The 57,671-nt window shown below is 50.1% G+C and carries 53 protein-coding genes and 1 riboswitch (2 of these 54 running past the window's edge); of the genes, 29 read left to right on the top strand and 24 right to left on the bottom strand.

The features are described 5' to 3' along the window. The 5 genes from ACFO4L_RS13715 to ACFO4L_RS13695 form a co-directional block, all read left to right on the top strand. On the top strand, window positions 1-335 hold the end of the coding sequence (locus tag ACFO4L_RS13715; protein WP_377910244.1) for an MOSC domain-containing protein. 376 nt of this gene lie to the left of the window's left edge; only the last 335 of its 711 coding nucleotides appear in the window; its start codon lies beyond the left edge, outside the window; its stop codon occupies window positions 333-335. A 162-nt stretch (window positions 336-497) separates the two neighbouring features. After that, entirely contained in the window at window positions 498-2,231 is a 1,734-nt protein-coding gene (locus tag ACFO4L_RS13710; protein ID WP_377910243.1) for a carbon starvation CstA family protein, read from the top strand. A gap of 180 nt (window positions 2,232-2,411) precedes the next feature. Then, a complete protein-coding gene (locus ACFO4L_RS13705; protein ID WP_168005192.1) occupies window positions 2,412-2,669 on the top strand; it encodes a cory-CC-star protein in 258 nt (85 codons plus the stop codon). Between the two features lie 11 nt (window positions 2,670-2,680). Beyond that, complete coding sequence (locus tag ACFO4L_RS13700; RefSeq protein WP_377910242.1) at window positions 2,681-3,616, top strand: ArsA family ATPase; 936 nt, start codon at window positions 2,681-2,683, stop codon at window positions 3,614-3,616. Window positions 3,617-3,635: 19 nt separating this feature from the next. Continuing rightward, on the top strand, window positions 3,636-3,836 hold the full coding sequence (locus ACFO4L_RS13695) for a hypothetical protein (protein WP_377910241.1): 201 nt from the start codon (window positions 3,636-3,638) through the stop codon (window positions 3,834-3,836). A 76-nt stretch (window positions 3,837-3,912) separates the two neighbouring features. Here the strand turns inward: ACFO4L_RS13695 and ACFO4L_RS13690 are convergent, their stop codons facing one another. The 8 genes from ACFO4L_RS13690 to ACFO4L_RS13655 all read right to left on the bottom strand — a co-directional run bounded on the left by ACFO4L_RS13690 (window position 3,913) and on the right by ACFO4L_RS13655 (window position 14,259). Further along, window positions 3,913-5,505, bottom strand: coding sequence for a long-chain-fatty-acid--CoA ligase (locus ACFO4L_RS13690; protein ID WP_377910240.1), 1,593 nt, complete (start codon window positions 5,503-5,505; stop codon window positions 3,913-3,915). A 121-nt stretch (window positions 5,506-5,626) separates the two neighbouring features. Then, window positions 5,627-7,105 carry a BCCT family transporter gene (locus tag ACFO4L_RS13685; RefSeq protein ID WP_377910239.1) on the bottom strand — a complete coding sequence of 493 codons (1,479 nt, stop codon included), beginning with the start codon at window positions 7,103-7,105 and terminating at the stop codon, window positions 5,627-5,629. A 69-nt stretch (window positions 7,106-7,174) separates the two neighbouring features. Further along, the gene (locus ACFO4L_RS13680; protein WP_377910238.1) at window positions 7,175-7,717 is read right to left on the bottom strand and encodes a phosphatase PAP2 family protein; all 543 of its coding nucleotides are present in this window, start codon (window positions 7,715-7,717) and stop codon (window positions 7,175-7,177) included. Window positions 7,718-7,787: 70 nt separating this feature from the next. After that, the gene (locus ACFO4L_RS13675; RefSeq protein ID WP_377910237.1) at window positions 7,788-8,612 is read right to left on the bottom strand and encodes a carbohydrate ABC transporter permease; all 825 of its coding nucleotides are present in this window, start codon (window positions 8,610-8,612) and stop codon (window positions 7,788-7,790) included. Beyond that, window positions 8,613-9,536, bottom strand: coding sequence for a carbohydrate ABC transporter permease (locus ACFO4L_RS13670; protein ID WP_377910236.1), 924 nt, complete (start codon window positions 9,534-9,536; stop codon window positions 8,613-8,615). It lies immediately after the preceding gene. Between the two features lie 92 nt (window positions 9,537-9,628). Continuing rightward, a complete protein-coding gene (locus ACFO4L_RS13665) occupies window positions 9,629-10,984 on the bottom strand; it encodes an ABC transporter substrate-binding protein (RefSeq protein ID WP_377910235.1) in 1,356 nt (451 codons plus the stop codon). Window positions 10,985-11,261: 277 nt separating this feature from the next. Then, window positions 11,262-12,788, bottom strand: coding sequence for a response regulator transcription factor (locus ACFO4L_RS13660; protein ID WP_377910234.1), 1,527 nt, complete (start codon window positions 12,786-12,788; stop codon window positions 11,262-11,264). Then, a complete protein-coding gene (locus tag ACFO4L_RS13655; RefSeq protein ID WP_377910233.1) occupies window positions 12,757-14,259 on the bottom strand; it encodes a sensor histidine kinase in 1,503 nt (500 codons plus the stop codon). Before ACFO4L_RS13655 ends, ACFO4L_RS13660 begins: the two co-directional genes overlap by 32 nt. Window positions 14,260-14,432: 173 nt before the next feature. Here ACFO4L_RS13655 and ACFO4L_RS13650 point away from each other — a divergent pair, with 173 nt between their 5' ends. Then, complete coding sequence (locus ACFO4L_RS13650) at window positions 14,433-16,685, top strand: glycoside hydrolase family 65 protein (RefSeq protein WP_377910232.1); 2,253 nt, start codon at window positions 14,433-14,435, stop codon at window positions 16,683-16,685. 697 nt (window positions 16,686-17,382) lie between these two features. Here ACFO4L_RS13650 and ACFO4L_RS13645 read toward each other — a convergent pair. After that, window positions 17,383-18,171, bottom strand: coding sequence for an HAD family hydrolase (locus tag ACFO4L_RS13645; RefSeq protein WP_377910230.1), 789 nt, complete (start codon window positions 18,169-18,171; stop codon window positions 17,383-17,385). 167 nt (window positions 18,172-18,338) lie between these two features. On the opposite strand from ACFO4L_RS13645, the gene ACFO4L_RS13640 reads away from it, so the two are divergent. Both ACFO4L_RS13640 and ACFO4L_RS13635 read left to right on the top strand, forming a co-directional pair. After that, complete coding sequence (locus ACFO4L_RS13640) at window positions 18,339-19,976, top strand: O-acetylhomoserine aminocarboxypropyltransferase/cysteine synthase family protein (RefSeq protein WP_377910229.1); 1,638 nt, start codon at window positions 18,339-18,341, stop codon at window positions 19,974-19,976. A 49-nt stretch (window positions 19,977-20,025) separates the two neighbouring features. Beyond that, the gene (locus tag ACFO4L_RS13635) at window positions 20,026-20,556 is read left to right on the top strand and encodes a hypothetical protein (protein ID WP_377910228.1); all 531 of its coding nucleotides are present in this window, start codon (window positions 20,026-20,028) and stop codon (window positions 20,554-20,556) included. 3 nt (window positions 20,557-20,559) lie between these two features. Here ACFO4L_RS13635 and ACFO4L_RS13630 read toward each other — a convergent pair whose 3' ends face one another. Continuing rightward, complete coding sequence (locus tag ACFO4L_RS13630; RefSeq protein ID WP_377910227.1) at window positions 20,560-21,348, bottom strand: hypothetical protein; 789 nt, start codon at window positions 21,346-21,348, stop codon at window positions 20,560-20,562. Between the two features lie 283 nt (window positions 21,349-21,631). On the opposite strand from ACFO4L_RS13630, the gene ACFO4L_RS13625 reads away from it, so the two are divergent. The 4 genes from ACFO4L_RS13625 to ytkD all read left to right on the top strand — a co-directional run bounded on the left by ACFO4L_RS13625 (window position 21,632) and on the right by ytkD (window position 26,275). After that, window positions 21,632-23,302 carry an SLC13 family permease gene (locus ACFO4L_RS13625; protein WP_377910225.1) on the top strand — a complete coding sequence of 557 codons (1,671 nt, stop codon included), beginning with the start codon at window positions 21,632-21,634 and terminating at the stop codon, window positions 23,300-23,302. A 377-nt stretch (window positions 23,303-23,679) separates the two neighbouring features. Further along, the gene (cls, locus tag ACFO4L_RS13620) at window positions 23,680-25,140 is read left to right on the top strand and encodes a cardiolipin synthase (RefSeq protein WP_377910224.1); all 1,461 of its coding nucleotides are present in this window, start codon (window positions 23,680-23,682) and stop codon (window positions 25,138-25,140) included. 21 nt (window positions 25,141-25,161) lie between these two features. Then, window positions 25,162-25,791, top strand: a complete 630-nt coding sequence (locus ACFO4L_RS13615) for a molybdenum cofactor guanylyltransferase (protein WP_377910223.1) — start codon at window positions 25,162-25,164, stop codon at window positions 25,789-25,791. Then, window positions 25,784-26,275 (top strand): RNA deprotection pyrophosphohydrolase, encoded by a 492-nt coding sequence (gene ytkD / locus ACFO4L_RS13610; RefSeq protein ID WP_377910222.1) that lies wholly within the window; start codon window positions 25,784-25,786, stop codon window positions 26,273-26,275. Before ACFO4L_RS13615 ends, ytkD begins: the two co-directional genes overlap by 8 nt. A 58-nt stretch (window positions 26,276-26,333) precedes the next feature. On the opposite strand, the gene pckA is transcribed toward ytkD, so the two are convergent. After that, window positions 26,334-27,911 carry a phosphoenolpyruvate carboxykinase (ATP) gene (pckA, locus tag ACFO4L_RS13605; RefSeq protein ID WP_377910220.1) on the bottom strand — a complete coding sequence of 526 codons (1,578 nt, stop codon included), beginning with the start codon at window positions 27,909-27,911 and terminating at the stop codon, window positions 26,334-26,336. A 221-nt stretch (window positions 27,912-28,132) separates the two neighbouring features. Next, window positions 28,133-28,251: riboswitch (SAM riboswitch) on the top strand. Between the two features lie 131 nt (window positions 28,252-28,382). On the opposite strand from pckA, the gene metK reads away from it, so the two are divergent. Next, a complete protein-coding gene (gene metK / locus ACFO4L_RS13600; RefSeq protein WP_377910218.1) occupies window positions 28,383-29,594 on the top strand; it encodes a methionine adenosyltransferase in 1,212 nt (403 codons plus the stop codon). Between the two features lie 260 nt (window positions 29,595-29,854). Next, on the top strand, window positions 29,855-30,172 hold the full coding sequence (locus tag ACFO4L_RS13595; protein ID WP_377910217.1) for a CC/Se motif family (seleno)protein: 318 nt from the start codon (window positions 29,855-29,857) through the stop codon (window positions 30,170-30,172). 88 nt (window positions 30,173-30,260) lie between these two features. Here the strand turns inward: ACFO4L_RS13595 and ACFO4L_RS13590 are convergent, their stop codons facing one another. Beyond that, window positions 30,261-30,470 (bottom strand): tautomerase family protein, encoded by a 210-nt coding sequence (locus tag ACFO4L_RS13590; protein WP_168005214.1) that lies wholly within the window; start codon window positions 30,468-30,470, stop codon window positions 30,261-30,263. A 3-nt stretch (window positions 30,471-30,473) separates the two neighbouring features. After that, complete coding sequence (locus ACFO4L_RS13585; protein ID WP_377910216.1) at window positions 30,474-31,031, bottom strand: gamma carbonic anhydrase; 558 nt, start codon at window positions 31,029-31,031, stop codon at window positions 30,474-30,476. A 146-nt stretch (window positions 31,032-31,177) separates the two neighbouring features. Between ACFO4L_RS13585 and ACFO4L_RS13580 the strand changes: the two genes are divergently transcribed. Continuing rightward, on the top strand, window positions 31,178-31,996 hold the full coding sequence (locus ACFO4L_RS13580) for an alpha/beta hydrolase (RefSeq protein WP_377910215.1): 819 nt from the start codon (window positions 31,178-31,180) through the stop codon (window positions 31,994-31,996). Here the strand turns inward: ACFO4L_RS13580 and mnmM are convergent. From mnmM to ACFO4L_RS13565, 3 genes are read right to left on the bottom strand one after another with little or no spacing between them, the layout of a single operon-like run. Next, entirely contained in the window at window positions 31,956-32,519 is a 564-nt protein-coding gene (gene mnmM, locus ACFO4L_RS13575) for a tRNA 5-(aminomethyl)-2-thiouridylate-methyltransferase MnmM (protein ID WP_377910214.1), read from the bottom strand. The two genes, ACFO4L_RS13580 and mnmM, sit on opposite strands and share 41 nt — an antisense overlap. A gap of 3 nt (window positions 32,520-32,522) precedes the next feature. Then, window positions 32,523-33,506, bottom strand: coding sequence for a tRNA modification radical SAM protein MnmL/YtqA (gene mnmL / locus ACFO4L_RS13570; protein ID WP_377910213.1), 984 nt, complete (start codon window positions 33,504-33,506; stop codon window positions 32,523-32,525). Then, window positions 33,479-34,501 carry a threonine aldolase family protein gene (locus ACFO4L_RS13565; protein ID WP_377910212.1) on the bottom strand — a complete coding sequence of 341 codons (1,023 nt, stop codon included), beginning with the start codon at window positions 34,499-34,501 and terminating at the stop codon, window positions 33,479-33,481. Before ACFO4L_RS13565 ends, mnmL begins: the two co-directional genes overlap by 28 nt. Window positions 34,502-34,642: 141 nt before the next feature. On the opposite strand from ACFO4L_RS13565, the gene ACFO4L_RS13560 reads away from it, so the two are divergent. The 3 genes from ACFO4L_RS13560 (at window position 34,643) to ACFO4L_RS13550 (ending at window position 38,916) form a co-directional block, all read left to right on the top strand. Beyond that, window positions 34,643-35,836, top strand: coding sequence for an MDR family MFS transporter (locus ACFO4L_RS13560; protein ID WP_377910211.1), 1,194 nt, complete (start codon window positions 34,643-34,645; stop codon window positions 35,834-35,836). Window positions 35,837-36,065: 229 nt separating this feature from the next. Next, window positions 36,066-38,480 carry a leucine--tRNA ligase gene (gene leuS / locus ACFO4L_RS13555; RefSeq protein ID WP_377910210.1) on the top strand — a complete coding sequence of 805 codons (2,415 nt, stop codon included), beginning with the start codon at window positions 36,066-36,068 and terminating at the stop codon, window positions 38,478-38,480. Between the two features lie 160 nt (window positions 38,481-38,640). Further along, entirely contained in the window at window positions 38,641-38,916 is a 276-nt protein-coding gene (locus ACFO4L_RS13550) for a hypothetical protein (protein WP_377910208.1), read from the top strand. Between the two features lie 267 nt (window positions 38,917-39,183). Here ACFO4L_RS13550 and ACFO4L_RS13545 read toward each other — a convergent pair whose 3' ends face one another. Further along, a complete protein-coding gene (locus ACFO4L_RS13545) occupies window positions 39,184-40,455 on the bottom strand; it encodes a BaiN/RdsA family NAD(P)/FAD-dependent oxidoreductase (RefSeq protein ID WP_377910207.1) in 1,272 nt (423 codons plus the stop codon). A 338-nt stretch (window positions 40,456-40,793) separates the two neighbouring features. Here ACFO4L_RS13545 and ACFO4L_RS13540 point away from each other — a divergent pair, with 338 nt between their 5' ends. The 4 genes from ACFO4L_RS13540 to ACFO4L_RS13525 all read left to right on the top strand — a co-directional run bounded on the left by ACFO4L_RS13540 (window position 40,794) and on the right by ACFO4L_RS13525 (window position 44,523). Beyond that, a complete protein-coding gene (locus ACFO4L_RS13540; RefSeq protein WP_377910206.1) occupies window positions 40,794-41,486 on the top strand; it encodes a hypothetical protein in 693 nt (230 codons plus the stop codon). A 197-nt stretch (window positions 41,487-41,683) separates the two neighbouring features. Then, a complete protein-coding gene (gene proC, locus ACFO4L_RS13535; protein WP_377910205.1) occupies window positions 41,684-42,484 on the top strand; it encodes a pyrroline-5-carboxylate reductase in 801 nt (266 codons plus the stop codon). Between the two features lies 1 nt (window position 42,485). Further along, window positions 42,486-42,887: a secondary thiamine-phosphate synthase enzyme YjbQ gene (locus ACFO4L_RS13530; RefSeq protein ID WP_377910204.1), complete on the top strand. Its 402-nt coding sequence runs from the start codon at window positions 42,486-42,488 to the stop codon at window positions 42,885-42,887. 25 nt (window positions 42,888-42,912) lie between these two features. Then, on the top strand, window positions 42,913-44,523 hold the full coding sequence (locus ACFO4L_RS13525) for a putative polysaccharide biosynthesis protein (RefSeq protein ID WP_377910203.1): 1,611 nt from the start codon (window positions 42,913-42,915) through the stop codon (window positions 44,521-44,523). Window positions 44,524-44,627: 104 nt separating this feature from the next. On the opposite strand, the gene ACFO4L_RS13520 is transcribed toward ACFO4L_RS13525, so the two are convergent. Next, a complete protein-coding gene (locus ACFO4L_RS13520; protein ID WP_377910202.1) occupies window positions 44,628-44,969 on the bottom strand; it encodes a winged helix-turn-helix transcriptional regulator in 342 nt (113 codons plus the stop codon). Between the two features lie 314 nt (window positions 44,970-45,283). On the opposite strand from ACFO4L_RS13520, the gene ftsW reads away from it, so the two are divergent. From ftsW to ACFO4L_RS13505, 3 genes are all read left to right on the top strand, one after another. Continuing rightward, the gene (ftsW, locus tag ACFO4L_RS13515; RefSeq protein ID WP_377910201.1) at window positions 45,284-46,513 is read left to right on the top strand and encodes a putative lipid II flippase FtsW; all 1,230 of its coding nucleotides are present in this window, start codon (window positions 45,284-45,286) and stop codon (window positions 46,511-46,513) included. 12 nt (window positions 46,514-46,525) lie between these two features. Beyond that, window positions 46,526-47,701: a rod shape-determining protein RodA gene (gene rodA, locus ACFO4L_RS13510; protein WP_377910200.1), complete on the top strand. Its 1,176-nt coding sequence runs from the start codon at window positions 46,526-46,528 to the stop codon at window positions 47,699-47,701. A 71-nt stretch (window positions 47,702-47,772) separates the two neighbouring features. Further along, complete coding sequence (locus ACFO4L_RS13505; RefSeq protein ID WP_377910199.1) at window positions 47,773-48,480, top strand: pseudouridine synthase; 708 nt, start codon at window positions 47,773-47,775, stop codon at window positions 48,478-48,480. A gap of 49 nt (window positions 48,481-48,529) precedes the next feature. On the opposite strand, the gene ACFO4L_RS13500 is transcribed toward ACFO4L_RS13505, so the two are convergent. Both ACFO4L_RS13500 and ACFO4L_RS13495 read right to left on the bottom strand, forming a co-directional pair. Next, entirely contained in the window at window positions 48,530-48,748 is a 219-nt protein-coding gene (locus ACFO4L_RS13500) for a DeoR family transcriptional regulator (protein WP_168005232.1), read from the bottom strand. A gap of 75 nt (window positions 48,749-48,823) precedes the next feature. Continuing rightward, window positions 48,824-49,009, bottom strand: coding sequence for a putative motility protein (locus ACFO4L_RS13495; protein WP_377910198.1), 186 nt, complete (start codon window positions 49,007-49,009; stop codon window positions 48,824-48,826). Between the two features lie 188 nt (window positions 49,010-49,197). On the opposite strand from ACFO4L_RS13495, the gene ACFO4L_RS13490 reads away from it, so the two are divergent. Further along, window positions 49,198-50,367: an MFS transporter gene (locus ACFO4L_RS13490; protein WP_377910197.1), complete on the top strand. Its 1,170-nt coding sequence runs from the start codon at window positions 49,198-49,200 to the stop codon at window positions 50,365-50,367. 65 nt (window positions 50,368-50,432) lie between these two features. Here the strand turns inward: ACFO4L_RS13490 and cysK are convergent, their stop codons facing one another. Then, window positions 50,433-51,347 (bottom strand): cysteine synthase A, encoded by a 915-nt coding sequence (cysK, locus tag ACFO4L_RS13485; RefSeq protein WP_377910327.1) that lies wholly within the window; start codon window positions 51,345-51,347, stop codon window positions 50,433-50,435. Window positions 51,348-51,528: 181 nt separating this feature from the next. On the opposite strand from cysK, the gene thpR reads away from it, so the two are divergent. The 3 genes from thpR to ACFO4L_RS13470 are packed head-to-tail and all read left to right on the top strand — an operon-like array spanning window position 51,529 to window position 53,277. Beyond that, complete coding sequence (gene thpR / locus ACFO4L_RS13480) at window positions 51,529-52,074, top strand: RNA 2',3'-cyclic phosphodiesterase (RefSeq protein ID WP_377910196.1); 546 nt, start codon at window positions 51,529-51,531, stop codon at window positions 52,072-52,074. Window positions 52,075-52,078: 4 nt separating this feature from the next. Then, entirely contained in the window at window positions 52,079-53,002 is a 924-nt protein-coding gene (locus ACFO4L_RS13475) for a hypothetical protein (RefSeq protein ID WP_377910195.1), read from the top strand. Between the two features lie 44 nt (window positions 53,003-53,046). After that, on the top strand, window positions 53,047-53,277 hold the full coding sequence (locus ACFO4L_RS13470; protein WP_377910194.1) for a hypothetical protein: 231 nt from the start codon (window positions 53,047-53,049) through the stop codon (window positions 53,275-53,277). Between the two features lie 55 nt (window positions 53,278-53,332). Here the strand turns inward: ACFO4L_RS13470 and ACFO4L_RS13465 are convergent, their stop codons facing one another. The 3 genes from ACFO4L_RS13465 to glgD all read right to left on the bottom strand — a co-directional run. After that, entirely contained in the window at window positions 53,333-55,774 is a 2,442-nt protein-coding gene (locus tag ACFO4L_RS13465) for a glycogen/starch/alpha-glucan phosphorylase (protein WP_377910326.1), read from the bottom strand. A 139-nt stretch (window positions 55,775-55,913) separates the two neighbouring features. Continuing rightward, entirely contained in the window at window positions 55,914-57,323 is a 1,410-nt protein-coding gene (gene glgA / locus ACFO4L_RS13460; protein WP_377910193.1) for a glycogen synthase GlgA, read from the bottom strand. 141 nt (window positions 57,324-57,464) lie between these two features. After that, on the bottom strand, window positions 57,465-57,671 hold the end of the coding sequence (gene glgD / locus ACFO4L_RS13455) for a glucose-1-phosphate adenylyltransferase subunit GlgD (RefSeq protein ID WP_377910192.1). Its footprint extends 900 nt past the window's final position; only the last 207 of its 1,107 coding nucleotides appear in the window; the start codon falls outside the window, past its right edge; it ends in the stop codon at window positions 57,465-57,467.

Raw genomic sequence — 57,671 nt, 5'->3', positions numbered from 1 at the left:
ACAGTTCGCTTTCCGAGCTGGAAAAACGAATTGGAAAGCCGGCTGTATCAGGACGTTTCCGGCCTAATATCATTCTGGAAGCAGGCCTGCCTCCTTTCTCCGAATCCGATCTGATTGGAATGCGCCTTCAGACAGCTGATGGTGCTGTACTGGAAGGAGTGCGTATGTGTCCTCGATGCTCGATCATAAACGTCGATCCAGAATCAGGTGAATCCGACAGCGACTACCTCAGAGCCACGGCCAGGGAACTGAAAAATGAATTCGGACTGTATTTACGTGTGATCCGACCTGGAAAAATTCATAGAAATGAACGGCTGCAACTTGTATCCAGCTGATCAAAGCCTTCTCAGAAAGTATCTGAGAAGGCTTTTTTGCTACGGATTTCTCCTGCTAAAGAAGTAGTGTTCTTTCAAAATAAATAATATTTACAAAATTTCGATTTCTGATAAAATGAGAGGTGCGCATTAAGTGAAGCGCTTACAAAAAGGAGGGGTTCTATGTCTGCGATTCTGGTTGCGGTATCAGGGCTGATCGTCTTTGCGCTCGGTTATCGCTTCTATTCAAAGTTTATTGCAGAACGTATTTACCGGCTCGATCCTGACTATGTGACACCAGCACATAAATACAAGGATGGAGTCGATTTTGTTCCGACCAACAAATACGTTCTCTGGGGGCACCACTTTACATCGGTCGCCGGTGCTGCACCTATTTTAGGACCGGCAATCGCCGTTTACTGGGGCTGGCTCCCGGCGGTCCTTTGGGTCGTATTAGGTACCGTGTTTGCAGCCGGTGTCCACGACTTTGGTACACTTGTCCTCTCTGTTCGAAATAAAGGACAGTCGATCGGAACACTGGCAAATAAGCTGATCGGCCAGCGGGGAAAAATTCTGTTTTTATTTATCATTCTTATTCTCGTTCTTATGGTCAACGCCGTATTTGCATGGGTCATAGCCAATCTGTTTATTACATACCCGGCAAGTGTTATACCGGTCTTTATTCAGATTCCGCTTGCTATCTGGATCGGCTATGCTGTATACAAGCGCAATGTTAAAATGCTCGTCCCGTCGCTGGTAGCGCTTGCGGTGATGTATGCTACTGCGATTGTAGCGAGCGGAACAGAGTTTCTGCAAATTGACCTCGTCCGTTATATGGGCGGCGAGGAAGCGGCAGGTCTGTTTGGTCTAGGGGCGGTATCAACTGCTTTCTTTATCTGGATTTTGATTTTACTTGCGTACGTCTATGTTGCGTCAACGCTGCCGGTGTGGAAGCTCCTGCAGCCGCGGGATTTTATCAACTCTCACCAGCTTGTAGTCGGTCTGGCCATTCTTTATCTTGGCCTGTTCCTGACGAATCCGGAGATTACTGCGCCGGCGACTAATCCGGGTGCAGACACATCCTGGATGCCGCTTCTCTTTATCACGATTGCCTGCGGGGCGATTTCAGGTTTCCACGGACTCGTTTCGTCGGGAACGTCCTCCAAGCAGCTGAACAAAGAAACCGACGCGCGTTTTGTCGGCTACTTTGGTGCAGTAGGAGAAGGGATTCTTGCTCTCGTTTCCATCATGGCCGTCGTCACGCTGTTTGCAAATGCTGATGAGTTCCTTGGAGCTTATGACAGCTTTGAAAGTGCTGGAGCTATCGGGCTTGGAAACTTCGTTGAAGGGGCCGGAAATTTGGCGCAGGGGCTGATGATTCCTCAGGCAGTGGCCACCACGATCGTGTCCATCATTGTCGTCAGTTTTGCTGCCACAACGCTTGATACGTCCGTCCGTCTTATGCGCTACATTATTTCAGAGCTCGGTACGGAATATAAGGTGCCGGCACTTACGAAGACGCACGTGGCCACTACGATTGCAGTTGGTTCTACTGCAGCGCTTGTGCTTATTCCGGAAGGTCCTCAGGGCTTCGGTTCCGGCGGGTATCTTCTCTGGCCGCTGTTTGGAACAAGTAATCAGCTGCTGGCTGGAATCAGTCTGCTGCTAATCTCTCTTTGGCTGAAACGGTTGGGCAGAAATTACATCTACACGCTCATTCCAATGGTTTTCCTGCTATTTATGACGATGTATGCATTGTTCCAGCAGGTCGTATTCCAATGGGCCTGGTGGGCAGACGGTTCGAACACGCTTCTGTTTGTCTTCGGTGCGATTAACTTCGTCTTCGCTCTTTGGATTGCGCTCACGGCTTTCTCTGTGATGGCGAAAACTGGAAATGATCCGATTGACAACGATTAATTTTGCCCGGGCTGTCTCGTTTAGAGGCGGCCTTTGTGCTTTTTCAAAGATTGAGTGCGTATGTGAAGCGTCTCTGGTCCAGATGCTTAAAATCCGGCGTAAGACGCATTCTGGTATTTCCTCCGGGACGGAAAAGTATGCGATAATAAAGGTATACGTTCATAAAAGGAGGCGGAGCCTGTGCTGGACAGTGTGAAAAAGCTCATCCGCTACTACGAAGAAGTGATCAGCCTGAACCACCGCCAGGAAATTGCCAGGGAGCTGCGGGATGAAGACGATCTGTTTATGCTGATGCTGTACTCGGAAATGATCGGCATCCCAAATCCGGTCTATTATTACACGCTGGAGCTGTATCCGCATATGCTGGAGGAATTTCACGAATGGCACCTGCGGATGGGGATGGACAAATCACCGCTTAACGGAATTCGCTGCTGCTGAGGAGGCCGAGGATGAGTCTGACGGAAAAAGAGATAGTGTTCGTAGGCGGAAAAGGAGGGGTCGGAAAATCGACAACAGCTTCTGCTCTGGCGCTGCTTTCAGCGGCTGAGGGCAGGAAGACACTGCTCGTTTCTACCGATCCTGCGCACAATACAGGAGATATTTTTAATAAACATATAGGCGGTGCCCCGGTCAACGTGTCGGAAAATCTGGACGCCCTTGAAATTGATCCGGAAACAGAGACGGAGCGCTACATTGATTCTGTTCGATCAAACATTCGTCATACGGTGCACAGCGGGATGATGGAGGAAGTAAACAGGCAGCTTGATACGGCTAAAGCATCGCCCGGGGCAGACGAGGCAGCTATGTTTGATAAGCTGATTTCACTCATACTGGAGGAGCGTCAATCGTACGACCGGCTAGTGATCGATACGGCACCGACCGGCCACACGATCCGCCTGCTGTCGCTGCCTGAGCTGATGGGTGTGTGGATAGAAGGACTGTTAAAAAAGCGGAAGAAAACAAATGAAAATTACAGCCGGCTGCTGCACGACGGAGAACCGATTGAGGATCCGATTTATGAGGTCCTCCTTGAAAGGCAGGAACGGTTTAAGAAAGCCAGGGACATTTTGCTGAATCCGGAGATCACCGGGTTCGTGTTCGTCTTAAATCCGGAGCGGTTGCCGGTGCTGGAGACAAAAAAGGCACTGACACTTTTAAACCAATATGATCTGCATGTGGAAACACTCGTCGTCAACAAGGTACTTCCGGACGATGCGGACGGTTCCTTTTTAGCAGAACGGAGAAAGCATGAGCATACGTATTTGGATTTGATCGAGGAGACATTTCCGCATCAGAAACGGATTATCATCCCGCTTCAGCCTCACGATATAAGCGATTTAGAAAAACTGAAGCTGTTCAGCCGGAGTTTAAAAGAAGAAAGCTGAACAGAGAAAGGAGCAGCCGATGGGTGGACTTGCAGCAGTACTCGGGCTGATTGCTATTGTTGCCGGGGGCATTCTTCTGGACCAGCGAAAACAGAGAAAACAGTACACGTCGTATGACGGAAGAACGGAAGAACAAAAGGAGTTCGAACGCAAGCGTGCCGAAATGATCGAAAAAAACCGGGACAACCGGCCGCCTGGAAGCGGCGGAGTGCCTCACTGAGAAAGGCTTCAGGACGATGTGACGTCCTGAAGCCTTTTACGGGTACGAGCAGAATCCGAAAATGAAGAGCGTTTGATTAATTAATGAAGCGGTCCTTTCCTTCCCAGAACGGTTTGCGAATCTGGACTTTTTGAATTTTACCGGAAGCCGTTTTCGGAAGTGCATGGGTAAACGTAATCCCTTTTGGAGCTTTGAAATGAGCAAGTTTTTCTCTGGCAAACGCAATCAGCGTTTCTTCATCAGCCGAAGCACCTTCGCGCAGCACTACTACTGCATGGGGCACTTCCCCCCACTTTTCATGAGGGACGGAGATCACGGCAGCCTCCAGGACATCCGGATGATCATATAGGCATCCTTCCACTTCAATAGAAGAGATATTTTCGCCGCCGCTGATGATCACGTCCTTTTTGCGATCGACGATCTCGATAAAGCCATCTTCATCGACGTTCGCCATATCACCTGTATGCAAATAGCCATCGCGGATCGTATCAGCCGTTGCCTGCGGATTCTGCCAGTATCCCTCCATGACATTATTAGAGCGAACGACAATTTCCCCGGCAGTTTGACCATCATGTGGGACTTCTTCACCGTCTTCAGTTACGACACGCACATCGGATCCGATCAGCGGCACGCCCTGCTTCGCTTTCATGCGATGAAGCTGTTCCGGCTTCAGATTATCATGATAGCGGAGCGGCTGCGAAGTCGTTACGAGCGGCGCAATTTCCGTCATTCCGTACACTTGTATGAATTCCCATTTTAAATCCTCTTCCACCCGTGTAACGAAGGCAGGCGGAGGAGCGGATCCGGCGATCACAACCCGAACGCTGTGCTCATTGGAATATGAATCGCGCCGTTCCGTATAGGCTTCGATCAGCATATTCAGCACAGTCGGAGCCATATGGCAGACGGTCACGCGGTGCTGCTGGATAGTATCAAGGATGCTGTCAGCATCGATGTTGCGCTGCATCACCTGGCAGGCTCCATTTGCCGTATAGTAAAACGGCGACCCCCAGCCGTTTACGTGAAACATAGGCAGGACGTGGAGCAGCGTATCATTATCGGTGACACGCAGATGATGCATCGTTGTTAACGCATGGAGGTAATTACTGCGATGGCTCAGCATAACACCTTTTGGATTGCCGGTTGTACCGCTCGTATAGAGAAGGCTCGCGGTATCCGTTTCTTCCAGCTCGGCACGATCAAACGGCTCAGCTGGATAACGATTCAGCCAAGCTTCATAAGCAACGTCTTCATCTGCTGTTTCCTCCGCTCCATGTACGATGACCGTGTGCACTGTCTCCAGTTCGGAGCGGATCTTTTTAACGGTGTCATACAGCGTGTAATCAACGAACAGAATTTTCGATTCGCTATGATTCAAGATAAAAATATAGTCTTCAGGCTTGAGCCTCGTATTAAGGGGGGTCATAACGGCACCTGTTTGAAACACACCGTAAAATCCCTCAAACATTTCATGTGAATTTGGCGCCAGATAGGCTGCCCGGTCCCCTTTTTGAATGCCGAGATCATGCAGACCACGGGAAAGCTGCTGTACACGATGAAAAACGTCATTGTATGTCAATATGACATCTCCATCAATAACGGCGGTTTCGCGTCCGTAAATACGAACAGCCCGATCAAGAAAGTCTGTTAGTAACATAGGAACATGCATAAACGTGCCTCCTCCAAAATATGTATACTAAAATCGTAACCGCTTTCATAAAGAAGGTCAAGAATATTCAGATATCAAGCAGGCAGACCGAAGCCTCCAAATAAGGAAGCTTCGGTCTGGTTTATGCCCGTTTTTCTTCGTTCAATATTTTCATAATGCCGACGCACATAAAAATCATAATGATGGACAACGGAAGTGCCAGTACAACAATTGCGGTCTGAAAGGCATCTAATCCGCCTACGAGGAGCAGAATGGAGGTGATACTGACGAAAAGAACGCCCCACATCACTTTGATGGACGGCGGCGGATTCAGCCGTCCGCCCGTAGACTGCATGCCGAGTACAAACGTTGCAGAGTCGGCAGTGGTGACAAAAAAGATAATCACGATCGCCATGGCTGCAACAGATACAAATGTCGTAAGCGGGAGCTCCTGAAGCGCGGCGAATAAAGCTGTCTCCAGCGATTCATCTGAAATTGGAATGGATTCATACAGCTCCAGGTAAATACCGGTGCCGCCAAGCATCGCAAACCAGAAGAAGGTCACGAGACTCGGTGCAAGGATCACTCCAAAAATAAATTCCCGGATCGTTCTTCCTCTGGAAACCCGCGCGATAAACATGCCGACAAACGGTGTCCAGGAAATCCACCAGGCCCAGTAAAAGACCGTCCATGCCTGTGTCCAATCTGCTTCCTGAGCATCAACCGGGCTCATCCGCATTCCCATAGGTATAAAGGTAGCGGCATAATGGGCGAGACTCGACGCAAACATGTTTAATAAAAACAAGGTCGGTCCTGCTATCACGATGAACAGCAGAAACAGGCCGGATAAGGAAATATTAATGGTGCTTAAATACTTGATCCCTTTGTGAATTCCCGTCATTGCCGATGTTACGAAAATAATGGTAATGATCATCATGATCAGCAGCTGAACAGCAAAGTTGTAAGGAACACCAAACACATACTCCAGCCCGGCGTTAATTTGCTGCGCACCAAGTCCAAGAGAGGCAGCCACGCCGAAAATGGTGGCAAATACGGCGATGATATCTACCATATGGCCGAGCGGTCCCTTCATTTTAGCGCCGAATACAGGTGACAGCGTTGTGCTCATCAGACCGGGAGCCTTATAGCGGAACTGCTGCAACGCCAGCGCCAACGCAACCAGAGCGTAAATCGCCCATGCATGCAGCCCCCAGTGAAGCCAAGTGTAAGTAACTCCTCCAACAGCGTCGGCTTCAGTGCCTCCTTCACCAACAGGCGGCGCAGAGAAATGATCAATCGGCTCTGCAATTCCAAAGAAGAAGAGGCCAATCCCAATGCCAGCAGAGAACAGCATGGAAAACCAGACAGGTCTGCTGAACTCAGGTTTTTCATCCGGGGAACCCAGGCGGACCCCACCGTGACGACTTAAGCCCAGGTAGATAGCAAAAATAAAGAACAGCGTAGTCAGAATCTGAAAATACCACCCAAATGTCGTAAACATAAAGGCTTGAATTTCGGCAAACGCATTTCCCATCGTTTCTGGAATAAAAATACCGACAGCAACAAATACAGCTGCGAGAAAAATGGAAACCTTTAAGACAATCGTAAATCTTTCTTTCATACACATCCATCCCTTCTATTCAGTTGTCTCCTCACCAGTTTATCACACCGGTACTTGCCGTTTTTTACCTTAAGAGCGTCGGCTGTTTAGCAGCTGGACAGCTTTAGCAGCAAGAATGCCGATTCCTGCACCGGCTGCAAGACCTGCTAACGTATCACTTGGGTAATGAACCCCTGCATACAACCTTGTATAGGCAAAAAGCAAGGCGAATGGCACGGCAAGCCAAGCGGCTCTCGGATAAAAGAAAACGAGCGCGGTGCAAGCAGCTGCAGAGGTGGCTGCGTGAGCTGAGGGAAAAGAGCTTGAGGCTGGCGTCTCTACGAGGAAGCGGATGCCTTCTTCAACGAGTGGAGGACGGGGGCGGGGGAGAATAAGGTTTACCAGCGCCTGAAATAAAAAAGCGGCGCCGTTGGCAATGATCATTGCCGCGCCTGCCAGTCGCGCACGGCTGCAGCGAACCGCAAGCATCAGAAGTACGGCTGCAGCATACCAGATTAAGCCGATATCGCTTGCGATTGTTGCGGTGCGCATAAACGGGTCCATGGCTGGAGATGTCCACTGCTGATTAAACAGCTCCAGTAATTGTCGATCCATTGCAAACAGCTGTTTCATGAGTATCCTCCAACGAAGCGTAGTAGCTTTTGTAGAAGAATTCCCTGAAACAGCTGCTCATAAACAGGATTCAGCCTTTGACAGAGCCGGCTAAAAGCCCTCTGACAAAGTATTTTCCAACGAAGATATACACGAGCAGGGTAGGCAGTGCGGCAAGAAGGGCACCAGCCATTTGTACGTTCCACTGCACGATCTGACTCCCCGACAGGTTCTGCAGTGCGACCATAATCGGCTGAGATCCGGTACTCGTAATACTGACAGCGAACAAAAATTCGTTCCAAATGTTTGTAAACTGCCAGATGCAGACGACCACGAAGCCTGAAATCGAAAGAGGAAAAATGATCTTTCCGTAGATACTCAGAAATCCTGCTCCGTCGATTCGTGCGGCTTCGATTAGATCACCGGGGATCGAAGCATAAAAGTTGCGGAAAATCAGCGTCGTGATCGGAATACCGTACACGACGTGAACGAGAATCAGTCCCGGAATCGTATTGTACAGGCCGACACCCTGCAGAAATTGAATCAGCGGAATCAGAATGCTCTGGTATGGAATAAACATGCCGAACAGGATAGCAGTAAAAATCCAGTCTGATCCTTTAAACTTCCATTTCGACAGCACATAGCCGTTTAATGAGCCGAGCATCGCCGATAGAATAGTGGCAGGTACGACGAGATAGATCGTATTCATAAAGTTTGGTGCGAGCCGTTCGAACGCAAAGCCGTATGCCTCAAAGGAAATCGAAGAGGGGAGTGCCCACATCTGCGTCAGAGACACTTCGTCGAGCGGCTTTAAGCTCGTAATGACCATGACGTAAATCGGCATCAGAAAGAAGAGGGACATGATGATTAAAAGCGTATAGACGAGAAATTTACTGACAGGACTTTTCAAAACCATTTACGATTCCCCCTTTCTCGCCGAGATGAGGTACGGCACCATAATAACAGCTACCAGTGCAAGCATGATCATCGCGATCGCAGCGCCGTTTGCAAAGAAGTTCGCACGGAACGTTGTTTCGAACATATACACACCAGGTACATCGGTGACAAAGTTAGCCCCGGAACCGGTCATCGCATAAATTAAATCAAAAATCTTAAGCGACATGTGCCCCATAATAATCACGATACTGACGGTGATCGGCAGCAGCATCGGAAAGATAACTTTCCGGTAAATCTGAAATTCGGTTGCGCCGTCCATGCGGGCTGCTTCCTTTATTTCATCAGGAATGGCGCGCAGCCCGGCAAGGTACATCGCAAGAGAGAAGCCGGTCATCTGCCAGACGGCAGCAATCACGACGGAAAGCATCGCCACCGGCAGACCAAATTCTATGGAACCGAGCGGAAACCCAAATGCGATCGTCGTACTCGTATACCAGGCTGGTACTGAATCAAAGCCAAGCATGGCAAACAGAATATTGACGCCTGTACTCGGATTCAGGAGCCACTGCCAGACGACCCCCGTAACGACGAAGGAGAGAGCCATCGGGAACAGGAAGACGTTCCGAAAAAACCACTCCTGTTTTATATTCGAATCGATAAAAGTGGCGAGCATAAAGCCCATAAACAGCACGCCGAAAATAAAAAAGATCGTAAAGAACAGCGTATTTCTCATCCCGGACTGAAAGCGGTAGTCCTGGAGCAGAAACGCGTAATTTTGCAAACCGGCAAATGAAAAGTCCGGAGTGAGCGTGTTCCAGTTGGAGAAAGACACGTAGCCGGTCCAGCTGATGAAGCCGTATACAAAAATCGCGATTGCAATAATGGAAGGGAGGATAAACAGAATGGACATCCATCTGTCTGAACCGGCCCGATTGGTATTCATTGTGTGATCACACTCCTTCAGCAGGCGTTTTCCTGAAAAACGGGAGCGTCTTTCCAACATGGAAAGCTGCTCCCGCTTTATGTCCCCAGCGGCTACTCGATGTTATCGTCCTGAGCCTGCTGCAGCGCTTGAATGACTTGCTCTTTATCCCGGGAGGAAACGAAGACGTTGACAGCCTGATCCGCTTGCGAAACGAAGCCGGCAGGAGCAGCAGAGTTATGAGCCAGACTCGGCGTCAATACGGCATCCTGGAAGTCTTCAATCGTAGACTGTCCGTACTCGTTATACTCTTCCGGATCAGCATCGACGCGTGCAGGAATCGATCCTTTCAGCGGGTTAAACGTGTCCTGTGCTTCTACTGAACCAAGGAAACGCAGGAAGTCTTTCACCGTTTCCGGATTCTCGACACCGGACGGAAGTCCAAAGTTGTCTGTTACGACCATGAACATACCCTCTGTATCCGGCGTTGCCGCCCATCCGAAGTCCTCATTCGGCTCCAGCCCGAGATCTGTTGCAAAGTAACCGGCTGCCCAGTCGCCCATAATGTTCATGGCGGCGTCGCCTTCAGCTACCATTTGCGCAGCATCCTGCCAGTTTCGGGCTGCGTGATCGTCGTTAATATAATCGAGCATTCGATCAAATTCATCGATGACTTCCTCAAACTCCGGTGAATCAAATGCGAGATCCCCTGTCCAGAGATCGTTATAGCCCTCCGGTCCGAGCACGCCCAGCATCACCGTTTCCAGGAGGTGCAGCGATGTCCAGCTCTCCCGGTCGCCAAGTGCAAGCGGTGTTACTCCTGCTTCCTCAAGCTCATCTGCTACTTCATAAAACTCATCAAACGTCGTTGGCGCTTCCAGACCGTGCTCTTCAAAAATACCGGCATTGTAAAATACCACGTTGCTTCGATGAATGTTTACCGGTACAGAATAAATGTCATCGTCGGTAGTCACCATGTCGATTAAATCTTCCGGGAATTTGTCCATCCATTCTTCTTCTTCATAAATATCTGTAATAGGTTCCATTCTGCCTGCTTCAACCCAGCCGGTGTTAAGAGCAGCGCCGCCGTGAATCTGAAAGGTGCCCGGAGGATCATTTCCCTGCATACGGCTTGCAAGAACGGCCTGGGCGTTTGTACCGGCCCCGCCGGCGACAGCAGCATTTACGACTTCAACATCCGGGTTTTGTTCTTCAAACAGATCAATAATTGCGAGAAGTCCAGCTTCTTCACCTGCACCTGTCCACCAGCTGAAGATTTCAAGCTCCTCACCGTCTCCGGACGCTTCGTTGTTGGTAGCTTCATCTCCGTCATTTGCTTCGTTTGTTTCCTCTTCTGCATCAGCCGGATCTTCTGCATCCGGATCGATAGAGTTCATTTCCTCTCCGCCACAAGCTGCTGTAACCAAAAGCGAACCGAAAATAACGCTGAGCCATAGTGATTTTTTCACTGCTTCTTACCCCCTTAAAATAGTGCTGAATCGTGTATCCATATTCAGTTAATCATAGTTTTATCATTTGCAGGCTCAAAAAATTCTGACTATTTAAGCGAAAGACAGGTGATTATTTTACATGGTTGTAAGCGTTTACAAAAAAAGCGGGCTCAACTAGCATTATTTTGTTGGAAGAAGGGATTATTTTATCGGAGAGGTCTGCTGAAGCCATTTTTTGATCTCAAACAAACCGGACGCCATATTTCAGCGTCCGGTTGCTGCCGCGATTAGGCCCTTAGTCTGGATCCGTTTCAGTCACGAGCTGCTCCAGCTTTTTTTCCTGCCGGTATTCTCTTGGAGAGCTGCCGGTCTGCCGGCGGAATACTTTACTAAAGTAATTCGGATCGTGGTACCCGACTGCAAAGCAGATTTCCTTAAGCGGCATTGCAGATACAGCCAGCAGTTCTTTTGCTTTCTCAATGCGAATGGCAGACAGGTGTTCAATAAACGTGGAGCCGGTCACCTCCTTAAAGCGTCTGCTTACATAGGCAGGGGAGAGGTGGACATAGCTGGATACCGACTCCAGCGTCACCTCTTCCATGTAATGGCGCTGCAGGTATTCGATTAAAACTGGAACAGTCTCGGACTCAAGCTCCTGCAGCTGCAGCGCACGCTCCCGAACCCAGCTCATCAGCACACGTTCCAAATAGTCAGCTGCTTCTTCAGGCTCCTCCGGCACAGGTCTACGGTCCCATGCGAATACAGGATCACCGCTTCGAGAGCAGACAACGAGCATTTCTTCCATCAGGTGCGGCGTTGGAGCAGAAGCCGCCATCCGCAGCTCATTTGTAAAGTCGGTAATGAGTGTCTCTGCTTCTTTCAATTTACCGAGTTTGAACAAGTCGAAGAGCTTCGTTTCCGGAAGCAGGGCAGGTCGGTCCTGAACAGCTGGTATGGATGTAGTCAGAGCGTATTCCCGCTTTCCGGAAGACGCTTTCCGGCGAGCTTCCTTGATTAACGACGGAGCAGAATCCAAGTCTGTCTGCACGCTGCTCATGCCGGCGCGGACCGTCAGCTCAGCGGTTTCACATCGCCTGGAGATGCGGTCCCACAGCTCGCGGGCCGTACGCCGCGGATCGGTTCCGTCTTCTGTCGAATAGATTAAAATCGTCAGGAAAGGTGGTGACATGGGTCCATTCAGGGTCCGGGGGGTCGCAAACACCTCCTGCTGGACAAGCCCGTATACGCTGCGAATCGAGTCAGAGCGTATAACGAGGGAACAGACGGATGCTGCCCGTTCTCCAGTTACATCGTAGAGAGCTTCCTCAAAAGGCTTTTCCAGCCGGTCTTCTGCTGCAGAAGCTGTGAATTCAGTGGCAGCAAGCCGTTGCACCTGCTCCTGACGATCCCGGAGCTCCAGGTGATCCATGCGTCTTTTCCAGTCCTTCTCTCGTAAAGCAGTAACTTCAAGCAGCGTTTCATAAAGCTCGGACTCGTCGTACGGCTTCAGCAAATACTGGTGGACGCCGAGGGAGATTGCTTTTTTCGCGTACGAAAACGTATCAAAGGCAGACATAATAATGAAGCTGATATGAGGCTGCGTCTGACGAATCGCCTCAATGGTCTGCAGACCGTCCATGCCGGGCAGCCGGATATCCATTGAGACAATATCCGGATGAAGCTCTTCAGCCAGCTGCAGGGCCTGGCGTCCGGAAGAGGCTTCGCCGGCAATTTCAATGTGTGGAAACTGCTTTTCGATCATCTGTCGAAGCGCCTGGCGCTCCAGCAGCTCATCTTCCACCAGCAGCATGCGGTGCTTCATCGGTGATCACTCCTTTCGTCTCCAGAGGAAGGTGAAGCGTTATCGCTGTCCCTTTTCCTTCTTCAGATTGAATGACTACTAGATCAGGTTCATCAAACAAAAGCTGAAGGCGCTTCTGCACATTGACAAGACCAATTCCAGTTAAATGTCCATTCGGCGCGGTGCTGCCGCTGCCGGAATAAACGACGCGCTCTAACGCTTCCGCACTCATGCCGACTCCGGTATCCCGGACCGTGACAGCAGCCCCGCGCACGGTATCTTCTGCTGTAATATAAATGCTGCCGCCTTCCTCCAGCGGATCGAGTCCGTGAATAAAAGCATTTTCAATAAGCGGCTGCAGCGTCAGCACCGGCAGACGCAGATCAAGGTGGCTGGTACGAATATCGACCTCCACGGAGACACGCTCTCCAAACCGGGCCCGCTGGATATCTGCGTATTTCTGAATATGGTTTAGCTCCTCAGCAAGGGTGACCTTGGACTCGATCGGCTTTAAGTTGTAACGCAGCAGCTTTGAGATCGCAACAATCAGCCGGCTTGTCGCGCCAGCCCCCTCGACATATGCCATTTTAGCTGTCGTATTAAGCGTATTAAACAGAAAATGAGGGTTCATCTGATTTTGCAGAGATTTCAGCTCCATTTCTTTCAAAAGCCGCAGCGTCTGCGCCTGTTCAATTTCATTATCCTTTACGACCCGCTCCAGCCGCGCTCGTTCTCTCATTTCCCCAATCAGCTGCTGAAGATTATGCTTCATTTGATTGAATGTAGCGCTAAGGACACCAACTTCATCATTTGTGACGGGCACATCCTCCACCGTAAAATTGCCGGCTGAAATTTCGCTGGACTGATGAATGAGCTTTCGAACAGGTCGTAAAATCCGCTTAGACATGATGTACGTAAAAATAATACTCGTAAGGAACAACAGCCCAGCTCCGTTTAGTGCCAGTGTCAGCTGGGATTCCCGCGCTTCAAGAGCTGCTGCGTGCATGTCGTGATAATCGCGCAGCTCGGCATTGATGAGCTGAAGCGTTGTATCATTCAGCCAGGAGGCTACCTTTTCTGCCTCATCCCGGTGAATCAGGTGCATGCCTGTTTCCTGGCTGCGCTGCGTAATAACCGCTGCGTTCATTTCATGATTAAAATAAGCCAGCATGTGATAGTAGTTTTTATATAACGAAGCATCATGTTCTGCAGGCATAATTTCGGTGAACAGCGTCCGGGACTGTTCCAGTGCTTCCTGACTTTCACGAAGGGCATCAAGCTGCGGTTCTGACTGGAGCAGCAAATACTGCTCAAAGTGCCTGGCTGCCTCTGATGTATGCTGAGAGATTTCATTTAACACGAGAAAACGGTCCAATATGTCATCGTACTGCTCTGATGTCGTTTTCCCGCTCGAATACAAATACCACGAGATCGCGCCCATCGCACATAAAATCACCACGAAAAACACCATGAATTTCTGATGAATCCGCATGCTGTTCATCCCCTTCCCGAGCATATCGGAAGCGTTTTCAATCAGTATAGCCGATAAAAGATCGAATGCCCAGCTCCTTTGAAAAAACAACTTCCCGTCGAGACGGGAGTCTGATAAAATGCCTATATGAAAACCTTTTCATGACCACATACAAATGACAGGAGGATGGTGCTATGAGCTGGCAGCTGGTAAACAATGACCGCAATGAAGAGCAGCTTCTTGTGAATGAAAGTCTCTTCGCTCTCGGCAACGGATTTCTCGGAGTCCGGGGAAACTTCGAAGAAGGATATTCCGACGAAAAAAAGTCTGTCAGAGGTACGTATATAAATGCCTTTCATGATAGTACAGAGATTACGTACGGGGAGAAGCTGCACGCTTTTCCTGAGACCCAGCAGAAACTGCTGAATGTGATCGACAGTCAAACGATCCTGATGACGATCAATGGCAGACAGGTGCAAGCCGGAGAAGCTGTTACGATGGAGCGTACGCTTGATATGGAGCGCGGTTTATCCATCCGTGTTTTAAGCTGGCATGATGAAGAAGCGGGGAAAACGACCGTAACCTTCAAACGGCTCGTATCGTTTACGGTGAAGGAGCTGTTTGTTCAGCAGGTGGAAATTGAAACAGAACGGGAAGCTTCCGTTCACATTAGTATGGCCGTCAATGGAGACGTATCGAATTTTTCCGACCCGGACGACCCGCGTGTTGCGAGCGGGCACGCCAAACGGTTGACGATCGAACAGGTGGACGCAGGGGATATCCTGTCTGTAACGTGCCGCACGTATGAGAGCGCTCTTTCGGTTCACTGCTCATCGAAGTCAGCCATCAGCGTTCCAGCTGAAAGAACCGTTTCCAGCGGAGAGGGACGGGCGGAAGAAGCGTATTCGTATACGTCCTCGGGAAAAGCTGTCTTGACGAGATGGAGTATGTATACAGATACGTACCGTCACGGCGATCAGCTTGAACAAACAGCAGCCAGGCTTTTAAGTGAGTGCGGATCGTTTACCGAAGCAGAAGAGGCACAGCATGAATATTTGAAGGCGTTTTGGAAGGATACGCTGCTGGAGATTGAGGGGGATCCGGAGCTGCAGCAGGGCATCCGCTTTAATTTGTTTCATCTGCTTCAGTCGGCAGGACGGGACGCCGTCAGTAATATTCCTGCAAAAGGTCTGTCCGGAGAAGGATATGAAGGACATTATTTCTGGGATACCGAAATTTACATGTTCCCTTTCTTCTTAATGACACGGCCGGATACCGCGCGCCAGCTGTTAAAGTATCGATTTTCGCTTCTGAACGCAGCGAAGAAAAGAGCCAGGGAAGTCGGTCATACTAAGGGAGCTCTCTTTCCATGGCGGACGATCTCCGGAGGCGAGTGCTCGGCCTTTTTCCCGGCTGGTACGGCCCAGTATCATATTAGTGCCGACATTGCGTACAGCTTTATTCAGTACTACCTCGTTACCGGCGAAAAAGCATTTTTGAGAGAGTACTTGACCGAGCTGCTGACGGAGACAGCGAGACTGTGGATGGATACCGGTCATATGAAGGACGGCGTCTTTCGTATCGACGACGTGACGGGTCCGGACGAATATACGTGTATCGTGAACAACAACTTTTATACAAACGCGATGGCGCAGTATAACCTGAAATGGGCAGCTGCGTGCTGGGAGCTGCTTGAGGCGAAGGACGCTCAAGCCCTGAACCAAAAGCTGGAGCTGGAGGAGGGGGAGATTGCTGCATGGAAAGAAGCCGCAGAGCGGATGTATCTTCCTTATGACGAGAAGCTCGGGATCCATGCGCAGGACGATACGTTTTTACAGAAAAAAGTGTGGGATCTAGCGGCAACTCCGAAAGAAAAGTTCCCGCTGCTGCTTCACTACCACCCTCTGACGCTTTACCGTTATCAAGTCTGTAAACAGGCAGACACGGTCCTCGCCCATTTTCTGCTGGAGGATACAGCAGACGAAGCGACGATGAAGCATTCGTATGAATACTACGAGAAGGTAACGACGCATGATTCCTCCCTTTCCTATTGTGTGTTCAGCATGATGGCGGCGCGGCACGGAGACGTGGAAAAAGCGTACCGGTACTTTATCGAAACGGCCCGTCTCGATATCGATAACACGCATCAGAACACGAAGGATGGACTGCATCTCGCCAATATGGGGGGGACATGGCTTGCGCTCGTTTATGGTTTTGCCGGAATGCGTGTGAAAGAAAGCGGCCTTCTGTTCCGACCGGTCCTGCCAAAAGCATGGAAGTCGATGTCGTTTCGGATCCGCTGGAGAGAAGCGCTGCTCGAAGTCCAACTGGAAAAAGAACTGGTCCGCTATGAAGCGCTTGAAGGAAGTCTGACGTTTAAGCATCATGATGAGACGATCAGCCTGAAACTGGGAGATACAGAAGAGATACCGCTTCGCCTCAGCTAATCTGAACGATAAAAAGATCCGGCAGATGCCGGCTCTTTACAGAGTGTGGATAAAGTCATTTTAAGTGAATAACGTTGCACCTGCCTGCATCTGCGGACACTCGCTTTCCGGAGGGAACGGCCTCAGCTAACCGCTTCTTCCTTTCGTCCGCCGGATCTTCGCCTCGTTCTGATCCTCCCGGAGTCGAGTTTCCTCCGATTTAGCAGCTGGCTGTCGGTTGAAACCCTAGTGATGATTCACACGAGCTTGTTCCATCTAGAGGGAACCTTTCGTTAGGCAGCGCTTCGATGTCGAATCGGGATGAACGTCAACGTACCCACCAAAAAAAGCCGCAGCGTCTAGCGATTGGAACGTTTTTCTCCATCAAACAAATCCATTTCCCCTTTGTGTCCGGCGTGCCCGTGGAATTAGCGCAGCCTGAAGATCCCGTGCCGTTCAGATCTGCGAACGGCATCCACGCACGAGCGGAGCCGGACTGGGTCTTGAAGGCTTCTTGTAAGAAGCCTGTGTCCGAGTGAAGCCGTGCCTTTCTTCCCTTCATACTGGGTCATCCTGAGAAATAGCTGAAGGCAAGCCCACGGCAGGCTCGGTAAACAGAGGGGAAAGTCAATCAATCGAATAAACATGTAAACAAATTGACTTTATCAACAGCCTGAAAAGAGCCGGCAGATGCCGGCTCTTTAATCGTTTCTATCGTTTAGCGCTTGAGCGGAAGCAGGTCAAGCAGCTCGGGCAGCGATGTAATTTCATAGTCGGTTTCAATACCCTCCGGAAGCTGGTCATTGTCGCGATTCAGCCAGACGGACTTGATTCCGGCACGGTTGGCGCCCAGGATGTCAGTTTTCGGATTATCGCCGACCATCCACGTCTGCTCCGGCGAGGTGCCGGCTTTCTCAAGGGCATACTCGAACAGTGTCACGTCAGGCTTTCCTTTTCCAAAGTCGCCTGAAATAATAATGTGATCAAACAGCGGAGCGATTTCCGGTGTAATTTCGAGCTTCGTCTGCTGCAGCTGAGGCGACCCGTTAGTCAGGAGAACGAGAACAACTTGCTCCTGGAGCTGCTTGACGACATCAATCGCATCATCAAAGAGAACCGGTGAGCGTCGCCGTGCTGCAATGAAAGCATCGGCCAGCACCTCTGATGCATCCAGCTCATGGATGTTTTGAGCAGCCAGTGCTTCTTTCCATACGCCGAGCTGGTAATCCCGGATAATCGCGGCCATTTTGTTGAAATTGGTCCCCTCATCTTCAAATTTTCCCCAAAGTCCTTCGAACGGGTTGATTCCAATCATTTGCGTAAACTCGTATGTATCATAGCTGGCATACAGCGATCTTGCTGCTTGTCGGGCGTCTGCCTCCAGCTGGGCAGCATCTGCCTGAAAGAGCTCCTGCGCTTTGCGGCATGTCTCATCAAACGCAAGCTGAATGCTTTTTTTGTCCCATAAGATTGTATCATCCAAATCAAAGAAAACGGCTTTTTTCATCATCAGATCTCCTTCTTGTTATGGTTTTACGGATGTACCTAGTTTAGCGGAGGAACGCTTTTCTGTAAAATTAGAATTTATAAACTATTTAATCGGTCAGAGCAGGAGACCGCGAGTACAAAATCGAAATAGTGACAGTCATTCTATAACAGGAGGCTCGATAACTGATGGGAAAACGAATCGATGAGCAAGGATTGTTTACACAGCTGCTTCATGCAGGGCAGGTGCCAGATCCGGCTACGGGGTCGCGAGCCGTGCCGATTTATCAGACGACATCCTATTTATTTGAGGATTCGGAGCATGCGGAGCGGTTGTTTTCTCTGGCGGAGCCGGGTAATATTTACAGCCGGATTATGAACCCGACCGTGGATGCGTTTGAGAAGCGTATGGCCATCTTGGAAGACGGGGTAGGTGCGCTCGGTCTGTCCTCGGGCATGGCGGCAATTACGATGACGATTATGAACATCGCACACAGCGGCGACCACATTGTAGCGGCTTCTCACCTTTATGGAGGTACGTATAATTTATTTTCGATGACACTGCCGAAGTACGGCATTGATGTCACGTTTGTCGATATCACGAATCCGGATGAAGTAGCAGGAGCTATCCAGGAAAATACAAAAGCTGTTTTTGGTGAAACGATTGGAAATCCGGGACTGCACGTGCTTGATTTTCATACGATTTCTGATGTCGCACATGAACATGGCATTCCGCTTATCGTAGACAGCACGTTTGCGTCACCGGCAGTGTGCAGACCGCTTCAGCACGGGGCGGACATTGTGATTCATTCGGCTACAAAGTGGATAGGAGGTCACGGCACAACTATTGGCGGCGTAGTCGTCGACGGCGGCCGTTTTGAATGGAACAAAGATAAATTCCCTCACTTCCATGAACCCGATCCAAGCTACAATGGCCTTGTTTTCTCTGACCTTGGAGATATGGCGTTTATTTTGAAGCTTCGCGTTCAACTGCTTCGGGACATCGGCGCTTCGCTGAGTCCGCAGAATGCATTTTTGCTTCTGCAGGGGCTGGAGACACTTTCCTTGCGTATGCAGCGTCATCAGGCGAACGCCCTTGCTGTTGCAAAAAGACTGGAGTCACATCCGGCAGTTAACTGGGTGAAGTATCCTGGTTTGGAGGGACATCCGGCACACGACTTAGCTGAAACATATTTAGACGGCGGCTATGGAGGTATTGTGAACTTCGGCATAGACGGCGGCGTGGAAGCCGGAAGGGAGCTTATTCGGCACGTGTCGCTGTGGTCGCATGTAGCCAACGTTGGGGATGCAAAGAGTCTGATTATTCATCCCGCCTCGACTACGCATTTGCAGCTGAGTGAAGCGGACCAGCAGCGGTCCGGCGTCACACCTGACATGGTCAGGCTTTCGGTCGGTCTCGAGAATGTTGAAGATTTGTTTGCTGACCTTGATTATGCACTTGCGCAGGCTACAGGGCAGGAAGGACCGGAGATCGAAGAAGATCTTTATGGTGAAGCCGTGCGGGCTGCGGTCGCGTATACCGCAGAAGGACCGCGCCGTAAACATCTAGTCAGCCTTTCATCTGCTGTACAGTCTACGAAAAAATGGGAGCGGATCGGCTACCGGGTGAGCCGCGCAGTGGATGAAGCATCCTTGAAAGAGCTTGAAGGGCAGGAAATCGATTATGTGCATGCTCCTGAAAACAGTCAGGAGCTGCTGGAAAAAGCAGTCCGCTTCGTGAAGCCTAAAGGAGTTATCCACGAAGGACAGTCTACGCTGAACACGCAGCTGCCGCCGGAAATGCTTTCCTTTCTCGACAGGAAATAGCAGAACCCCCCTCTCTCCTGTATAATCGGGCGGGAGGGGGTCTTTTATGTTGAAATGGATCACTTTTAGTGTCGCCTTATGCGGAGCAGCGGCTGCCGTCATGCTTATTGCAGCAGCTGAGAGGGAGGAAGCGGACGAACAACCTGTCCCGGAGGAGCTGCAGCTTGCTGCGGAAGAAGGAGCAAGCGGACTGGGTCACGAGGAAGCGGTGATGCTGGAAGCGACAGAATCCACCCTGCCGGATCATATTCCGTCTTTTACATACATCGAAACGCCTGTTTTACGGGCATCACTCAGTGGAATGCGGGAGCATGACCAGTTTCCGTATGAGGAGCAGTATAGTGAGGAAACCGCCGTTATCATCCGCTTTCCTGATAATGAAGCGTTCATTTATGACGTTTATTTAGACCGTGGAGAGGGGGAGGAAGCGTTGGAGGCTGAAAGCAGTTCGGGCGGCGCTGTCATGCGAGTGGTTCTTCCGGACGGAATTCCGGAAGGGGCTGTGCTGATCGTTCGCGATCCTCTCGACAGAGAAAACCCTCCGCAGGCTGTGTTTCATCTTCCCGCGGAGGATGGATAATAGCTATTCCGGTTCCCCCTCCATAAAAGAGGGATTCGACTCGGCGATGCGTTCAAAAACGCGCTGTTCAATTTCGAAATAGAGCTGATTCCATTCTGATGTCTCTTCCGGAGTTACGCCGGCATCATCAGCTGCCTCATCCTGGATTTGTGACCATATGTAAGGCCGTGCATACTGAAATTCAAGCTGCTGGGAAGCGGCGGTGCTGCTGACTGCTTCAAGCTCTTCTACAAGGATGCGGACATCTGCTTCTTCGACGGGCGAGGATTCCTGTTCGCCCTCTACGTAGTCAAGAAAATCCTGTTCATTAAACGTGAATCCGTATTCTTCGGCTGCATAGTCGTGCCAGCCTTCCAGCTCGAGTGCCAGAAGTTCGGAATTGGACTGAATAGCATCCTGCTCAATGACGCTGTCTTCTGCCTGCTGCTGATAAATCGTATACAAATAGGCGTGGCTTTCAAACGCATCGTAGCTGAATGATTCATAGTCGGACGGGGTATACTCATCGAGCGCGTCCTCTGCTCTGGAGCGGTATTCTTCTTCCTCTTCTTCATCAAGTGATGCAGTACCGTTTTCTTCGGTGCTTTCCACGCTGATGGAGCCGCCTTCCGTTCCTGCTCCCTCGTCGGGACTGCTGTTTTCCTCCTGCACGGCCGTTTCAGAACCGGCACCGTTGGACACTTGATCGGACTGAATCACCTGCTGATCGCTGTCCATCATAAATAAAACAGTCGAGAGAACGAGGAGAATCACCGCTCCCGCACCTAATATAAATAATTTTTGTTTTTGCATGTACTCACCTCATCAGGGAAACTAAAAACCTTTACCAGTATACCATGTCCGTCGATTAAAGGGAGTGACTGACATAAAGTTGTCATGAGAACAGCTTCGATTCCAGTAAGTGAAACGATGGATCATGCTGTCATTGAAGGGGATATCTGACTGGATATCAGGACCATCTTTACCTTCTATACCCGTACAGTCGTCTGAAAAAAGCATAAATTCCATATAATGCGCTTTCAATATTCGCAAAATTCGGTATGATAGATAGTGTTCTAAAGTGACAGTAAAGGAGATGACGCGTTTGACACAAGTAAAACAGCTATGGGAAAAAGCATGGTACAGCCATGACCGCATCAAAGAACTGCTTTTGTTCCAAGCCCGTATAGGTGGGGACGGACCGAAAAGTGATGAACCAGGCCGAATGGCCAAGGCATCAGGAAAAATGACAGGAACGTACCGCGAACCTTCTCCGGACGGCCGGGATTTCACACCGAAACAAAAGGTCGGACTGATATTGGGACCGCTTCTTTTTTTCATTATTTATTTTCTGTTCCAGCCGGAGGGACTTGCGCCTGAAGCGCGGGGGGTCCTCGCAGCAACGGTCTGGATTGCCACCTGGTGGATCACCGAAGCGATTCCAATCCCGGTTACATCCCTGCTGCCGATCATTTTGTTTCCGCTTGTAACGGATATCGGCGTCGGTGATGTGACACCGAACTACGGGGACGATATCGTCTTTCTCTTCCTTGGCGGGTTCATCATCGCCCTCGCTCTGGAACGCTGGAACCTGCATAAACGAATTGCGCTCGGCATCATTTACGGTGTCGGTACGAGTACGAGCCGGATTTTGTTAGGCTTTATGGCTGCCACAGGCTTTCTGTCCATGTGGATATCGAATACGGCTACGGCTATGATGATGGTGCCGATTGGAACCGCCATTATTTATCAGCTTTCCTCGCTGGTGGATGATGATACAGTTAAAAATGCGGAACAGCAGCGTGATAAATTTGCCAAGAGCCTGATGATCGCAATCGCCTTTTCTGCTTCCATAGGCGGACTCGGTACAATTATCGGAACTCCGCCAAACACGATTCTGGCTGGACAGCTGAGAGAGATATTTGATTTTGATCTTTCCTTCGCGCTTTGGATGATGTTCGGTGTCCCGCTTGCGGTTGTCCTGATTATCATCGCCTGGGTTTACTTAATTAAATTTGCCTTCCCGATGGAAATGAAGCAGATTCCGGGCGGGCGTGAAGTTATTCAAAAAGAACGTCAGGCACTCGGGCCTATGAGCGGAGATGAAAAGCTTGTCGCCCTCGTGTTCTCACTGACAGCACTTGCCTGGATTCTGCGGGTTTACGTACTTCAGGAATATGTCAGTGAAAGCATTAACGATACGATGATTGCGATCACTGGTGCAGCGGTTCTCTTCCTGATTCCTTCAGTACGCTATCAGGGAGCCAAGCTGATGAACTGGGAAACAGCTAAAAATGTGCCATGGGGCATTTTGATTCTCTTCGGGGGCGGTCTCGCTATCGCCGGAGCGTTTGGAGACAGCGGACTGGATGTCTGGATTGGTGAGCAGCTCTCTGTTCTCGTCGGCGTTCAATTCTTTATTATCATTCTGAGTGTCACGCTGCTCGTGACGTTCCTTACAGAGATCACGTCCAACACAGCATCCGCGACGATGCTCATGCCGATCATGGCTTCGCTCGCTTATGCCATTGACGTGCATCCGCTTGCGATGATGGTTCCTGCAGCCGTCGCTGCCTCCTGTGCCTTTATGCTGCCGGTAGCGACTCCGCCGAACGCGGTCGTCTTTGGATCGGGTTATCTGAAAATGATCGACATGATCAAAGCCGGATTCTGGATGAACCTCATCTCTGTGCTTATGATTACGTTGTTTATTGTTCTGCTGCTTCCAATCGTATTTGGTATCGACTTAACCTCATTTCCACAGTAGCTTATCAAAGGCGTGCTTCTGAATTGTACGACAAATGATCACAACAATGGACGGCACGTCACTGAAAGACCGGCAGGGATGATTCCTGCCGGTCTTTCTGTTTGCCCGCAATGGTTGTTCTGGTTAAGGAGACTTCTGCTGCTGCGGCTTTTAAAGAAGCGCACAGCTGGATGGGTATACAGACTGCCCCAGTGGAGGCTGCAAATCCTCCGGCCGTCTGCTCGTTTATATTCGGATAATATTGTGTACAGCCGGCTTATGAAAAAGCCCTTCCGGGAATAGGAGCGTATGCAGGAGGCCCGACGCAGCAGTTGGTTGCGCCAGTTTCCAATATGTGTGATAGTGAAAAGCAGATAGAACGAAAGGGGAGGAACGGGATGGATGGTACTGTAGTGCTGGCGTGGACATTGAACACGGTTATCTTAATGAACATTCTGCTTGCCTGCTTTGTCATCTTCGTGGAGCGCCGTGATGCGGGATCAACGTGGGCCTGGGTGCTTGTCCTGTTCTTTCTGCCTATTCTTGGGTTTATCATTTACCTGTTTCTTGGCCGGCAGCTGAAAAGTGATAATTTTTACAACCTCAGTGTCGACGAGCAGACCTATTATGCTCATCATATTCAGGGCCAGCTGGAACGGCTTGAGAAGGACGAAATGGAAATGCCGCCAGCCGTTCGAGATAAATACCGTCAGCTGATGGAAATGAATCTGCGAGCGCCTAAATCGCTGATCGGGCTGACGAACAGCTTAATGATTCTTCATGACGGCCATCAAAAATTTGACCAGCTGATCGCAGATATCGAGCATGCGCAGTCTGAAATTAATATACAATACTACATTATTCAGCGTGACGCCCTCGGGCGGAGGCTGCTTGACCGGCTTGAAGAACGGGCTGCATCTGGTGTGAAGGTACGCCTGCTTTATGACGGGGTTGGATCGAGAAGCCTGAAAGAGAAGGATTTCAACGTGCTTTTGGAGCACGGCGGAGAGGTGCGAATCTTTTTTCCTGCGATCTTCGGTCCCGTTAATCTGCGGATGAATAACCGGAACCACCGGAAAGTCTGCATTATAGATGGTAAAATCGGCTACATCGGCGGATTTAACGTCGGTAACGAATACCTGGGCATCGATAAAAAGTTCGGCTACTGGCGTGACACGCATCTTCGCATGGAAGGGGACGCTGTCTCCTTGATCCAGGATCGTTTTATTCTGGACTGGACGTATGCAGGGGATAAGAAGCATCGGGAAGATGAATCGTTTGCGTTTGCTTCTCACAAAGTCCGTTCCATGAAGCCTGTGCAAATTGTGACGAGCGGGCCCAATTCAAAAACAGAGCATTTAAAAAACATGATGATTAAAATGATCATGAGCGCGGAACACGATATTTATATTCAGACCCCGTATTTTATTCCGGATAAAAGCTTTATGGATGCCTGTAAAATGGCTGTGACGTCCGGGGTAAGGATGCACATTATGATCCCAGGCGTCCCGGATCACCCATTTGTGTTTTGGGCCTCAAGGCTGTTTCTTGGAGAGCTTCTTCAATATGAGGGGGTTTATGTTTACTTATATGAGGAAGGCTTTCTGCATGCGAAAATGATGACGGTGGACAGTGAAATTGCCACTGTCGGAACAACCAATCTGGATGCGCGAAGCTTTCGACTTAATTTCGAAATCAATGCACTCGTGTTCGACAGCCATACAGCGATGACGCTGGAGGAATTATTTGAATCGGATAAACAGCGATGCCGCGTGCTCACCAAAAAAGAGTACGACCGGCGCAGTGCCGGCGTGAAAATAAAAGAGGGTATTTCGGGATTACTGAGTCCGATATTGTAGCCATGAGAGGAGGGTACAGCGATGCAGATTTACACAGCAGGAGTTCTCCTTGCAGGCGGGCGGTCAAGCCGGATGGGCGAAAATAAAGCGCTGCTCCGTATTAATGGCTTGTCTGCAGCTGCACATACACTGCGTTCGCTCCGTGTGACAGATGAACAGCTCTGTATTGCTAATGAAGCCGCATTAAAGCAGGAGCTGGACATTCCCGTCTTTGCAGATAAACGACCTTTTGAAGGCCCTCTGGCGGGTTTGGAAACGGCAATGGAACAAACGCAGGCCGTCTGGTGTATCGCTGCGGCATGTGATATGCCGCTCATCAGCGAATACATCGTGAAGCTGCTGGTGCAGCGAGCAGCGAAGACAAATGCGGATGCAGTTGTTCCGGAAGCGGATGGAAGAAGACAGCCTCTGCTTGCAGCTTACCGCTGTTCGCTGCTTCCACTGGTGACAGCATGCCTGGATGAAGAGAAACGGTCCATGGGAGCGCTGCTTGACAGCATAAAAGTTGACACTGTATCTGAGGCCGATATGATGGAAGCAGGCATAAAAAAGGAAACGATCACCCAGTCCTTTTTTAACATGAACAGGCCGGATGAATACAAATGGATTCGCAGGCGGGCAGAGGCTGAAGGAGATGTCACAGATGAGTGAACATGTGTTTAAAGATTTCTACCGAAATACGGTCACCTATTCTACAGAAAACGCGCCGTTTTCAGGCGATCCAAGACATGTCTGGGTCGTATGCCGTTATCGTGACAGCTGGCTGCTGACAAGGCATCCGTCCAGAGGAATCGAGTTTCCGGGCGGAAAAGTGGAGCCTGGAGAATCGGCTGACGAGGCGGCTGTGAGAGAAGTATATGAAGAGACAGGCGGACACGTTTCCACGCTTCATTATGTTGGGCAATACATGGTTGAAGGCAGAGCAGAAACGGTCATTAAGAACGTGTATTTTGCAGAAGTGGATCGACTTGAGAAAAAAGAAAGCTACTTTGAAACCGAAGGACCGCTGCTGCTGGAACGCCTTCCGCACCAGCCAAAGAAAAAAAAGAACTACAGCTTCATAATGAAAGATGAGGTGCTTCCCCTCAGTATGAAAGAAATTGAGGCGCGCTTTCTGAACGCAGCTTCCAGCTGACAGGAACACACATAAGAAGCCCGGACCGCCTGTTTGCAGCGGCCCGGGCTTCTTTGCACTATACGACTGGTCCTCCGCGGAGAATGTCAGCTGTTGTAGATGAGAATCGAGTGAAATTTGCTTTGAACTTTGCAGCAAGATCCAGCGCAGCCTGTTCATATTCGTCCAGGCTGTCCCAAACAAGTCTCGGCTGAAGCACTTCAGATGGAACCCCCGGACAGCTGGCCGGCACATCAAGCCCAAAAACAGGATCTGTAATGACAGCCGTACGGGCAAGGTCACCTTTGACAGCTGCATTCACCATAGCACGGGTAAACTTCAAATCCATCCGCCGGCCAGTGCCGCAAGGACCGCCCGTCCATCCCGTATTCACAAGGTAGACGTCCGTACGATGCTTCTTCATACGGTCGCCGAGCATTTCCGCATATGAGGCAGCCTCGCGGGGCAGGAATGGGGCACCGAAGCATGGCGAGAAAACAGGCTGCGGTACGGTGACGCCTCTTTCAGTGCCTGCCAGCTTGCTTGTGTAGCCGGACAAGAAATGATACATCGCCTGCTGAGGTGTCAGACGGCTGATTGGAGGCAGAACACCGGTTGCGTCGGCTGTAAGAAACAAAATCACATCAGGATGACCGCCGGTGCTTGGTAGCTTAGCAGACGGAACAGCTGTCAGCGGATAGGCTGCCCGCGTGTTTTCCGTCAGGGAGCCGTCGTGGAAATCCGGAGAACGATCCTCCTGCAGAACAACGTTTTCCAGCACCGATCCGAACGTAACGGCGTGATAAATCTCAGGCTCTTTCTCACGTTCCAGTCCGATACACTTTGCATAGCACCCGCCCTCAATATTGAAAATACCAGAGTCTGACCAACCGTGTTCATCATCTCCGATCAGAAGCCGGTCCGGGGCGGCAGAGAGAGTCGTTTTTCCAGTACCGGAAAGCCCGAAAAACAAGGCGGTACGGTCCTCATGATCGGCGTTGGCCGAGCAGTGCATCGGCAGCACGTTCAGTTCCGGCAGCAAATAATTCATAACAGAAAAGATCGACTTTTTCATCTCCCCTGCGTACGCGGTTCCGCCTATCAAAATCTTTCTGCGGCTGAATGAAATCATGACGAATACTTCTGACTCCGTGCCGTCTGCATGGGGGTCGGCCTGAAACCCTGGGGCGGATAGGATAGTGAATGGCTCCATGGAAGCTTCGCCCTCTATTTCTTCCGGACGAAGGAACAGCTGCATGGCAAACAACTGATGCCAGGCAAGCTCATTGACGACCGTAATCGGGAGTCTGGCATTCTCATCAGCACCTGCAGCAGCTTCACGGACATAAAGCTCCGGCAGCTCGGCTAAATAAGCAAGCACCTTCTGCTCCAGCTTTTCAAAAATCTCCGGCGTTACCGGACGATTAATATCGTTCCAGTCCACATCTGTTGACGCTGCTTCCTTTACAATAAACCGATCTTTAGGAGACCGTCCCGTAAATTCACCTGTTAAGGCTCGAAATGCACCCGAGCTTGAGAGCATCCCCTCTTCTTTTCTAATGGCAGTTTCCACCAGCGCCGATGCACTAAGCTGTTTTCGTACATTTTTTTGCTTCAAAACGGAAGCAAGCCGGAGATCATCGTAAATCATGCTCATCAATCATCCGCCCCCTTATCTATTAGTATGTCATATATTTTATTTATAACATACTAATTAAGGAAATCAATGGATTTGGAGAGATTTTTACAATCAAATTTGTTTACGTGTACGTACATACCTTTACAGCTGAAGTGGACAGCTTCGAACATAATGGTGACTCCTGATAGCCGGCAGTTGACATTGGGACCGATGTTGGGTATCATTCTCAAAAGCGGATACTCTTATCCCGAGCTGGCGGAGGGACAGGCCCTGCGAAGCCCGGCAACCATCACTTGAGTAAAAAAGGTGAACGGTGCCAACCTGCAGAACACATGAATCGTGTTCTGACCGATAAGAGGTGAAAGGAAACGAGACAGCCTTCTCCTCAACGGAGAAGGTTTTTTGTTTATGTAACCGGACAGCCCTCATCTGTGGGATTGATGGCTGGGAAAATGAGTGCCGTAATATTGTTCGAGGAGGATTCCTACCATGGCAGGAAAAACACGTTTGTTTACATCAGAATCAGTAACGGAAGGTCACCCGGATAAAATCTGTGATCAAATCTCAGACTCTATTCTGGATGAAATTATGACGCACGACCCGAACGCTCGGGTTGCCTGTGAAACTTCTGTTAATACCGGTTTAGTACTCGTTGCAGGTGAAATTACAACGTCTACCTATGTGGACATTCCGCGAGTTGTGCGGGAAACACTGAAGGATATCGGCTATGTACGCGCAAAATACGGCTTTGATTATGAAACATGTGCGGTATTGACGTCCATTGACGAACAGTCAGCTGATATTGCAGCCGGAGTTGACCAGGCACTGGAAGCACGTGAAGGTCAAATGACAGATGAAGAAATTGAATCGATTGGTGCAGGGGACCAAGGGCTGATGTTCGGCTATGCAGATAATCAGACGCCGGAGCTGATGCCGCTGCCGATCTCCCTTTCCCATAAGCTTGCCCGCCGTCTGACAGAGGTGCGGAAGGAACAGATTGTCGATTATCTGCGACCGGACGGGAAAGTACAGGTTACCGTGGAATACGATGAGAATCAGCAGCCTTTACGGGTAGATACGATCGTCATCTCCGCACAGCACCACCCTGAAATTACGCTGGAGCAGATTAAACAGGATTTGACAGAGCACGTCATCAAACCGGTGGTTTCAGCTGAACTGCTTGATGAGGAAACAAAATACTTCATCAATCCGACAGGGCGTTTCGTCATTGGCGGCCCTCAGGGAGATGCAGGCTTGACCGGACGTAAAATCATCGTTGATACGTACGGCGGCTATGCGAGACACGGAGGCGGTGCGTTTTCTGGAAAAGACGCAACGAAGGTTGACCGTTCAGCAGCGTATGCAGCACGCTATGTGGCGAAAAACATCGTCGCTTCCGGACTTGCCGATAAGTGTGAAGTGCAGCTGGCCTATGCGATCGGCGTAGCGCAGCCGGTTTCCATCGCTATCGATACGTTTGATTCCGGAAAAGTATCCGAAGACGTGCTTGTCCAGGTCGTGCGGAACAACTTTGACCTCCGTCCGGCAGGCATTATTAAAATGCTGGATCTGCGCCGTCCAATTTACAAGCAAACTGCTGCCTATGGCCACTTTGGACGTACAGACATTGAACTGCCGTGGGAAAAGACGGATAAAGCAGAAACGCTGGAAGCAGAAGCGATGCAGCTCATCGGAAAATAATGAGCCGCAGAATAAAGGAATCAACGCTGCACCGATATGACGTCGGTGCAGCTTTTTTCTAATGGTGTATGAATTAAACCGCAACAATTTCGCTTGCTTATTGTGAAGACGCAAAAAGTAAAACAATCATAGATTTTCACATAAACTGCCCGTTTTAACGTACCATAAAAAAGGAAATGCGAGGGTTACAAGATACTTTGCAGGCTTACAACCGCTTGGAGCCTGCGGGTTTTCTTAGATGTAATTAGGAGGAATCAATCATGAGGATTGAAGCTGACAAGCGGACAAGAGAATGGCTGCAAAAGCAGGGAGGGACGTGCACGGTAGAAGTTTTTCCGTTTCCGGGAGAGTTCAAAAACAAGCGAATTTTCGTTGATTTTCACTGTATTCCTCAGGAGCCGTCAAAGGAAGATCATTATGCTAAATATGAGGTAGAAGGATGCACCATTTATATTCATCAGGATTTACAGCCAAAACGCGATACGATTAAACTTCATCTATCCGGAAACACAGCGTTTCAGCACTTGGAAGTGAAGGGCTTGAAACGGCTGATGACCGAGAAAACCACCACCGCCTGAAGGAGAGAGCCAGTCATGGAAATCAAATAGAGAGCTGCCGGCCTAATCAATCAGGAAACCGGCAGCTTTTTTGCGTGCGGAAACGGCTTTACGACTGCCGCTTTCGTTTTTCTGAAATTTGTTCGGCACCGAGTCCATAGTTGTCCATGTCGATCTCCTCGATGATCACCACTGTCGAAGCAGGGTTTTTCTGCAGCTTCTCTTCTAGAAGTCCGGTTACCCCCTCGATTAAATCTGCTTTTTGTTCCTTCGTTAACCCGCCGTGTTCCTTCGTTACCTTAATGTTTACATATGGCATCGTTCAATCTCCTCTCTGACTATTTCCCGGGAAATGATGGTAGCGGCTTTCCTGCATCGCTTTGTACGTGCGTCCTTTTTCCACATAACTTTCCCTAATCCGCTTCATTTCTGCCTGATCCTCTTCTGTCAAATCACGGACGACACGTGCAGGTCTTCCAAGTGCAAGCTTACCAGGGGGAATTTCAGTGCCTGGAGTTACGAGACTGCCGGCGCCGATAAAAGCCCCTTCGCGGATGACTGCTCCATCGAGAACGGTGCTTCCCATCCCAATCAGAGCGTTTTTTTCAATTATGCAAGAGTGCAGCATACATTGGTGGCCGACGGTGACGCCTTCATGAATATGCAGCGGCAGCCCTGGACTTTGATGAAGCAGGCTTTGATCCTGGATATTGACGTTTCGTTCGATGATCGTCGGAGCGACATCGCCCCTGATCACTGTATGATACCAAATGCTTGCACCATCATGAATCTTCACATCGCCAGTAATGACTGCGTTTTCGGCAATATAGGCGCCGGCATGAACGTCTGGTGTTTTTCCTTCATAAGGATAATGTATCACGGCTTCCTCTCCTTCCATCATTTTCTTTATCGTACCTTACTTACAGCCGGGATGCACAGCTTCTTTGTTGACGCAGAAGTCAGAAAAAGCGAAGATGAAGAAAATACCAACTGCGGCAGCGACCGTATCAAGGAGTGACAGCAGGAATGTGGACATGGGAAACGGATCAGAATGCGGAAGGAACGGTAGTGATTGTACACGGAGCGGGGGAATATCACCGTCGCTATGATTGGCTGATCCGTCGCTTTAATGATATTGGATTCGATGTGATCATGGGGGATCTTCCCGGACAGGGCACGACACCCGGTCCTCGCGGCCATATTGACAGCTTTCAGGAATATGTGGATACCGTGACAGCATGGATAAAAGAGGCAAAAAGGCGCGAAGGACCGCTGCTTTTATTCGGACACAGTATGGGCGGGCTGATTGCGTCAACTGTTGTGCGTAAACAGTCAGTACCGCGTCCGGACATGCTGCTGTTATCGTCGCCGTGCTTCGGACTCGTGCAGCATCCATCGGTATGGAAGAAAGGAGCGGCGGCTTTGTTGAATCGTACAGCGCCGAAAACAATGTTCCCAAACGGATTGGAACCGGGATCCGGCACGCGCGAAGAAGGAATGCGGGCGAGAGATGAGGGAGATGAACTGCTCGTCAAAAAAGTCAGCGCCCGATGGTATCGGGAACTGCTGAAGGCGATGGAAGAGGCGCACCGGACGACAGGCGTCATGCCGCAGATTCCCGTTTACACCGCTCAAGGCGGAGCAGACCGGATCGTCGACAGGCTGGCAGTAAAGCGCTGGTTTGACAATCTCGATGTATCGGAAAAGCATTGGCGGGAGTGGCCTTCTCTGTATCATGAAGTCATGAATGAGCCGGAGCGGGAGGACGTCTTTGCACATATGGCTGGCTTTATTAAAACGACGCTCAGCCTTTCCGCTGGCGCCGCTTCTCGATCGCGCAAATGAATGGCGGATCGTTTGCCTGATTGATAAATCCGTATTGCAACACTTGATAAGCATGCTGAGGGAGAGACTGCAGAAATGGAAGCAGCTCTCCCTTTTCTGCTTTGCCTTCCTGATGGCCGTGATAGATAACCAGAATGATCCTGCCTCCCGGAAGCAGCTTTTCTAAGAAGAATGAAACAGCCGTAATCGTTGTCTCTGCGGTAGTGGTAACGTCCTTAGGGCCTCCGGGAAGGTAGCCCAGGTTAAACATCACGGCATGTATGCCTTCTTCCCTTACATAGCGAGCCGCATGTTCATGACCATCGTGAATCAATTCTGCCTGAAGCTGTTCCAGCTCCAGCTTATTACGGCAGCTGTCGAGCGCCTGTTTCTGAACATCGAAGCTGTAGACGGTACCCTTCGGCGCGAGTCTGGCGAGAAAGACCGTATCGTGGCCGTTGCCTGTGGTGGCATCAACCGCAATGCCATCTTCAGGGAGGACTTCTGCGGCCAATGTTTTAGCATACTGCAGCACGTTTTCCATTCCTTATGACCTCCCTTCCTGCAAAGGTTTTGCATAGATGCCCTGCCACGTCTGACGGGTGCGAAGCTCTGCATCAATTCCATTTAATGCTGCCCATTTATGCGAACTCCACATCGGGCCGATAAGCAGCTCGGCCGGTCCGTCCCCTGTGAGGCGGTGAATGGAAATAGAACTGCGGATCCGCTCCAGCTGATCACAGACAATTTGAATGTATGCTTCCTGCCCAAGCAGCTGGACCTCGCCCTGTTCAAATTGTTTGACCATTGGCGTTTTTTTCAGCAGGTGGAGCAGGTGAATTTTCATCCCCTGTATGTCCAAGGCGGAGACCGCTTCTGCAGAGCGCACCATCATCTCATGTGTTTCGCCGGGAAGACCGTTAATCAAATGAACACAGACGCGGATCCCGTGCTTACGGAGCTTTCGCACTCCTTCCTGAAAACAGGCAAAGTCATGTGCTCGGTTGATGCGCTCGCCGGTTTCGTCGAACGCACTTTGCAGCCCGAGCTCGACCCACAAATAGGTGCGCTCGTTCAGTTCGGCCAGATACTCGACTACATCGTCTGGAAGACAGTCAGGGCGGGTCGCGATGGAGAGTGCTTTTGTTTCGGGAAGCTTGAGCACGGCCTCGTATTTTTCCTTTAATTCATCCAGCGGTGCGTGCGTATTCGTAAAGGCTTGAAAGTAAGCCATACAGGCGCCACCGCTCCACTTTTGCTCCATGACAGACTTGCGGTCGTAAAATTGGTCGACGAGATCATCTCCGCGCTTTCCGGCAAAATCACCGGAGCCGCGCTGGCTGCAGAACGTACAGCCTCCATAGGCTACGGTGCCATCACGATTCGGACAGTCGAAACCGCCGTCCAGCGTGATTTTCATCACCTTGCGGCCGAAGTGTTCCTGAAGCTGCCTGTTCCACGGGTAATACCGTTTCTCACCAAAATGAGCTGGAACAGAGGAACTTACTGGATGCTGGCCAGCTTGCGGCATACGGTTTCCACCTCTTCTCTTGAAACATCACTGTTCGTCGTAAAGCGGAGTGCCTCCGGCTTATACTGAATGATGCGGATTCCTTCCTGATCCAGCAGCTGAACCCATTCCTCCGCGCTGTATTTGGAGGTATCGGTATCTGCAACTACAATATTCGTCTGTACATTGTGACGGATGGTCAAATCGGTAGACGACTGAATCGCTTCTGCCAAAAGACGGGCGTGCTCATGGTCGTGCTTTAAGAGCGCCCGGTGCTCCTTTAGAGCATGTAGAGCTGGTGCTGCAATCACACCCGCCTGACGCATTCCGCCGCCGAGCATCTTCCGCTTCTTGCGCGCAGTCCTAATAAAGGATGTACTGCCGGCGAGCATGGAACCGACAGGAGCTCCAAGTCCTTTGGACAGACAAAACTGAACGCTGTCCGTAAACGAAGCAATGTGGGCGGCACTCATTCCAGAGGCTTCTGCTGCGTTAAACAGCCTGGCTCCGTCCATATGGACCGGAATACCAGCCTGATCGGCGATTGCCCGGACTTCCTGCAGATACGCTTCTGGCAAATACGTACCGCCTCCGCGGTTATGGGTGTTCTCCAGCCAGATCAGACCGGTTTCCGGGTAATGAATATCATCAGAGCGGACCGACTTTTTCAGCACATCCAAGGCAATTTGACCGCCTTGATGAGGGAGCGTGCGGGATTGAGCACCGGCGAACGCAGAGATCGCTGCCCCTTCATAAATAAATACGTGCGCCTCGTCATCCATCAGCACCTCCTGGCCGGGCACCGTATGGGTCAGCAGAGCGGCCTGGTTCCCCTGTGTGCCGCTCGTTGTAAATAAGGCTGCTTCTTTTCCGAGAAGCTTGGCCGCATAAGATTCCAGTTCATTAACAGTAGGATCTTCTTCATATACGTCATCTCCGACAGCTGCATGGGCCATCAGCTGCCGCATTGTATCGGTTGGTTTTGTAACAGTGTCACTGCGGAGATCGATCATCATTAGTCCGTCACGCCTTTCATCAATGTCTGCCGTAATCTTATCACGGGAAGACGGGATGGAAAAGGTTGCCCGAAGCAGTGGAATAAGCTACCATTTATTTTGGGTGTCTAACGAATAAATAAGAGTGCGGGAGGTGACACGGTGCCAAAAGCAATCTGGATTCTGGTAATCGGCATGGCGATTAACATCACCGGGGCATCTTTTATTTGGCCGCTAAATACGATTTATATGTCTCAGGAGCTCGGGCAATCGCTGACGGTAGCTGGATCTGTGCTGACACTGAATGCGATGGCTGGCGTCACAGGAAATTTGATTGGGGGACGTCTCTTCGATCTGATTGGCGGATTTCGAACGATCATCGCCGGTGTGCTGATTGCCATGACCGCTGCATTTAGTCTGGCCGTGCTGCACACGTCTCTTACGGCTTACATCATCTGTCTTGTCTTTCTCGGATTTGGCGGGGGAATGATGATACCGTGTATGTATGCCTTAGCAGGATCGGTTTGGCCGGAAGGAGGCAGAAGGCCATTTAATGCGATGTACGTGTCACAAAATGTCGGAGTTGCTCTAGGTTCTGCGCTTGGAGGACTGCTGGCAAGCTTCCGGTTCGACTTTGTGTTTTTTGGAAACGGCGTTTTGTACGTTATTTTTCTTATGCTGGCGATCATCTACATAAGGCAGCTGCAGGGAGGCGGACAGGCAGCCTCTGCGTCCAACGTATTTGAACAGGCTGAAAAACTGGAGCACAAGCGGAGGTTCCGTGCGCTTGCTCTTTTATGTGCCGGCTTTCTTATTTGCTGGATTGCCTACGCGCAGTGGGCGTCTACCATCGCTGCTTACACGCAGGATATTGGCATTGCGCTTCCTTATTACAGCCTGCTGTGGACGATAAACGGCGCGATGATTATTTTTTGCCAGCCTCTAATTCGATTTTTTATTCAGCGGTGGGTCCATTCATTAAAAGCGCAGATTTACACTGGGCTGTTTATCTTTATGGGAGCTTTTTTCCTGCTCTCCCAGACAGATGTTTATACTGGGTTTGTAGCGGCAATGATTATCCTGACAATCGGTGAAATGTTCGTCTGGCCAGCGGTTCCCACCATTGCCCATCAGCTTGCACCGGAAGGGAAAGCAGGCTTTTATCAGGGGATTGTTAACAGCATTGCAACCGGCGGGAGATTGATCGGCCCGCTTTTCGGGGGATTGATGGCAGATCTATTCGGAATGCAGGTTTTGTTTCTCGTTATCACCGCGCTGTTTATCATTCCGTTTGTCATGACGGCCGTATTCGATAAAGGCGTTCCGCACATTCGCTTTACCCGCGACAACGCTTGACACACGCGGGAAGTGGTGCATACAATGGTATCGATACACGTCTATAGACAGTGAAGTCTGGAAGGGCATCGGCAGCCTGCTCCACGACCGCCGGCAAGATGGCCCGGAACTCTTTGGCAGGTAGGCGGCAAAAGCAGATTCTGGTACGCTCCTGTCCCGGCATATACCCCGGGATAAGGAGCTTTTTCTTTCCTATTTACATATATTGAATTTACAGGAGGTTGTTTCGTTGGCATTTCAACACCAGGAAATTGAAGCAAAATGGCAAAAGCATTGGGAGGATAACAAGACGTTTAAAACGTCGGAAGATCCGTCCCGTAAAAAGTTTTATGCACTCGACATGTTCCCGTACCCATCTGGCGCCGGACTTCACGTAGGGCATCCGGAAGGTTATACAGCTACGGATATTCTTTCCCGCATGAAGCGGATGCAGGGATATAACGTACTGCATCCGATGGGGTGGGATGCGTTTGGCCTTCCAGCGGAGCAGTATGCGCTCGACACTGGAAAACATCCCCGCTCTTTTACAGAGCAGAACGTAGATACATTCCGCCGCCAGATTAAGGCGCTCGGCTTTTCCTACGACTGGGACCGGGAAATCAATACGACGCACGAATCTTATTATAAATGGACGCAGTGGATTTTTATTCAGCTCTATAACAAAGGGCTCGCTTATGTGGACGAAGTCCCGGTGAACTGGTGCCCTGCGTTAGGAACTGTACTTGCAAATGAGGAAGTTATTGATGGCGTAAGCGAGCGCGGTGGCCATCCCGTCGAGCGCCGGCCTATGAAGCAGTGGATGCTTAAAATTACGGAATACGCGGATCGGCTGCTGGAGGACCTGGAGGAGCTGGACTGGCCGGAATCGATTAAGGATATGCAGCGCAACTGGATCGGCCGCTCAGAAGGAGCCGACGTCGATTTTCGCTTGAAAGGAACTGGCAAGGAAATCACTGTTTTTACAACGAGACCGGATACGCTTTACGGTGCCACCTATCTTGTGTTGGCACCGGAGCACAGTCATGTTGATGAGGTGATGACAGAAGATCAGAAAGAAAAAGTAGAAGCCTACCGCAAAAGCGTGGCGCTGAAAAGTGATTTAGAGCGTACAGAGCTTAATAAAGATAAAACGGGTGTATTTACAGGCGGGTATGCAGAGCATCCGGTTACCGGGGAAGAGGTACCGGTCTGGATTGCCGATTATGTACTGGCAACCTACGGAACAGGAGCGATTATGGCTGTACCGGGCCATGATGAACGTGACTATGAGTTTGCGCAGGAGTTCGGTCTGCCGATCAAGGAAGTGGTGGCCGGCGGTGATTTGTCGAAGGAAGCTTACGCGGGTGACGGAGAGCACGTGAACTCCGACTTCCTTAACGGCCTGAATAATGAAGAAGCTATTACCGCTATGTGCGACTGGCTCGAACAGCATAAAAAAGGCAAGCGTCAGATTACGTACCGTCTGCGCGACTGGCTCTTCAGCCGTCAGCGCTATTGGGGCGAGCCAATCCCGGTCATCCACTGGGAAGACGGCTCCATGACCACCGTGCCTGAAGAGGAGCTTCCGCTGACCCTGCCGGATATGAGCGAATTTAAGCCATCTGGAACCGGGGAGTCTCCGCTTGCAAACAATGAAGCGTGGCTGCACGTGACCGACCCGGAAACCGGGATGAAGGGCCGCCGGGAAACGAATACGATGCCGCAGTGGGCAGGCAGCTGCTGGTACTACCTGCGCTTTATTGATCCGGACAACAGCGAACAGCTGGCCGATCCGCAGAAGCTGAAGCAGTGGCTGCCGGTGGACATTTATATCGGCGGAGCTGAGCACGCTGTGCTGCACCTGCTGTATGCGCGTTTCTGGCACAAGGTGCTTTATGATATCGGAGTTGTGCATACGAAGGAGCCGTTCCAGAAATTGTACAACCAAGGTATGATCCTCGGGGAGAATAATGAGAAGATGAGTAAATCTAAAGGGAATGTGGTGAATCCGGATGTCATCATGGATTCTCACGGGGCAGATACGCTGCGCCTGTATGAGATGTTCATGGGACCGCTGGACGCTTCAATTGCCTGGAGCGAAAACGGACTCGACGGAGCACGCCGCTTCCTCGACCGTGTCTGGAGACTTTTCGTCGACGAGAACCATCTTCGTGACGTTGTGGTTGACGAACAGAGCAGCGAGTCGCTGACGCGCGTGTATCATCAGACGGTCAAAAAAGTGACCGAGGACTTTGAGGCGCTTCGATTTAATACAGGTATCTCCCAGCTGATGGTGTTTGTCAACGAAGCATACAAGCAGGAAAAATTGTCCAGAAGCCACCTGGAAGGCTTCCTCAAACTGCTTTCGCCGGTAGCACCTCACGTCAGTGAAGAGCTTTGGCACAAGCTTGGCCATGATACGACGATTTCGTTCGCTACCTGGCCGGTATATGACGAGAGCTGGCTCACTGAGGATGAAATTGAAATTGTTGTGCAGGTAAACGGCAAAGTCCGTGCCAAGCTGAAGGTTGCAAAGGATGCTTCGAAGGAAGACCTGGAAAAAGCAGCGTTTGACGACGCCCGCATTCAAGAAGAAACAAACGGGAAAACAATTCGCAAAGTGATTGCTGTTCCCGGCAAGCTCGTCAACATTGTGGCAAATTAATAACTAGGATAAAGAGGGCCCTCACCATGCTGTGAGGGCCCTCTTCAGGCTGTTGACAAAGTCAATCAGCTTACATGATTATTCGATTGATGGTGTATCCCCTCTGTTTACCAAGCCTGACGTGGGCTTGCCTTCAGCTATTTCTCAGGGTAACCCCTGTATGAAGGGAAGAAAGGCACGGCTTCACTCGGACACCGGCTTCTTACAAGAAGCCTTCAAGACCCAGTCCGGCTCCGCTCGTGCGTTGATGCCGTTCGCAGGTCTGAACGGCACGGGATCTTCAGGCTGCGCGGATTCCACGGGCACGCCGGACACGAAGGGGAAATGGATTTATTTGATGGAAAAAAATGTCCCGATCGCTGAAGCTGTGGCTTTTTTTCGTGCATACGTTGACGAACTGGCATCCCTATTCGACATCGAAGCGTTGCCTAACTAAAGGTTCCATCCATATGGAACAAGCTCGTGGAAAGCATCACCAGGCGTTTCAATCGGACAGCCAGCTGCCAAATCAGAGGACCTCGACTCCAGGAGGATCAGAACGAGGCGAAGATCCAGCGCTTCTGACGAAAGGAAGAAGCTGTTAGCTGAGCCCGTTCCCTCCGGAAAGCGAGTGTCCGCAGATGCAGGCAGATGCAACGATATTCACCTGAAAAAACGTTATCAACACTCTGAAGAGGGCCCTCTTTAATAGTGATCCGAGCAGTTACAGGGAGGCGGCCGCAGTTTCGGCTGCAGCGGAACCGGCCGTGTAGCCTGTGGAGAAGGCAACTGTTATATTATAGCCGCCAGTATAACCATGCAGATCCATGACTTCGCCGCAGAAGAAGAGACCCTGCTGCAGCTTGGATTCCATTCGTTTTGGATACACCTCTTTCACGCTGACGCCGCCACCGGTTACAAATGCTTTTTCGATGGAAAGCGTGCCATCAGCAGTCAGTGGAAATCGTTTCATGACGGCTGCAAGTTCCCGCAGAATCTCGTGCGATGTTTCAGAGCCGGTAGCAGACGGCTCAGCTCCTGCGAGCAGCATAGCCGGGGGAAGGAGCCGCTCAGGAAGGACACCCTGAAGCGCGTTTTTGACCGCTTTTTTAGGTGCACCTCTGATGATCGTCTGCAGACGCTGCAATACATCCTCCGCTGATTCTTCTGGAAACAGGTCGATCCATAGGGCAACAGAGCGGACATTATGCTTCTTCTTCATTTTAATCACGTACTGGCTGCACCGGAGACCGATTGGACCGGAGATACCGAAATGAGTAAAGATCATGTCTCCCCGATGCGTCTTCATCGGTTTTTTCTTTTTAGGATCAATAACACTCAGCGCCACGTCCCGAAGCGACAGACCTTGCAGCTCTTTCGACCGGATAAAGGAATCGGTCAGCGTGATCGGCACTTCCGTTGGATACAGCTCGGTGATCGTATGTCCTGCTTTACGGGCCCAAGGGTAACCGTCCCCGGTAGAACCGGTATGCGGAACGGACATACCGCCTGCGGCAACGATAACCGCGCCAGCTTCAAGCATCGTACCGTCCGCCGTTTCTACTGATCTCACCCGGCCATCTTCAAAGTGAAGGTCGCGCACTTCTGTTTTCGTGCGGATTTCCACTTTGTGCCGGCGAACGTGGTCCAACAGGGCACGGACGACGTCGATCGCTTTATCGTTAACCGGAAACATGCGGCCGTTGTCTTCTTCCTTCAGTTCGATTCCGAGTGACTCAAAGAAGGCGATAATGTTTTCGTTATTAAAGACCGAGAACGGACTGTACATAAACCGGCCGTTGCCGGGGATATGACGGATCAGTTCTTCTGCGTCCACTCGGTTGGTCACATTGCAGCGCCCGCCTCCGGAAATAGCAAGCTTCCGCCCCAGCTTATTCCCTTTATCGAGCAGCAGCACCCGGGCGCCATGCTCTGCCGCTGCTGCAGAAGCCATAAGGCCAGCCGGACCTCCTCCTATTACAATTACATCGTGCATACATCATGCTCCTTTACGTTCAATCTCAACTGATTGTAAGGCAGCATGAAGGAAAACACAACCGAGCGTGCGCTGAGCAGCAGAAACCGCTTCATGAAGCGGGCAAGCTCCTGTAAGCATTAACAAAGCAGATAAGTTGATTCAACTGCTTTATATCCCTATAATCGGGGATATGAGAAGATTATTTCTGCTGAGCAGGACTGAGAAGAGGTCAACCTGCGGAATTGTATCGATTTTTCGCAAAAACGCTGTTTTATTTACATGGCGGATGTGCTACACTGCTCTGTGGAGATAATAGATAAAAATAGATCACTTAGGAATCGGGAGGAGGATGTCACATGTTGACAAGCCTTAAAACAAAAATTTCACAGAAGCGTGCCGTATGGATGCAGGAAACCCAGGAGCGAATCGAGCAGTTTGCGCAGTTTGAACAAAAACGATCTCTGGAGGAACTGGAGCGTTCCCAGTCCCAGCAGTTTATTTTAAATCAGGAAGTTGGACGGTACCTTAAAACCGTTCATCCGACATTTTTATTGAAGCCGGAAGTGCACCGTGCTCTTCTGAATCTGCTTTATGCCCGGGCAGAGGGAAGATTCAGCATGAGCATTTCTATGACAGAGGAAATGCGGAAAGCCTACTCGTTCTATCATAACGAGCTGAAAATATTTATTACCCTTCTGGAACGTCGTGGCTTTCAAATCGAAGGGCAGGAAGAGCTGTTTCTGCAGACGTTCTTAACAAAGCTTCGGGAAAATAACTTCCGCCGTCTGCTGGACGTATACGGTGACTTTATTCCGGAAGAAGCACCGATTACAGAAGCGTTTGCACGTTATGTCGATACGGTAGATGCCTCCAGTAAGTATGAGAGCGGTCACCTTGATTTCTTCGCAACGTATTTGAACCACAAGAACATTGCTGACTTTACGTGGACGAAGGGCCGGCTGAAGCGCAAGCTGAAGCAGTTCGACAAAGCGAGCCGCGAAGAAAATAAGCTGAAGCAGCTGGAACGAAAGCTGCAGAACATCAGTTGATCAACTAAGCCTGCAGCCGTTCAGACGGTTTGCAGGCTTTTTCATGACAGGATTTGTCGCTCTTCCGTCAGATAGCGGCGGATTTCGTATGTACAGGAACTGCCGGACTGTTCGAAAAAATCATAGGGATACGTATTCCATTTTCTGTGCTCCTTTATGTTACGATAATAGCAGCGAAACAGGAGAGGATGACAGCTATGGGCAGTTCTATATTGTTTATCGGCGCCGGACGAATGGCAGAAGCCGTCATTGCCGGTATTGCAGCGGACGATGGATCTCCGTTCGACCGGATAACGGTCGCGAATAAGTCGAATCAGGAAAAACGGGAGAGGCTTGCTGCTGACTACGGCGTTCATACGACCGACGACTGGCTGCAAGTGATGCAGCGCCATGATGTCATTGTGCTGGCTGCGCCGCCGTCTGCACATGGAGATTTGCTTGATGCTGTAGCCCCGCTGTGGAAAGGGCAGCTGATTGTCACGCTCGCAGCTGGTATTGATCCGGATTTTATGGAAGCAAGGCTTCCGGCAGAGGCACCTGTTTGCTGGATCATGCCGAATACTGCAGCCCAAATTGGAGAATCGATGTCGACATTTGTTTGCGGACGTGCTGTAACATCGACTCATCGGCCGCTGATTGAAGGACTGCTTCATGCAATTGGACCGGCAGAAGAATTGACGGCCAGGCAGGTGCACGAGCTGACGGCTGTGACAGGCAGTGCTCCAGCCTTTATGTATTACATTGCCTCATCGCTCCAGGAAGCGGCCGCAGCCTCCGGAATCTCGCAGGAGCAGGCGCAGCGGCTTGTGGTGCAGATGATGAAAGGCTCAGCTGCGATGCTTGCTTCCGGGAAAGATCCAAAAGAATTGATTGAACAGGTTGCATCACCAGGCGGCTCCACAGCTGAGGGGCTACACGTGCTTGAAACGTATGACGTAGACCGAATTATGAAACAGGCGGTAGCAGCAGTAAACCGTCACGCAGGAGGGAATACGTAATATGCTGAAAACACTTGAGGTAACAACATCATCAAGGGATGAAATCGTAGACCTGACAAACCGGGTGCAGCAGGTGATTAATGAATCGGGCATTAAAGATGGGCTCGTGTACATTCAATCGGCTCACACGACAGCAGGAATCACGGTAAATGAGAACGCCGATCCGGATGTGAAGAAAGATATGCTGAACCGGTTCAATGACGTGTACCCGTGGGACCATCCGCAGGACCGGCATATGGAGGGAAATACGGCGTCTCATTTGAAAGTATCGACAGTAGGCACGCTGCAGACGCTGATTGTCCACGAAGGCAGGCTTCTGCTTGGAACTTGGCAAGGAATTTATTTTTGTGAATTTGACGGCCCGCGTAAGAGAAACGTTCATGTGAAAGTCTCAGCAGGCTGATTAACAGGCAGGAGAGAAGGTCATTATGTCAGATCAACAGCTGATCCGGGGAACGATGGTGCTGACCGCAGGCATTTTCTTAACGAAGTTTCTCGGATTTATTTACATATTCCCATTCACGTATCTTGTAGGTCACCAGGGGCTTGCACTGTATGCATACGGGTACTTGCCGTATACTGTGCTGCTCAGCCTTGCGACGCTCGGCATACCGCTTGCGGTGTCCAAATTCGTTTCAAAATACAATTCGCTCGGTGATTATCACACCGGACAACGGCTGTTAAAGTCAGGATTGATCGTCATGGGCGTCACCGGCTTTATCGCCTTTCTTGTCCTGTTTTTTTCTGCAGAGGTCATTGCGAACCGAGTGCTTGACCCGGATAACCTGGAAGGAAATACAGTAGCAGACGCTGTTTTCACGATTCGCATGGTCAGCGCGGCCCTGATTGTCGTGCCGCTTATGGCCATCATTCGCGGATTTTTCCAAGGAAACCAGTCTATGGGGCCAACAGCCGTTTCGCAGGTAATTGAACAAATTGTCCGGATTGTCTTTATTCTGGTCCTTACGTACTTGATTTTGTATACATTCGACGGGCAGCTGGGCACCGCAATCGGCTTTGCCGTTTTTGGTGCCTTTGCCGGAGCGCTCGGCGGACTTGCTGTGCTGCTCTGGTATTGGAAAAAGCGGTATGCCGGATTGCAGGAAATGGTCAGCCGCAGTACGGTTGATCATCAGCTGCCGCTCGGAAAAATGTACCGGGAACTGCTCAGATATGCACTGCCGCTGTCCTTCGTAGGTCTTGCCATTCCGCTGTACCAGATGATTGACCTATGGACATTTAATCCGGCGATGATGGCAGCTGGCTACACGGATACACAGGCAGAAACCTTTTTTGCGTCCTTTACGCAAACGTCCCATAAGCTGATTATGATTCCGGTGTCGCTTGCTACGGCCATGTCGCTTACGATTCTGCCGACGATTACAGCGGCGTACACCCAGAACGATACCGAAAAGCTGCAGCGGACGATTACACAGACCTATCAGATCATTTTGTTTTTGACAGTGCCGGCAGCGGCTGGCCTGATGGTGCTCGCAGTGCCGGCATATGGCGCTTTGTTTGCTGAAGAAGTAACGGCGGGCGCGTCTATTTTACGCAACTATGCACCGGTTGCCGTCTTTTTTGCTGTGTTTGCCGTAACGGCTTCCCTGCTGCAGGGAATGGAGAAGCAGCGGATGGCTGTCGTGTCACTTGCTGCAGGTCTTTTGTTTAAGGTCGCGTTTAACAGCTTATTTATCGGCTGGTTTGGTCCGGAAGGCGGCGTTTACGCTACATTTGGAGGATATCTGCTGTCGGTTTGTATCAATATTTGGGCGATCGGCTACTATGCTGATTTTGATTACCGGCTTGTACGTAAACGATTCATGCAAGTAGGAGTTTACTCGCTGATTATGGTGCTTGTCACCTGGTATATTTCCTTTGGTCTGCAGCGAATTTGGCCGGTCACTAGCCAGGGGAACGGTCTGCTCGTCCTTGGAATCTCGGTTACAGCAGGCGTCATCGTTTATTTAAATCTGGCGTTTCGGTCAGGTCTTGCCGGAAAGGTTCTCGGCCACCGGTTTTCCATGCTGAATAAATAGCAGAACCGGAAGCAGACGAACCGAACCTGTTCAACCCTTAAAAAATCTGCTTATAACAAAGCAGTGCCGAAGATCATTTGTTGATCTTCGGCACTGCTTGATTGTTAATTTTGCACGGATTCCTGCGGGGTTTCGCCAGGGACCCATGCTTCTGCCCACGCCTGAATTTCATCAAGAGCGGATTCTAACGCTCTTCCTTTGTCCGTGAGAGTATACTCTATACGCACCGGTGTTTCCGGGTAGACGTGACGTTTGACGATACCGATCTCTTCCAGCTGCTTCAGCCGGTCGACGAGCATTTTGTCGCTCATATTGGGAATGTTAGAAGAAATATCGCGGAACCGTGCCGGTCCATGCAGAAGCACACGGATAATCAAGCCGTTCCAGCGTTTGCCGAGAAGTTGAAAAGCCGATTCGAACTTTGGGCACATCGCTAACTCTTCCATGTAGGTTCACCTCTCTTTATATGCTGATGCATATACCTAAACAGTTGTTTGTCTATTATAACACAATATATCCGATTTGCGGAATAGAACGCCAACAATGAACTTTTTTAAAGAAACAAACTTTTGTTTAATAGCTGGAGGTGGATAACAAGTGAGAGCGTCCGCTGACAGCAGTATGGAGGGAATGCGTTCTTCGGTCTTTGCTAAAAAACCGGTTCAGCTGCACCTGCGATGAAGGTTGAAAGCGCAACGCATTATGAGATTTCCTCTTTCCCTGCCAAAGTACCTTTCAGGGGTAGGGGGCATCTGCTATAATGGGAGCATTGGACAATAGGGTGCAGAAGGGGGGCGGAACGGTGGAGGAAAGCAAATCGAAGCTTTACATAGACTGGTATTTGATCACAGCGGTCGTCGTTATGACAGCGTTTGGACTGATTATGGTGTACAGTGCAAGCTTCGTGCAGGGATATCAAAATTACGGCGATGTCACATACTTTTTTGATCGGCATTTGATCTGGGTTGTGCTCGGAGGTCTCGGGTTCCTTTTTTTTATGTTCTTTCCATACCGTCATTTCAGACGTCTCGTTCCGCTTATTCTGCTGGCGTCTGTGGCGATGCTGATCCTTGTTGCCCTTCCGGGAGTCGGTCATACGGTGAACGGAGCAACGCGCTGGATTGCAATCGGAGGCTTTACGATCCAGCCGTCTGAATTCGTAAAGCTTGGCATGATTATTTATCTGGCATATATTTATTCACGCAAACAATCATATATCCATGACTTTAAAAGCGGTCTTTTTCCGCCGCTTTTGATTACAGCGGGTGTGTTTATTTTAATCATGATGCAGCCGGATCTCGGTACCGGCACGTCGATTGTGCTCGTTGCAGGGCTGATCGCGTTTTATTCCGGAGCCCGCTTTTTTCACATGATATCGCTTGGTGCGCTTGCTGGCGCTGGTCTTTATTATTATGCCAGCTCTGCCGAATACCGGATGAACCGGATCACTGGATTTGTCAATGCGTTTGAACTGGAGCAGTCAGACGGCTTTCAGCTGGTGCAGTCGTATATTGCGATTGCGCACGGAGGACTAACCGGGGCTGGATTTGGTCAAAGCGTCCAGAAGCTGTTTTATTTACCGGAGGCTCATACGGATTTTATTCTCGCCATCGTCAGTGAAGAGCTCGGCTTTTTAGGGGTGCTGCTGGCACTTGGCGGCGTGGCGTTCATTATTGGACGCGGCTTTCTCATCGGTGTTCGCTGCCGGGATACGTTCGGCAGTCTGCTCGCATTTGGTATTGTCTCACAGCTTGCTATACAGGTGATCTTCAACTCTGGTGCCGTCAGCGGTTTTCTGCCAATCACAGGAATACCGTTCCCGTTTTTAAGCTATGGCGGTTCATCGCTTCTCGTTACCCTTGCCGGAATTGGAATTCTCGCAAATATATCGAGAAAAACGGAAAAAGAACGGGAGAGTTATGCTTCTGATAATAAGGAAATGCACGACGAAGGGACGTTCGAAAGGACCTCTGTTTCCCGGGGCGTGTAAGAGGGTGGAACTATGCAGGAACGAAAAAGTCCGTTTCAACAGCTGGACTATACATTATTATTCTTTTTATTTGTACTGATGTGCATCAGTCTCGTCGCGATTTACAGCGCTGCGACATCCGGACAGTACGGCGTGGCACCGTCGTATTTCGTCCAGCGTCAGATTCTCTGGTTCTCTGTCGGAACAGTGCTTCTGATTTCAGCGATGGTGATCGATTACGATCTGTTTAAGCATCTTTCAATTCCGCTTTATGCCGTGAGCATGATTTTACTCGTTGCCACCCACTTGTTCGGCATCGAAGTAAACGGTGCCCAGCGCTGGCTTGGCATTCCGGGTGTGTTTACGTTTCAGCCGTCGGAGTTCGTAAAGATTTTTATTCTGATTTCTCTGGCGCATCTGCTGTTTACCATTACGCGGTCGCCGCGTCCTAAAACATTCAAATCGGACGTGATTGTCGTTTCCAAAATACTGGGAGTCGGCCTGCCGCCGTTTGCTTTTATTTTAATTCAGCCGGACCTTGGAACGGCGCTCGTTATCCTGGCGATGATTGCAATCATGATTTTAATGGCAGGGGTAACTTTCCGAATGATTGGACTGCTCGTGACGATGGCGCTTTCTGCAGTCGCCGGACTTGTCTGGCTCCACAACAATGCGTTTGAACTGTTCACGCAGGTCATCCGGCCTCACCAGCTGTCACGTATTTATGCGTGGCTGGACCCTACTGCGAACATCGGCGGGGAAGGCTATCAGCTCTATCATGCACTGCAGGGGATCGGAGCCGGACAACTGTACGGGAGCGGATTCACGCAGGGAGTGAAATCTCAAAGCGGTGTTATTCCAGAGCTGCACACGGACTTCATTTTCACGGTGATCGCAGAGGAGTTCGGATTCATCGGAGCCACGGTGCTGATGGTTATCTACTTCCTGCTGCTGTACCGAATGGTGCTGATTGCATTTACGTGTAACAATTCATTTGGCACGTATTTGACGGCAGGGGTTGTTGGACTGCTCGTTTTCCAGATTTTCCAGAACGTTGGCATGACTATTGGTGTTGTGCCGATCACAGGTCTCGCACTGCCGTTTATCAGCTACGGAGGAAGTGCCCTGGTCACGAATATGCTGGCGATCGGAATCGTGTTGAACGTCAACATACGAACGAAGCATTACATGTTTGGCGAAGAAGAATAACGAAAGATAAAGGCTTCGGGACTCTCCCTGAAGCCTTTATCTAATCGTATGTAAATAAGGAGGTCATGATCATGAGAGCAGATAAACTGCTTGCTGATTTGGGATACGGGTCCAGAAAAGACGTAAAAAAACTGTTTAGGGAAAAGGCGCTGACTGCCGACGGTGAAGTGGTGCCGAGCGGAAAAACACATGTCTATCCGGATGAGCAGAAGCTTGAAGTGTTTGGGGAACCAGTCATCTATAGAACACACATCTATTTAATGATGAATAAGCCGGACGGACTTTTGTCTGCGACGGAAGATGCTGTTCAGGAAACGGTCGTAGATATTTTGGAACCGGAAGACCAGCTGTTTGAGCCATTTCCGATCGGCAGGCTGGATAAGGATACGACGGGTCTGCTGCTGCTGACGAACGATGGAAAGCTGGCGCACCGGCTGACCTCGCCAAAGCACAAGGTGGATAAAGAGTATCGTGTTCATTTAGCACGTCCGCTTTCAGCAGAGGGAGAACAGCGATTAAAGGAAGGAATGACGCTTGAGGACGGCTTGGAAACGAAGCCGGCACAGGTCAGCCATACCGACGATCCGCTTGTCATATTCCTGACGATTCAAGAAGGGAAATATCATCAAGTAAAACGGATGATCGCAGCCTGCGGGAGCCATGTCGCAGAGCTGGAGCGGGTCAGAATGGGACCGCTCGTATTGGATGAAGACTTGAAACGAGGCGAATACAGGGAGCTTACCGAGCAGGAGCTGGCCAGGCTGATGAAGCAGAGGTAAACAAAAAAAGAAGCTGCGTCCGTAAAACGCTGCTTCAAGTGATTTGTTCTCAAGATACTTTTGTTTTCTTGCCGGTTGTCGTCCAGACACCCCGTTCAAGCGTGGTGACCAGACCATTATATTCCAGCACGTTTAAGTCGCGCTGAATGGTTCGTTCAGTCGTTCCGAACTCTTCCGTGAGCTCTTTCGTCGTCACGTTTCCTTTCTGATTAATGTAGAGATACACAGATTTAATGCGAGTTAACATACGATCGGTTGACGGCTTCAAAAAACCACTCCTTCAAGTTTGTTACTCCAGTGTAAATCGCTGAAACATCAAGCGCAGAAAGACCAGGAAGGGCTTCTACACGCTCACATCAACTCGTTTTCCGGCGTAAGGATGAGGAGCCTCCTGTACGGCGGAATCCAGTGCCTGAAGCATGTTTATGCTCTGTGCGGCCTGGGTGGACAGCGCGCTCTGCATGAGGCTGAGGCTCACAGTATGCTGGAGCTGCCTGGCCTGAGCGTTCATCATGGAACTAATATCCAATCGCTTTCCCCTCCTTTGCACTAATTTTACCTAAATTGACGTGTTACGTAAAGCGAATTGAATGTAAAATTCGTAAAACTTTCGTAAACCGGACGTGAAACGTTCGGTTTTTATAGTGGGAATACCGCGATAGTTGACGTATACTGGTAATCGTCATGCAAAATACATAGAAAGTCAGGGATGTTGAAATGAAACAGCGTAATCCGGTTTTTTACATGAAGGGCTATTTTTTCTTCATTTACTTTGGATTTGGCGGGCTGTTCCCGCTGCTTACGGTCTATCTGCAGGATGAGGTACAGCTGAGTGGGGCACAGATTGGCGTCATCACCTCCATCGGTCCAATCGTCATGATCCTGATTCAGCCGCTGTGGGGGATGCTTAGTGATTATACGAAGCGGCCCAAGCTGCTGTTGACTGTCGCTTCAGTCGGAGCAGGGGTTTCCGGCTTCACGTATTTATTCGCACAGGAATATATCTATTTTGTCCTTACAGCTTCTTTGATTGCTTTGTTTCAAAGCGCACTGATTCCACTCTCCGATAGTATCGCCATGAACTATACGAAACGTGAAGGCGGCGATTACGGGAAAATTCGGATGTGGGGAGCAGTCGGGTTTGCTGTTGCTGTATGGATCATGGGAAACGCGTCTGATCTGATCGGTCTGGAAGTCATCTTTTACGGCTTTGCTGCCGTATTATTTGCAGGTGCCCTCTTTTCCCGCCATATGCCGAATGAGGCCGGCTCCACGGTCGTCGATGTCCGCGGAGGCATGAAGCGGCTGATGAAGGTGAGAGGGTTCCCGTTGTTTTTAGTGATTACATTTCTCGTCTACGGACCGATAATGGCAAACAACTTTTACTTTGGGGTGCTGATTCAGTTTGCCGGAGGAACGCTTGCCGGTGTAGGCTTCGCCTTTTTACTGGCGGCAGGGAGCGAGGTGCCGTTTATGCGGTGGGCTGGAGCCTGGATTCAACGGCGCGGCATCTTAACGATTCTCTTTGCAGCAGCGTTTGTTTCCGGCGTCCGGTGGATCTTTTATTCTTTCGAACCGGATCCTGTCTGGATTTATGCGACAACCATCATGCAAGGTTTCAGCATTGGTCTCTTCGTGCCGGCAGCGCTTCAGTACGTGACGGAAATTGCCCCCGCAGAGGTCAAAGCGACAGCAGTGTCTGTGTACGCAGCTGTCGGTAACGGCGTCGGCGCCTTTTTCTTCAGCATGTCAGCAGGTCTGCTTATCGATCTGCACTCGATTCTTGCCGTTTACTTATTTTACGGAGTCATGACGTTGATTGGTGCTTTTCTGCTGTTTGTGCTTGCCTCGCGACAGCCTCACATCGTAAAAAAAGAAAGCGGCTGATTCAGTACGTAAAAAGAACCCGTTACAGCATGTAAGCTGTGACGGGTTCTTTTTTGCTGATTAGCTTAATCGAACTGAAACAGATCCGTACTCAAGTAGCGTTCACCCGTATCGCAGGCAATCGCAACAACGACATCGTCCGGACCAAATTTCTTGGCTGTTTCCATTGCTGCATAGCACGCTGCGCCGGAGGAGGGCCCTACAAGTATGCCTTCTTCTCTTGCCAGCCCTCTGGCAGCCTCGTATGCATCCTCATCGGATATCTGGTGAATTTTCCCGTACACCTCTTCGTTTAAGATAGGGGGAATAAAGCCGGGAGACGTTCCGACAAGCTTGTGCGGGCCAGGTTTTCCGCCGGATAGCACGGGAGACCCTTTTGGTTCGACCACGTGAATTTCAACGTCCGGATAGGAGCTGCGAAGCTCTTCACCTGTGCCTGTTATCGTTCCGCCAGTACCGGAAGTAGCAACAAAAGCAGCAAACTGTCCGTCAATCTGCTTCATCGCTTCCTTAATTTCCAGTGCGGTCGTTTTTCGGTGGGCATCCGGGTTAGCACCGTTTTCAAACTGCATGGGCATAAAGCCGTTCGGGATTTCTTCTGTCAGCTGCCGCGCCTTCTCAATGGCACCCGGCATTTTTTTGTCGCCCGGTGTTAGCACCACTTCGGCACCGTAGGCTTTCAGCAGGTTAATCCGCTCTTGGGACATCGTATCCGGCATCGTTAAAATCGCACGATAGCCTTTCGCAGCAGCATTCATCGCCAGTCCGATCCCGGTGTTGCCTGATGTTGGTTCAATGATAACCGAATCAGGGTGCAGAATACCGTCTTTCTCTGCCTGTTCAATCATATTGGAGGCGGCTCTGTCTTTGACGCTGCCGCTTGGATTCATAAACTCAAGCTTCAAGTATACCTGTGCTCCATTTTTATCGGGAAGCCGCTGAAGTTTTACTAGAGGCGTATCCCCGATCAGTTCATCCATGTAATTGACTACTCTGCTCAATCCGGTTCATCCTTTCTAAAACGAAGTATGTTTATCTGTATGCTTCCTTTATCAGTATAGCACAGCCATTCAACAGGATAAACGCGGCTGTTTGTCTCATGTTTTTGCAAGTCGGCAGAAAGGAATAGATAGGCAGAGGAAGAAGAAAGAGGTGAAACTCATGTCAGCACATTATTTTCTGGGATTTTCTGCCGATATAAGGATCAGGGATAAAGCTGTGCAGATGCAGGAGGAACTGAACGCTTCTGATTATTTTCGTCATCTAACTGGTCCAGAGGATTTTCATGTGACGCTTCTGTTTCTCGGAGGCTGGGAACAAAGGAAGCGTGAGAAGCTGTGGAAACGGTTGGAAGACAAGCAGCTTCCAGCCTTTACGTTATCCTTCAGGCGCTATGCCATATTTGGTAAAGCAGAAAGACCGCGTGTTCTCTTTCTCAGACCGGACCCGGAGCCGATTTTGGCAGACATGTATCAGACTGTTATTCAGGAAGCATCACAGCTTGATTTTCCAGTTCCCGAAAGAGGCTATCATCCGCATCTTACACTCGCTAAAAAAGCTGGAAGCGTCCCCTTTCCAGAGCCGGTTTACGGCGAGATGGAACAGGTGGCGATGCCCGTTACGGAGCTGACTCTTTACCAGGTCCGCCCCGAAAGCAAACCGAGATATTACGCTGAAACAACGATGACATTATGCGGGAGGAGTTAAGCAGATGGCGCAGCTCGTCAAACTAGCTGATTACGTAACACGTTATGAAATAGACATATATCGTTATCCGAGCCGCTATGTGCGTTTGAAAAAAGAACGATGGCAGCGGATCAAAGCCGATTGGGAGGCGACAAGAAGGGAAGGAGAAGGGCCTTTATTTCAGCATTATGAAGAAAAGGGAACATGGAAAAAAGCACGGATGCTTCTCGCAAAGAACTGGAAAAAGAAGACGCAGGAGGAAATGGATCTCCCATCAAACTGGGAGCTTCGGCACCAGTCTGTTGATGCGCTGCGGGAACAGTTTGTTAAAGAGCTGCTGTCCTTTCAGCTGAACTGGGCAAGCTCCACTGTTTCAGAAATCTCTGCCATAGCTCCCGTACACCGGAATGATCCCTTGTTAAACTGGTTTCTCACCAGCTTTCCGGACACTTTTTTTCTGTTTTACGAACCTGTCCTCATGGCCGGACAGGCACCGGTTGAATGTGACACGCTGCTGCTTACGCCGAACGAGCTTTGGGTGCTCCACGTTCTCCCTGGAGACGGCACAACGATATACTCGTCACAGGGGACCCGCTATTGGGAGAAGCGGGAAGGGGAGTCGCGTGAAACGCTGCTGCATCCATCTGTATCGATCAGAAGAACGGTAACGGTGCTGCAGCAGATTCTGCAGGGGAGCGGGATCAAGTTGAAAACAGCTGTTTTATGTCCCGATGGGTACATTGACACGGGCAAAAACAACAGGCTTGAATTTTACGACAAGCGCTCTATGTCGTTGTTTCAAAACAGCTTACGCAAAATGACAACTCCGATTAAAGCAGATCAGCTGAAAGCGGCCGAACAGCTGCTGGATGCTGGCTTGACGGTGTCGGAAAACCGGATGGATGCAGAACCGGAAAACGGCGTTGATTCAGAGGAAGAATTCCGTTAAGATAAGTAAGGCACTTATCAGTATGAAGGAGCGGAATCCTTGCGATGATACCGACAGAATTTACGTATATTCGCCGCGCCCCGGATTGGAACGGCGGGTTTGGTTTAGAACGGCTGCTGGAAGAGGACGTGCAATTTTTCGATAACATGCACTCGCTTCGCCAGGCTTGTCCAGCCGGCACCGTCTTTTTTATTTGTCCGCCGATGGCAGACAGCGAATTTGTTGAAATCAATGAGCACGTTACAAGGATGCTGGATAAACAGTTTCCAGGTTGAACATGCTAAAAGAGCCAGCAGAGAGCGAATATGCTTTCTGCTGGCTCTTTTACGTTTATTGACGCGGCTTTGGCACCGGCGAGAGCTTCCAGATTTCTGAAGCATACTCGTGGATCGTCCGATCGCTTGAAAATTTTCCGGAGTGGGCGATGTTAATGGTGCTCATCTGCTGCCACTGCCGGTGGTTGCGGTACCGGGATTCTGCCAGCTCGTGTGCGTCAATATAGGAATCAAAATCCTTAAGTACAAAATAAGGATCATTGTTGTACATAATGTTGTAAAAAATATCCTTGAACTCGATTTCCTGTGATCCGAATTCGCCTCCATAAAGCTGGTCGAGGATCCGGCGGATGCGGTCATCCGCATGGTAAATATCTTTTGCGTTGTATCCGCCGTTTGCGTAATAATCATGCACCTGCTCGCTTGAGAGCCCGAAAATGAAAATGTTGTCGCGTCCAACAAAATCATTGATTTCGATGTTCGCTCCGTCCATGGTACCGATTGTCAGCGCTCCGTTCATCATCATCTTCATATTTCCGGTGCCGGACGCCTCCTTGCTGGCCGTGGAAATCTGTTCACTGAGCTCAGCTGCCGGAATAATTTTCTCGGCGAGGCTGACATTATAGTTTTCCAGGAAGATGACTTTGAGACGGTCACCGACAGCAGGGTCGTTATTTACGATGGAAGCAACATGGTGAATGAGCTTGATAATTTCCTTTGCCATGTAGTAGCCAGGAGCTGCTTTGGCACCAAAAATGAATGTACGGGGTGTCATATCCATCATCGGATTATCTTTCAGCTCGTTGTATAGATAGATCACATGAAAGATATTCATCAGCTGCCGCTTGTATTCATGGAGCCGTTTAATCTGCACATCAAAAATCGAATGTTCATTCACGGTGATACCGGTCCGCTGGCGGATCAGTTCTGCCAGGGATTTTTTATTTTCCTTCTTCACCTCCGCGATTTTGTCGAGAAATGGTGAATCATTTGAGTAGCGCACGAGGGTGCTCAGCTTGGAAGGCTGCTCGACCCAGCCGCGTCCGATCGCATCAGAAATGAGCGAGGACAAACCGGGGTTTACCTGCAGAAGCCAGCGGCGATGCGTGATGCCGTTTGTTTTGTTATTGAACTTTTCCGGGAAGATTCTGTAAAAATCGTTCATTTCCGAGCGCTTTAATATTTCCGTATGCAGTTTGGCAACACCGTTGATGCTGAAGCTGCCGACAATCGCAAGACGGGCCATATGCACTTGGTCATCTGCGATCACGGCAACATTTGGGATCAAATCGCGGAAGGCAGGCTTATCGTAATAAATACCAAGGCAAAACCGCTCGTTGATCTCATTAATAATCATAAAGATACGAGGAAGCAGATTCTCCATCATGCTGACCGGCCATTTTTCGAGTGCTTCACTCAGCGTCGTATGATTGGTATAGGCGATCGTCTTCGTTGTGATCTTCCAGGCGTCGTCCCACGAAAAGCCCTCTTCATCCATCAGCAGTCTCATTAGTTCTGGAACTGCAAGCGACGGGTGCGTGTCGTTAATCTGGATGACCGTTTTCTCATGCATATTTTTTAACGATTTTGAGCAGCGCGTTTTGTGGTCCCGAATAATATTTTGAATGGTGGCTGATACGAGAAAATATTGCTGCTTCAGTCGAAGCTCTTTTCCTTCATAGCTTGAATCATCTGGATATAAAAAGCCGGAAATCTGCTCAACAGAATGCATGTGATCGAGATGGTGATAGTATTTCCCCTCTGCATCCGCAAGAATGTCCGTGTTTTCCGGAGCAAGCTCGGCACTCCAAAGGCGCAGGGTGTTTACTACGTCATTCTGGTAGCCCGCGACAGGAACGTCGTACGGAACGGCTTGCACTTCGTCGGTGTCATAATAGGAGAATTCCAGCGTGCCATCTGAGCGTTTATGCGGAACGACATGACCGCCGAAGTGAATGGTCAAGGATTCATCAGCCCGGCGCGTTTCCCAAGGATACTCTTCTTTCAGCCAGTAATCGGGAAGCTCTACCTGATTTCCGTGAATGATCCGCTGCTCAAATAAGCCGTAGCGGTAGCGGATGCCGCTGCCGTGCCCTGCGTACCGCAGAGAAGCAACAGAATCGAGAAAGCAGGCCGCGAGCCGTCCCAGGCCGCCATTGCCAAGCCCCGCGTCATGCTCTTGGCCATAGACGAGCTCCGGCTCAAAGCCTAACTTTTTCAGCGTAGTCGTACAGGTTTCCAGCAGACCGCAGTTTTGCAGGTTATTCTCCATAAGGCGCCCGATGAGAAATTCCATCGAAATGTAGTACATCTGACGTTCTTCCCGCTTATCATAATGCTTGCGAGTGTCCTGCCAGGAAGCGCTGAGCTGTTCCTGGACAATGGAAGCTACCGCGTAATACATGTCTTTTTCGCTTGCCTCTTCTACTCCGGTTCCCCGGAGACTGCGGAGCTTTTCCGTCAGCTGTTCTTCAAATGATTGCGTTGTAAGCACGATGGTTCCTCCTCTTTCGATTCCACGGCGCACAGGCCGTTTTGAGTTTACTCAGCGGACAGCGTCGGGTCAGTGAAGAGCGGTCGGAGCGCTCTGATTGTCACTTAAGGTGTGCATGCCGGATGCTCGTGCGGCACTGCTTTTATGGAACGAGCTCTGCATACACGCCGCTGTAAAGCTTGGCTGAATCTTTCCAGCTGAAGCGGCTTTTATTAACATTTTTTAACAGCGGCTTAAACAAGTCATCCCGGTGATAGGCGAGCAGCGAATAACGCATTGCATACAGCAGCTCGTGGGCGTTGTAGTTAGCGAAACTGAAGCCGTTTCCTTCGCCGGTTACTTCGTTGAACGGCTGAACGGTGTCGCGAAGGCCGCCTGTTTCCCGGACGATTGGAATCGTCTTATACTGCAGAGAGATAAGCTGGGAAAGCCCGCAAGGCTCAAATTTTGACGGCATAATAAAGAAATCAGACGCCGCATAAATCTGTCTTGCAGCCGCTTCACTGAATTTCAGCTGAAGCGACATTTTATTCGGATATTTATTGGCAAAATACGCAAACGATTGTTCAAAAGCATAGTCACCGGTTCCCAGCATAACGACCTGCACGTTTTCCTGCAGAAATTCCTCCAGGATACGTTCAAGCAGATGGAAGCCCTTTTGTTCGACAAGTCGTGAAACGACTGCATACATAGGCACATCCGGATCCTCTGTCAGACAGAGCTCACGCTGGAGAAACCGCTTATTTTCCCGCTTCTTTGCACGGGAGGAGGTATATGGCGCGTAAATGTACGGATCCTTCTGCGGATTATATTCATCTGTGTCGATTCCATTGATAATGCCAATCAGATCTGCGGAGCGGTCGTTCAAAATGGAATCAAGCCCTTCGCTGTAATAGGGCTGCTTAATTTCTTCCGCATACGAAGGACTCACCGTCGTAATTTTATCTGCGTGGAACAGGGCAGCTTTCATACAATTGATCATGCCGTGCCATTCGAGGCCGGCAAAGTGCTCCATCCCAATATTCATCAGATCGCTGAATGCTTCGTGGGTCATCCAGCCTTGATATTGAATATTGTGAATCGTAAAGACCGTACGAATGTCGGTACGCATAATATTAGCGAACGCAACTGCAAGTCCAGCCTGCCAGTCGTGCGCGTGAAGAATGTCGATATCCCGGTCCAGAAGCGGAATTGCTTCGATCACAGCTCGGCTGAAAAAGACGTAGCGCTCACCATCATCAAAGTAGCCATAGACGCCTTGACGGCCAAAATAAAACTCATTACGGATGAAATAGTGCGTGACGCCGTCATGGTCAAGGCGGTGCAAGGAGGCAGGCTGGTTGCGCCAGCCGACCGGAACTGTAAAATCAGCTACCTTTTCCAGCTGGTCTTTCCACTTATCATCCATCTCTTCATAAAGCGGCAGAATGACGCGTACTTCTGTTCCGCGCTCCTGTTGCAATGCTCTCGGCAGCGAGCCGATAACGTCAGCCAATCCTCCGGTTTTCATAAATGGGGTACATTCTGAAGCAGCAAAAAGTATCGTGCGCATGAATTGCTCTCCTCCTGATACGAATAAGTAATTGATAATGGGCAGGAGCCGGCAGGCAAGGCCCGCCGGCTTCTTTACGAAGCACGTAACGAAAGCGTATCCCGAATTGGATGACGGAACGCCCCCTGTTTCGCATTGCTATCAGATCTGTTTACGTTTTGCTACTACAAACGGTTTATCCTTGGACCCAATAAACGTTTGACCGCTGCTGATCCGGACATCTTTGTCGAGGATCACGTTTTCCAGATGAACATCCTCTTCGATGATGCAGCGCTGTAAAATAATCGAATTTTTTATGACGGCGCCTTTTCTCACCCGAACGCCTCTAAACAGCACGCTGTTATGCAC

The sequence above is a fragment of the Bacillus daqingensis genome (assembly GCF_042654445.1).
Classification (GTDB): Bacteria; Bacillota; Bacilli; order Bacillales; family Salisediminibacteriaceae; genus Alkalicoccus; species Alkalicoccus luteus.
This window is presented reverse-complemented; position numbering and strand designations above follow the sequence as displayed.

Coding starts and splice junctions, on each gene's coding strand:
- ACFO4L_RS13710 (WP_377910243.1), top strand. CDS start 498: ATGTCTGCGATTCTGGTTGCGGTATCAGGGCTGATCGTCTTTGCGCTC.
- ACFO4L_RS13700 (WP_377910242.1), top strand. CDS start 2,681: ATGAGTCTGACGGAAAAAGAGATAGTGTTCGTAGGCGGAAAAGGAGGG.
- ACFO4L_RS13695 (WP_377910241.1), top strand. CDS start 3,636: ATGGGTGGACTTGCAGCAGTACTCGGGCTGATTGCTATTGTTGCCGGG.
- ACFO4L_RS13690 (WP_377910240.1), bottom strand. CDS start 5,505: ATGCATGTTCCTATGTTACTAACAGACTTTCTTGATCGGGCTGTTCGT.
- ACFO4L_RS13685 (WP_377910239.1), bottom strand. CDS start 7,105: ATGAAAGAAAGATTTACGATTGTCTTAAAGGTTTCCATTTTTCTCGCA.
- ACFO4L_RS13680 (WP_377910238.1), bottom strand. CDS start 7,717: ATGAAACAGCTGTTTGCAATGGATCGACAATTACTGGAGCTGTTTAAT.
- ACFO4L_RS13675 (WP_377910237.1), bottom strand. CDS start 8,612: ATGGTTTTGAAAAGTCCTGTCAGTAAATTTCTCGTCTATACGCTTTTA.
- ACFO4L_RS13670 (WP_377910236.1), bottom strand. CDS start 9,536: ATGAATACCAATCGGGCCGGTTCAGACAGATGGATGTCCATTCTGTTT.
- ACFO4L_RS13660 (WP_377910234.1), bottom strand. CDS start 12,788: ATGAAGCACCGCATGCTGCTGGTGGAAGATGAGCTGCTGGAGCGCCAG.
- ACFO4L_RS13655 (WP_377910233.1), bottom strand. CDS start 14,259: ATGCGGATTCATCAGAAATTCATGGTGTTTTTCGTGGTGATTTTATGT.
- ACFO4L_RS13650 (WP_377910232.1), top strand. CDS start 14,433: ATGAGCTGGCAGCTGGTAAACAATGACCGCAATGAAGAGCAGCTTCTT.
- ACFO4L_RS13645 (WP_377910230.1), bottom strand. CDS start 18,171: ATGAAAAAAGCCGTTTTCTTTGATTTGGATGATACAATCTTATGGGAC.
- ACFO4L_RS13640 (WP_377910229.1), top strand. CDS start 18,339: ATGGGAAAACGAATCGATGAGCAAGGATTGTTTACACAGCTGCTTCAT.
- ACFO4L_RS13630 (WP_377910227.1), bottom strand. CDS start 21,348: ATGCAAAAACAAAAATTATTTATATTAGGTGCGGGAGCGGTGATTCTC.
- ACFO4L_RS13625 (WP_377910225.1), top strand. CDS start 21,632: ATGACGCGTTTGACACAAGTAAAACAGCTATGGGAAAAAGCATGGTAC.
- cls (WP_377910224.1), top strand. CDS start 23,680: ATGGATGGTACTGTAGTGCTGGCGTGGACATTGAACACGGTTATCTTA.
- ACFO4L_RS13615 (WP_377910223.1), top strand. CDS start 25,162: ATGCAGATTTACACAGCAGGAGTTCTCCTTGCAGGCGGGCGGTCAAGC.
- ytkD (WP_377910222.1), top strand. CDS start 25,784: ATGAGTGAACATGTGTTTAAAGATTTCTACCGAAATACGGTCACCTAT.
- pckA (WP_377910220.1), bottom strand. CDS start 27,911: ATGAGCATGATTTACGATGATCTCCGGCTTGCTTCCGTTTTGAAGCAA.
- metK (WP_377910218.1), top strand. CDS start 28,383: ATGGCAGGAAAAACACGTTTGTTTACATCAGAATCAGTAACGGAAGGT.
- ACFO4L_RS13595 (WP_377910217.1), top strand. CDS start 29,855: ATGAGGATTGAAGCTGACAAGCGGACAAGAGAATGGCTGCAAAAGCAG.
- ACFO4L_RS13590 (WP_168005214.1), bottom strand. CDS start 30,470: ATGCCATATGTAAACATTAAGGTAACGAAGGAACACGGCGGGTTAACG.
- ACFO4L_RS13580 (WP_377910215.1), top strand. CDS start 31,178: ATGTGGACATGGGAAACGGATCAGAATGCGGAAGGAACGGTAGTGATT.
- mnmM (WP_377910214.1), bottom strand. CDS start 32,519: ATGGAAAACGTGCTGCAGTATGCTAAAACATTGGCCGCAGAAGTCCTC.
- mnmL (WP_377910213.1), bottom strand. CDS start 33,506: ATGCCGCAAGCTGGCCAGCATCCAGTAAGTTCCTCTGTTCCAGCTCAT.
- ACFO4L_RS13565 (WP_377910212.1), bottom strand. CDS start 34,501: ATGATGATCGATCTCCGCAGTGACACTGTTACAAAACCAACCGATACA.
- ACFO4L_RS13550 (WP_377910208.1), top strand. CDS start 38,641: ATGAAGGGAAGAAAGGCACGGCTTCACTCGGACACCGGCTTCTTACAA.
- ACFO4L_RS13545 (WP_377910207.1), bottom strand. CDS start 40,455: ATGCACGATGTAATTGTAATAGGAGGAGGTCCGGCTGGCCTTATGGCT.
- ACFO4L_RS13540 (WP_377910206.1), top strand. CDS start 40,794: ATGTTGACAAGCCTTAAAACAAAAATTTCACAGAAGCGTGCCGTATGG.
- proC (WP_377910205.1), top strand. CDS start 41,684: ATGGGCAGTTCTATATTGTTTATCGGCGCCGGACGAATGGCAGAAGCC.
- ACFO4L_RS13530 (WP_377910204.1), top strand. CDS start 42,486: ATGCTGAAAACACTTGAGGTAACAACATCATCAAGGGATGAAATCGTA.
- ACFO4L_RS13525 (WP_377910203.1), top strand. CDS start 42,913: ATGTCAGATCAACAGCTGATCCGGGGAACGATGGTGCTGACCGCAGGC.
- ACFO4L_RS13520 (WP_377910202.1), bottom strand. CDS start 44,969: ATGGAAGAGTTAGCGATGTGCCCAAAGTTCGAATCGGCTTTTCAACTT.
- ftsW (WP_377910201.1), top strand. CDS start 45,284: ATGGGAGCATTGGACAATAGGGTGCAGAAGGGGGGCGGAACGGTGGAG.
- rodA (WP_377910200.1), top strand. CDS start 46,526: ATGCAGGAACGAAAAAGTCCGTTTCAACAGCTGGACTATACATTATTA.
- ACFO4L_RS13505 (WP_377910199.1), top strand. CDS start 47,773: ATGAGAGCAGATAAACTGCTTGCTGATTTGGGATACGGGTCCAGAAAA.
- ACFO4L_RS13490 (WP_377910197.1), top strand. CDS start 49,198: ATGAAACAGCGTAATCCGGTTTTTTACATGAAGGGCTATTTTTTCTTC.
- cysK (WP_377910327.1), bottom strand. CDS start 51,347: ATGGATGAACTGATCGGGGATACGCCTCTAGTAAAACTTCAGCGGCTT.
- thpR (WP_377910196.1), top strand. CDS start 51,529: ATGTCAGCACATTATTTTCTGGGATTTTCTGCCGATATAAGGATCAGG.
- ACFO4L_RS13475 (WP_377910195.1), top strand. CDS start 52,079: ATGGCGCAGCTCGTCAAACTAGCTGATTACGTAACACGTTATGAAATA.
- ACFO4L_RS13470 (WP_377910194.1), top strand. CDS start 53,047: ATGATACCGACAGAATTTACGTATATTCGCCGCGCCCCGGATTGGAAC.
- glgA (WP_377910193.1), bottom strand. CDS start 57,323: ATGCGCACGATACTTTTTGCTGCTTCAGAATGTACCCCATTTATGAAA.